56 protein-coding genes and 1 riboswitch (2 of these 57 cut by a window edge) are annotated in these 57247 nt (G+C 51.1%); of the genes, 34 read left to right on the top strand and 22 right to left on the bottom strand.

Annotation, left to right across the window (positions count from 1 at the left end; translation table 11 throughout):
• Nucleotides 1-720: the 5' portion of a phosphoserine phosphatase SerB gene (serB, locus tag SK34_RS03560; RefSeq protein WP_003840106.1), read on the bottom strand. The gene continues 168 nt to the left of window position 1, outside the view; only the first 720 of its 888 coding nucleotides appear in the window; the start codon lies at nucleotides 718-720; its stop codon lies off the left edge, out of view.
• A 216-nt stretch (nucleotides 721-936) separates the two neighbouring features.
• Between serB and SK34_RS03555 the strand changes: the two genes are divergently transcribed.
• Complete coding sequence (locus SK34_RS03555) at nucleotides 937-2307, top strand: L-serine ammonia-lyase (protein WP_071681415.1); 1371 nt, start codon at nucleotides 937-939, stop codon at nucleotides 2305-2307.
• On the top strand, nucleotides 2297-2686 hold the full coding sequence (locus tag SK34_RS03550) for a helix-turn-helix domain-containing protein (protein ID WP_003840109.1): 390 nt from the start codon (nucleotides 2297-2299) through the stop codon (nucleotides 2684-2686). The genes SK34_RS03555 and SK34_RS03550 overlap by 11 nt, the downstream gene beginning before the upstream one ends.
• On the opposite strand, the gene fghA is transcribed toward SK34_RS03550, so the two are convergent.
• Nucleotides 2687-3523 carry an S-formylglutathione hydrolase gene (gene fghA, locus SK34_RS03545; RefSeq protein ID WP_048232384.1) on the bottom strand — a complete coding sequence of 279 codons (837 nt, stop codon included), beginning with the start codon at nucleotides 3521-3523 and terminating at the stop codon, nucleotides 2687-2689.
• A 322-nt stretch (nucleotides 3524-3845) separates the two neighbouring features.
• On the opposite strand from fghA, the gene folE reads away from it, so the two are divergent.
• The 6 genes from folE to mglC all read left to right on the top strand — a co-directional run bounded on the left by folE (nucleotide 3846) and on the right by mglC (nucleotide 10765).
• Nucleotides 3846-4514, top strand: a complete 669-nt coding sequence (folE, locus tag SK34_RS03540; RefSeq protein ID WP_003027410.1) for a GTP cyclohydrolase I FolE — start codon at nucleotides 3846-3848, stop codon at nucleotides 4512-4514.
• Nucleotides 4515-4528: 14 nt separating this feature from the next.
• The gene (gene yeiB / locus SK34_RS03535) at nucleotides 4529-5686 is read left to right on the top strand and encodes a DUF418 domain-containing protein YeiB (RefSeq protein WP_032936667.1); all 1158 of its coding nucleotides are present in this window, start codon (nucleotides 4529-4531) and stop codon (nucleotides 5684-5686) included.
• Between the two features lie 144 nt (nucleotides 5687-5830).
• A complete protein-coding gene (galS, locus tag SK34_RS03530; RefSeq protein ID WP_003027402.1) occupies nucleotides 5831-6856 on the top strand; it encodes an HTH-type transcriptional regulator GalS in 1026 nt (341 codons plus the stop codon).
• A 292-nt stretch (nucleotides 6857-7148) separates the two neighbouring features.
• Nucleotides 7149-8147: a galactose/glucose ABC transporter substrate-binding protein MglB gene (gene mglB / locus SK34_RS03525; protein ID WP_044711411.1), complete on the top strand. Its 999-nt coding sequence runs from the start codon at nucleotides 7149-7151 to the stop codon at nucleotides 8145-8147.
• A 71-nt stretch (nucleotides 8148-8218) separates the two neighbouring features.
• A complete protein-coding gene (gene mglA, locus SK34_RS03520; protein WP_003027396.1) occupies nucleotides 8219-9739 on the top strand; it encodes a galactose/methyl galactoside ABC transporter ATP-binding protein MglA in 1521 nt (506 codons plus the stop codon).
• 15 nt (nucleotides 9740-9754) lie between these two features.
• Complete coding sequence (mglC, locus tag SK34_RS03515) at nucleotides 9755-10765, top strand: galactose/methyl galactoside ABC transporter permease MglC (RefSeq protein WP_003027393.1); 1011 nt, start codon at nucleotides 9755-9757, stop codon at nucleotides 10763-10765.
• A gap of 57 nt (nucleotides 10766-10822) precedes the next feature.
• Here the strand turns inward: mglC and preA are convergent, their stop codons facing one another.
• The 8 genes from preA to SK34_RS03475 form a co-directional block, all read right to left on the bottom strand.
• Complete coding sequence (gene preA, locus SK34_RS03510) at nucleotides 10823-12058, bottom strand: NAD-dependent dihydropyrimidine dehydrogenase subunit PreA (protein ID WP_003845190.1); 1236 nt, start codon at nucleotides 12056-12058, stop codon at nucleotides 10823-10825.
• Complete coding sequence (locus SK34_RS03505) at nucleotides 12052-13293, bottom strand: NAD(P)-dependent oxidoreductase (protein ID WP_046670069.1); 1242 nt, start codon at nucleotides 13291-13293, stop codon at nucleotides 12052-12054. The genes preA and SK34_RS03505 overlap by 7 nt, the downstream gene beginning before the upstream one ends.
• A 233-nt stretch (nucleotides 13294-13526) precedes the next feature.
• A complete protein-coding gene (locus tag SK34_RS03500; protein WP_003027385.1) occupies nucleotides 13527-13766 on the bottom strand; it encodes a DUF2542 family protein in 240 nt (79 codons plus the stop codon).
• 2 nt (nucleotides 13767-13768) lie between these two features.
• Nucleotides 13769-14488, bottom strand: coding sequence for an outer membrane permeability protein SanA (gene sanA / locus SK34_RS03495; RefSeq protein ID WP_003027383.1), 720 nt, complete (start codon nucleotides 14486-14488; stop codon nucleotides 13769-13771).
• A 134-nt stretch (nucleotides 14489-14622) separates the two neighbouring features.
• A complete protein-coding gene (gene cdd, locus SK34_RS03490; RefSeq protein WP_003027381.1) occupies nucleotides 14623-15507 on the bottom strand; it encodes a cytidine deaminase in 885 nt (294 codons plus the stop codon).
• 148 nt (nucleotides 15508-15655) lie between these two features.
• A complete protein-coding gene (locus SK34_RS03485; protein WP_003027380.1) occupies nucleotides 15656-16351 on the bottom strand; it encodes a CidB/LrgB family autolysis modulator in 696 nt (231 codons plus the stop codon).
• Nucleotides 16348-16746, bottom strand: a complete 399-nt coding sequence (locus SK34_RS03480) for a CidA/LrgA family protein (protein WP_003027379.1) — start codon at nucleotides 16744-16746, stop codon at nucleotides 16348-16350. Before SK34_RS03480 ends, SK34_RS03485 begins: the two co-directional genes overlap by 4 nt.
• Before the next feature lie 131 nt (nucleotides 16747-16877).
• Nucleotides 16878-17786, bottom strand: a complete 909-nt coding sequence (locus SK34_RS03475) for a LysR substrate-binding domain-containing protein (protein WP_003840122.1) — start codon at nucleotides 17784-17786, stop codon at nucleotides 16878-16880.
• Nucleotides 17787-17912: 126 nt separating this feature from the next.
• Here SK34_RS03475 and mhbT point away from each other — a divergent pair, with 126 nt between their 5' ends.
• The 6 genes from mhbT (at nucleotide 17913) to dusC (ending at nucleotide 23898) form a co-directional block, all read left to right on the top strand.
• A complete protein-coding gene (gene mhbT, locus SK34_RS03470) occupies nucleotides 17913-19271 on the top strand; it encodes a 3-hydroxybenzoate transporter MhbT (protein ID WP_048232382.1) in 1359 nt (452 codons plus the stop codon).
• Between the two features lie 11 nt (nucleotides 19272-19282).
• On the top strand, nucleotides 19283-20320 hold the full coding sequence (gtdA, locus tag SK34_RS03465) for a gentisate 1,2-dioxygenase (RefSeq protein ID WP_003027376.1): 1038 nt from the start codon (nucleotides 19283-19285) through the stop codon (nucleotides 20318-20320).
• 15 nt (nucleotides 20321-20335) lie between these two features.
• Nucleotides 20336-21037, top strand: coding sequence for a fumarylacetoacetate hydrolase family protein (locus SK34_RS03460; RefSeq protein WP_048232381.1), 702 nt, complete (start codon nucleotides 20336-20338; stop codon nucleotides 21035-21037).
• A gap of 8 nt (nucleotides 21038-21045) precedes the next feature.
• Nucleotides 21046-21690 carry a maleylacetoacetate isomerase gene (gene maiA / locus SK34_RS03455; RefSeq protein ID WP_048232379.1) on the top strand — a complete coding sequence of 215 codons (645 nt, stop codon included), beginning with the start codon at nucleotides 21046-21048 and terminating at the stop codon, nucleotides 21688-21690.
• A 14-nt stretch (nucleotides 21691-21704) separates the two neighbouring features.
• Nucleotides 21705-22898 (top strand): 3-hydroxybenzoate 6-monooxygenase, encoded by a 1194-nt coding sequence (locus SK34_RS03450; RefSeq protein ID WP_003845202.1) that lies wholly within the window; start codon nucleotides 21705-21707, stop codon nucleotides 22896-22898.
• A gap of 61 nt (nucleotides 22899-22959) precedes the next feature.
• Nucleotides 22960-23898 carry a tRNA dihydrouridine(16) synthase DusC gene (dusC, locus tag SK34_RS03445; protein ID WP_048232377.1) on the top strand — a complete coding sequence of 313 codons (939 nt, stop codon included), beginning with the start codon at nucleotides 22960-22962 and terminating at the stop codon, nucleotides 23896-23898.
• 68 nt (nucleotides 23899-23966) lie between these two features.
• On the opposite strand, the gene yohP is transcribed toward dusC, so the two are convergent.
• Together yohP and SK34_RS03440 are read right to left on the bottom strand one after the other, a co-directional pair.
• Nucleotides 23967-24050 (bottom strand): small membrane protein YohP, encoded by an 84-nt coding sequence (gene yohP / locus SK34_RS25160; protein ID WP_015572324.1) that lies wholly within the window; start codon nucleotides 24048-24050, stop codon nucleotides 23967-23969.
• Nucleotides 24051-24120: 70 nt separating this feature from the next.
• On the bottom strand, nucleotides 24121-24855 hold the full coding sequence (locus SK34_RS03440) for a class I SAM-dependent methyltransferase (protein ID WP_048232376.1): 735 nt from the start codon (nucleotides 24853-24855) through the stop codon (nucleotides 24121-24123).
• Nucleotides 24856-25024: 169 nt separating this feature from the next.
• On the opposite strand from SK34_RS03440, the gene mdtQ reads away from it, so the two are divergent.
• On the top strand, nucleotides 25025-26464 hold the full coding sequence (gene mdtQ, locus SK34_RS03435; protein ID WP_048232374.1) for a multidrug resistance outer membrane protein MdtQ: 1440 nt from the start codon (nucleotides 25025-25027) through the stop codon (nucleotides 26462-26464).
• Between the two features lie 37 nt (nucleotides 26465-26501).
• Here the strand turns inward: mdtQ and SK34_RS03430 are convergent, their stop codons facing one another.
• Nucleotides 26502-27071: a DedA family protein gene (locus tag SK34_RS03430; RefSeq protein ID WP_003844394.1), complete on the bottom strand. Its 570-nt coding sequence runs from the start codon at nucleotides 27069-27071 to the stop codon at nucleotides 26502-26504.
• A gap of 242 nt (nucleotides 27072-27313) precedes the next feature.
• Between SK34_RS03430 and SK34_RS03425 the strand changes: the two genes are divergently transcribed.
• Together SK34_RS03425 and pbpG are read left to right on the top strand one after the other, a co-directional pair.
• Nucleotides 27314-27901 (top strand): Yip1 family protein, encoded by a 588-nt coding sequence (locus tag SK34_RS03425; RefSeq protein WP_003840142.1) that lies wholly within the window; start codon nucleotides 27314-27316, stop codon nucleotides 27899-27901.
• Between the two features lie 180 nt (nucleotides 27902-28081).
• Entirely contained in the window at nucleotides 28082-29029 is a 948-nt protein-coding gene (pbpG, locus tag SK34_RS03420) for a D-alanyl-D-alanine endopeptidase (protein WP_003027363.1), read from the top strand.
• A gap of 64 nt (nucleotides 29030-29093) precedes the next feature.
• On the opposite strand, the gene dld is transcribed toward pbpG, so the two are convergent.
• Nucleotides 29094-30803: a D-lactate dehydrogenase gene (gene dld, locus SK34_RS03415; protein ID WP_048232372.1), complete on the bottom strand. Its 1710-nt coding sequence runs from the start codon at nucleotides 30801-30803 to the stop codon at nucleotides 29094-29096.
• A gap of 232 nt (nucleotides 30804-31035) precedes the next feature.
• Here dld and bglX point away from each other — a divergent pair, with 232 nt between their 5' ends.
• From bglX to SK34_RS03390, 5 genes are all read left to right on the top strand, one after another.
• Nucleotides 31036-33333, top strand: a complete 2298-nt coding sequence (gene bglX, locus SK34_RS03410) for a beta-glucosidase BglX (RefSeq protein WP_003844389.1) — start codon at nucleotides 31036-31038, stop codon at nucleotides 33331-33333.
• Nucleotides 33334-33528: 195 nt separating this feature from the next.
• The gene (osmF, locus tag SK34_RS03405; RefSeq protein WP_003840148.1) at nucleotides 33529-34446 is read left to right on the top strand and encodes a glycine betaine ABC transporter substrate-binding protein OsmF; all 918 of its coding nucleotides are present in this window, start codon (nucleotides 33529-33531) and stop codon (nucleotides 34444-34446) included.
• A 15-nt stretch (nucleotides 34447-34461) separates the two neighbouring features.
• Nucleotides 34462-35628, top strand: a complete 1167-nt coding sequence (locus tag SK34_RS03400) for an ABC transporter permease (protein WP_048232370.1) — start codon at nucleotides 34462-34464, stop codon at nucleotides 35626-35628.
• Nucleotides 35621-36568 (top strand): ABC transporter ATP-binding protein, encoded by a 948-nt coding sequence (locus SK34_RS03395; RefSeq protein ID WP_003840151.1) that lies wholly within the window; start codon nucleotides 35621-35623, stop codon nucleotides 36566-36568. The genes SK34_RS03400 and SK34_RS03395 overlap by 8 nt, the downstream gene beginning before the upstream one ends.
• The gene (locus SK34_RS03390; protein WP_048232368.1) at nucleotides 36552-37283 is read left to right on the top strand and encodes an ABC transporter permease; all 732 of its coding nucleotides are present in this window, start codon (nucleotides 36552-36554) and stop codon (nucleotides 37281-37283) included. The genes SK34_RS03395 and SK34_RS03390 overlap by 17 nt, the downstream gene beginning before the upstream one ends.
• On the opposite strand, the gene SK34_RS23370 is transcribed toward SK34_RS03390, so the two are convergent.
• Nucleotides 37264-37371, bottom strand: coding sequence for a protein YohO (locus SK34_RS23370; RefSeq protein ID WP_003027354.1), 108 nt, complete (start codon nucleotides 37369-37371; stop codon nucleotides 37264-37266). The genes SK34_RS03390 and SK34_RS23370 overlap by 20 nt on opposite strands.
• 51 nt (nucleotides 37372-37422) lie before the next feature.
• On the bottom strand, nucleotides 37423-38154 hold the full coding sequence (mlrA, locus tag SK34_RS03385; protein WP_003844381.1) for an HTH-type transcriptional regulator MlrA: 732 nt from the start codon (nucleotides 38152-38154) through the stop codon (nucleotides 37423-37425).
• A 225-nt stretch (nucleotides 38155-38379) separates the two neighbouring features.
• Between mlrA and SK34_RS03380 the strand changes: the two genes are divergently transcribed.
• Genes SK34_RS03380 through SK34_RS03370 form a run of 3 tightly spaced genes read left to right on the top strand, consistent with a single transcriptional unit; the run spans nucleotide 38380 to nucleotide 41298 of the window.
• A complete protein-coding gene (locus SK34_RS03380; RefSeq protein ID WP_003027348.1) occupies nucleotides 38380-40065 on the top strand; it encodes a sensor histidine kinase in 1686 nt (561 codons plus the stop codon).
• Complete coding sequence (btsR, locus tag SK34_RS03375) at nucleotides 40062-40781, top strand: two-component system response regulator BtsR (RefSeq protein ID WP_003840155.1); 720 nt, start codon at nucleotides 40062-40064, stop codon at nucleotides 40779-40781. Before SK34_RS03380 ends, btsR begins: the two co-directional genes overlap by 4 nt.
• Nucleotides 40782-40827: 46 nt before the next feature.
• Complete coding sequence (locus SK34_RS03370) at nucleotides 40828-41298, top strand: YehS family protein (protein WP_003027346.1); 471 nt, start codon at nucleotides 40828-40830, stop codon at nucleotides 41296-41298.
• 42 nt (nucleotides 41299-41340) lie between these two features.
• On the opposite strand, the gene SK34_RS03365 is transcribed toward SK34_RS03370, so the two are convergent.
• Both SK34_RS03365 and metG read right to left on the bottom strand, forming a co-directional pair.
• Entirely contained in the window at nucleotides 41341-41799 is a 459-nt protein-coding gene (locus SK34_RS03365) for a YehR family lipoprotein (protein WP_048232366.1), read from the bottom strand.
• Nucleotides 41800-42004: 205 nt separating this feature from the next.
• Nucleotides 42005-44038: a methionine--tRNA ligase gene (metG, locus tag SK34_RS03360; RefSeq protein WP_003844377.1), complete on the bottom strand. Its 2034-nt coding sequence runs from the start codon at nucleotides 44036-44038 to the stop codon at nucleotides 42005-42007.
• Nucleotides 44039-44202: 164 nt separating this feature from the next.
• Between metG and apbC the strand changes: the two genes are divergently transcribed.
• The 6 genes from apbC (at nucleotide 44203) to SK34_RS03335 (ending at nucleotide 50946) form a co-directional block, all read left to right on the top strand.
• On the top strand, nucleotides 44203-45312 hold the full coding sequence (gene apbC / locus SK34_RS03355) for an iron-sulfur cluster carrier protein ApbC (protein WP_003027343.1): 1110 nt from the start codon (nucleotides 44203-44205) through the stop codon (nucleotides 45310-45312).
• Nucleotides 45313-45576: 264 nt separating this feature from the next.
• On the top strand, nucleotides 45577-45858 hold the full coding sequence (locus tag SK34_RS23365; protein ID WP_071698166.1) for a DUF2574 family protein: 282 nt from the start codon (nucleotides 45577-45579) through the stop codon (nucleotides 45856-45858).
• Nucleotides 45859-46136: 278 nt separating this feature from the next.
• Nucleotides 46137-46667: a fimbrial protein YehD gene (yehD, locus tag SK34_RS03350; protein WP_003844375.1), complete on the top strand. Its 531-nt coding sequence runs from the start codon at nucleotides 46137-46139 to the stop codon at nucleotides 46665-46667.
• Between the two features lie 63 nt (nucleotides 46668-46730).
• Nucleotides 46731-47411 (top strand): fimbrial assembly chaperone, encoded by a 681-nt coding sequence (locus tag SK34_RS03345; RefSeq protein ID WP_016150640.1) that lies wholly within the window; start codon nucleotides 46731-46733, stop codon nucleotides 47409-47411.
• A 14-nt stretch (nucleotides 47412-47425) separates the two neighbouring features.
• The gene (locus SK34_RS03340) at nucleotides 47426-49912 is read left to right on the top strand and encodes a fimbrial biogenesis outer membrane usher protein (protein ID WP_048232363.1); all 2487 of its coding nucleotides are present in this window, start codon (nucleotides 47426-47428) and stop codon (nucleotides 49910-49912) included.
• A gap of 11 nt (nucleotides 49913-49923) precedes the next feature.
• Nucleotides 49924-50946: a fimbrial protein gene (locus SK34_RS03335; RefSeq protein WP_048232361.1), complete on the top strand. Its 1023-nt coding sequence runs from the start codon at nucleotides 49924-49926 to the stop codon at nucleotides 50944-50946.
• 55 nt (nucleotides 50947-51001) lie between these two features.
• On the opposite strand, the gene SK34_RS03330 is transcribed toward SK34_RS03335, so the two are convergent.
• The gene (locus SK34_RS03330) at nucleotides 51002-51334 is read right to left on the bottom strand and encodes an RcnB family protein (RefSeq protein WP_016150637.1); all 333 of its coding nucleotides are present in this window, start codon (nucleotides 51332-51334) and stop codon (nucleotides 51002-51004) included.
• Nucleotides 51335-51568: 234 nt separating this feature from the next.
• Nucleotides 51569-51665, top strand: a riboswitch (TPP riboswitch).
• Nucleotides 51666-51696: 31 nt separating this feature from the next.
• Here SK34_RS03330 and thiM point away from each other — a divergent pair.
• From thiM to SK34_RS03315, 3 genes are read left to right on the top strand one after another with little or no spacing between them, the layout of a single operon-like run.
• Nucleotides 51697-52479 (top strand): hydroxyethylthiazole kinase, encoded by a 783-nt coding sequence (gene thiM, locus SK34_RS03325; protein ID WP_048232359.1) that lies wholly within the window; start codon nucleotides 51697-51699, stop codon nucleotides 52477-52479.
• A 2-nt stretch (nucleotides 52480-52481) separates the two neighbouring features.
• A complete protein-coding gene (gene thiD, locus SK34_RS03320; protein WP_048232358.1) occupies nucleotides 52482-53282 on the top strand; it encodes a bifunctional hydroxymethylpyrimidine kinase/phosphomethylpyrimidine kinase in 801 nt (266 codons plus the stop codon).
• A gap of 42 nt (nucleotides 53283-53324) precedes the next feature.
• Nucleotides 53325-54071, top strand: coding sequence for a GntR family transcriptional regulator (locus SK34_RS03315; protein WP_003027325.1), 747 nt, complete (start codon nucleotides 53325-53327; stop codon nucleotides 54069-54071).
• On the opposite strand, the gene SK34_RS03310 is transcribed toward SK34_RS03315, so the two are convergent.
• The 3 genes in view from SK34_RS03310 to SK34_RS03300 are tightly spaced (each overlapping or abutting the next) and all read right to left on the bottom strand, a layout consistent with a single transcriptional unit that may run on beyond the window.
• On the bottom strand, nucleotides 54045-55010 hold the full coding sequence (locus SK34_RS03310; RefSeq protein ID WP_048232356.1) for a PfkB family carbohydrate kinase: 966 nt from the start codon (nucleotides 55008-55010) through the stop codon (nucleotides 54045-54047). The genes SK34_RS03315 and SK34_RS03310 overlap by 27 nt on opposite strands.
• Complete coding sequence (locus SK34_RS03305) at nucleotides 55007-56011, bottom strand: ADP-ribosylglycohydrolase family protein (RefSeq protein WP_048232354.1); 1005 nt, start codon at nucleotides 56009-56011, stop codon at nucleotides 55007-55009. Before SK34_RS03305 ends, SK34_RS03310 begins: the two co-directional genes overlap by 4 nt.
• Nucleotides 56008-57247: the 3' portion of a nucleoside permease gene (locus tag SK34_RS03300; RefSeq protein WP_003027315.1), read on the bottom strand. The gene runs 38 nt beyond the window's last position; only the last 1240 of its 1278 coding nucleotides appear in the window; the start codon falls outside the window, past its right edge; it ends in the stop codon at nucleotides 56008-56010. The genes SK34_RS03305 and SK34_RS03300 overlap by 4 nt, the downstream gene beginning before the upstream one ends.

Genomic DNA, 57247 nt, shown 5'->3' with positions numbered 1-57247 from the left:
CTGAGGCATCTGCAGAGAGTCGGCAAGCATGGCCAATGTTTTTTGCTTATTTTCTGCATTCATGATTGGCGCGGAAATATTATCTGTCAGCATACCATTCCTGACTTCAACGGTATTTGAAAATATATAGTCCAGCTGATATTTCTGTTGTAAGCGGTGGGTGAAAATATCCAGTCCGCCGGAAATGATCGCTGTTTTAAATCCTTTTTGCTTGAGGAATGGCAAAATGGTGGTGATGCCGGGAGAGGCCGTCATCCGATCGCATACGGCATTAATGACATGGATGTGTGTCCCTTTTAACATTCCGATGCGCCGGGTGAAACTGTTATTGAAATCCAGTTTTCCTTCCATCGCTTGCTGCGTCAGTTTCGTTATCTGATCGGTGATGCCTAGCGCGCGGGCAATCTCATCCACACCTTCTTCCTCGATAAACGTCGAGTCCATGTCAAAGGCGATGATCCCGTTCATCGGGATGATTTGCGGTTTTAGGAAAAAATCAAATTGCTGAGTGAACGATGTAGCCCTTAGTTTCTTGTATATGTCATCGGTGAATATTTCATCGGGTATTGATAATTTTAAATACGGTTTATTGAATGCGGCTATAGATAATTGTTCCAGTGCGCACGGATATTGTTTGGTCTCGGTATTTAGAAATGTATTGTGCAGCCATGCCTGAAGTTTTTCAGGATCTTTTGCACTAATAAAATAAATAATTGCCATTATGTCACTCCTGTAAATTAAGGTTATTGTAATAGTAGAGGGTGACGATTGAATCCTGCTTTATCACAGATGTGAATGTTAAAAAAAAGATAAAATAGTATTGTTTTTTATACCAATAAATAAACAAAGTCTGAAAGGTATCATTTTTGATATACACGTCACGGTCTGTTGCTACTGGCGGTATATTCTATTTTGACTAACAGGGATGGGTCTAAAATGGAAAGTTGTATTGATATTTTTAAAGTCGTCATTGGGCCTTCCAGTTCAAGAACAGTAGGGCCAATGCGTGCCGCGTTTAACTTCATTTCACAATTAAAGCTACAGGAGATCTTACCGCTAACGCGAGAAATCGAGGTTGAGCTATACGGCGCGCTCTCATTAAGCCGCAAGTGTCATAACGTTGATATCGCTCTTTATCTGGGGCTGTTGGGCAATCAGCCGGATGATGTTGATTTACGCCAGCAGATGGATCTCATTAAACGTGCTGAACAGGACGGCACCCTGACGCTTTCTCCTTCAGTTACCGTGACGGTCGCGATTAAGCCGAATCAACAACCGCATTCTGGCCATCCCTATGCGATGACGTTTCGCGCCAGGGATGATTATTTTACGTTGTATGAAGAAACATGGTTTTCAACCGGCGCCGGCCAGGTTCGCAAACCCGGCGAGCCGGCGCCCGAGAGAGCCGCGCAAAAAAACGCATTTCCTTTTGCGTTTCAAAATGCCGCGCAGCTGCAGGAACTGTGTCAGCGTAATGGACTATCCGTTGCGGCATTAATGATGAAAAATGAATTACAGGTGCATTCCCAGGCGGCGTTGCATGACTATTTCGCGTACGTTTGGGCGATAATGCAGCAGGCCGTCCATCGTGGTCTGCATACTGAAGGCCTACTGCCAGGCTCGTATCAGGTGCCGCGCAGGGCCTGCTCGCTCTATAAATTACTGGCAATGAAACCCTCTGCTAACGACTTTCTCACCAACCTCAACTGGGTGAATGCGTTTGCGATTGCCGTCAGCGAGGAAAACGCCGCTGGAGGGCGAGTGGTGACCGCGCCGACCAATGGTGCGAGCGGTATCATCCCTGCGGTCCTCAGTTGGTACGATAAGTTTGTCTGTAAGTTGGATAGCGCATCGGTTATCCGCTTTTTCCTCACCGCTGGCGCCATCGCGCTACTGTTCAAACAAAACGCGTCTATTTTAGGTTCTGAGGTTGGGTGTCAGGGAGAGATCGGCGTGGCCAGTTCGATGGCCGCAGCCGGATTAGCGGAACTGATGGGGGCGTCAGTTGCTCAGGTGCTGAATGCCGCAGAAATCACCATGGAGCACCATCTCGGACTGACCTGCGATCCGGTTGGCGGGCAGGTACAAATTCCCTGCGTCGAACGAAACGCGATTTCGTCCGTAAAAGCGATTAACGCCGCAACGATGGCGATGAGCCGTGTCAGCGAGCCATGCGTTTCGCTCGATGAGGTGATTGCCGCCATGTATGAAACGGGTAAAGACATGAGCGCGAAGTACCGTGAGACGTATCACGGCTGCCTTGGGAAAATTCAGCCCAAAAATCGGGGAGGGCGGCATGAAATATAACACCATGAATAATGATGAAATCATCTTGTCATTATGCGCTCGTATCAGAGAAACGCGGATTTCTCTGGCGCTAACGCAGCAGCAACTTGCTGACCGCGCACAGGTCGGCATTGCGACCATTAAACGCATTGAGAAAGGCGGCGGCCTCAATCTGGACACGCTTATCTCCCTGTTGCGTGCACTGAATAAGTTGCATCACCTGGATGCAATCTTATTCGAGTCTGAAGTGCGTAATTTTAACGAAGGTTATGAAGGCGGTGAGAGCGTGGGGCGATTACAGGTACGCCAACAGGCGGCCGATCTAAATCGTAAAGCGTCCGCGCCGCAGTCAGAAGAGATGAGCTACAGCGCGGCAATAGAAAATACCCTTTACTGGTGATCACTTCAGCAAATACTGGGCATGAAAGCGCAGGTGATCCTCAATAAACGACGCAATAAAGTAATAGCTGTGGTCGTAACCTGGCTGGATACGCAGTGTCATTGGCCATGCGGTTTGACGGGCTATTTCGGCCAGCACTGCGGGCTGCAACTGATCGGCAAGAAACTGATCGCTGTCTCCTTGATCAATTAGCGTCGGAATCGCGTCTGCGGGCTTGCTGGCCAGCATTAATTCGCAGCTGTCCCACTCAGCCCATTGTGTTTTATCTTCACCCAGATAAGCGCTAAAAGCCTTTTCGCCCCACGGAACGCGACAAGGGTTTACGATCGGCGCAAAGGCTGAAACGCTGGTGTATCTCCCGGGATTTTTCAGCGCCATAATCAATGCGCCGTGACCCCCCATAGAGTGCCCGCTGATCGCGCAGCGATCGCTGACGTTAAACTGAGACTGAATCAGTGCCGGAAGCTCATCACGCAGATAGTCATACATACAAAAATGCGTTGCCCATGGCTGCTGAGTGGCATTGAGGTAAAATCCCGCGCCCTGGCCTAAATCGTAACCATCATCGTTGGCAACCTGCTCGCCGCGCGGGCTGGTGTCTGGCATCACCAGAACAATACCGAGCTCAGCCGCGATGCGCTGTGCGCCGGCTTTGGTGGTGAAGTTTTCATCATTGCAGGTCAGGCCCGACAGCCAGTACAGCACCGGAGGCGGGGCGTTATCGCGGGGTGGTGGAAGAAAAATACTGAAGGTCATGGCGCAATTTAACGTGGTGGAGTCGTGACGCCAGCGTTGCTGCCAGCCTTCAAAACAGCGGTGCTCTTCAAGCATTTCCATGCGTGGCTCCTTGTTGTGTTGAACCTGTATGTGTTTGCGAACTCACCATAATACAGATTATTCATTGCACTGTGAGTAACTTTCACTTCCGCATTGAGCAAACATACTTCATCATCTATATAACTTTACATTAACACTCAACGTCACCGGGCTGAACAGAAAGTGAAGTTGCTACAGCTGAAAGGCTGTGCCAATTTCAATAATTATCGCGGTGAATACTGGATTATGTGCGCCGCCTCACGCACAATGTTCTGGCTGTGATACAGCCTAAAAACTTTGCCCCATGCAGGGCAGAGGCGCCCCACCTGCAGGAGAAGAAGAAATGTCATCACTCAGTAAAGAAGCGGCACTGGTTCATGAAGCGCTGGTTGCGCGTGGTCTCGAAACCCCGCTGCGCCCGCCCGTGCAAGAGATGGATAACGAAACACGCAAACGTCTTATCTCTGGCCATATGACCGAGATTATGCAATTGCTCAATCTCGATTTGAGCGATGACAGTCTGATGGAAACTCCGCATCGCATTGCGAAAATGTATGTCGATGAGATTTTCTCCGGCCTCGATTACGCCAACTTCCCGAAAATCACCGTCATTGAAAATAAAATGAAGGTGGACGAGATGGTCACGGTCCGCGATATTACGCTGACCAGCACCTGCGAACACCACTTTGTCACTATCGATGGCAAAGCGACGGTGGCGTATATTCCGAAAGATTCGGTTATTGGTCTGTCGAAGATTAACCGCATTGTGCAGTTCTTCGCCCAGCGCCCACAGGTACAGGAACGCCTGACCCAGCAAATTCTCACCGCGCTGCAAACGCTGCTCGGGACGAATAATGTGGCGGTGTCGATTGATGCGGTGCATTACTGTGTGAAAGCGCGCGGCATTCGTGATGCGACCAGTGCGACCACCACCACTTCTCTTGGTGGATTGTTTAAGTCCAGCCAGAACACGCGTCAGGAATTCCTGCGCGCAGTACGTCATCACAACTGATTAGGGCAGGAACCATGGAGCGTAATGTCACGCTGGATTTTATTCGTGGCGTCGCCATTCTTGGTATCCTGCTTCTCAATATTAGCGCCTTTGGCTTGCCAAAGGCGGCATACCTCAATCCTGCCTGGTATGGCGACATCACCTTATCCGATGCCTGGACCTGGGCGCTGCTCGATCTCTTTGCGCAGGTAAAATTCCTCACGCTGTTTGCGCTGCTGTTCGGTGCCGGTCTGCAAATGCTGCTCCCACGCGGTAAACGCTGGATCCAGTCACGGCTTACGCTGCTGGTGTTATTGGGTTTTATTCACGGTTTACTCTTCTGGGATGGCGATATCCTGCTGGCATATGGCTTGATCGGCCTGATTTGCTGGCGGCTGATCCGGGATGCGCCGTCGGTAAAAAGCTTATTTAACACTGGTGTGCTGCTGTATCTGGTGGGCGTTGGCGTACTGCTGCTGTTGGGTGTGATCTCCGGGAGCGAAACCAGCCGCGCCTGGACGCCGGATGCTTCAGCGTTGCTGTATGAAAAATACTGGAAAGTGAACGGCGGAATGGAAGCAATCAGCAATCGCGTGGATATGATGTCCAATAGCTTGCTGGCGTTGGGTGCTCAGTACGGCTGGCAACTGGCGGGGATGATGCTGCTCGGCGCGGCATTAATGCGCAGCGGTTGGCTAAAAGGGCAGTACAGTTTGCAGCACTATCGACGTACCGGCGTGCTGCTGGTCATTATTGGGATGGCGATAAACCTGCCTGCTATCATCGCTCAGTGGAATCTGGACTGGGCCTACCGCTGGTGTGCTTTCCTGTTACAAGCCCCGCGAGAGCTGGGAGCGCCGATGCAGACCATTGGTTACACCGCGCTGATGTACGGTTTCTGGCCGCAGCTTAGCCGTTTAAAATGGGTCATTGCCGTCGCCTGTGTGGGGCGCATGGCATTAACCAACTATCTGTTACAAACCTTAATCTGTACCACGCTGTTCTATCAATTCGGCTTATTTATGAAATTCGACCGGCTGGAGCTGCTGTATTTCGTCATCCCGGTCTGGGTCATTAACTTACTTTTCTCCGTGATATGGCTACGTTATTACCGCCAGGGCCCGGTGGAATGGCTGTGGCGTCAATTAACCCTGCGTGCTGCAGGGACATCATTACCGCGAACATCCAGATAACGATCTGGATCACATTCATTAACAAAATGGATGTAAGCGCTTTCATTCCTGTGACATCACTCACGCAGTCCGTTTCATTGTGCTGACAAAATACCCAGCCTGGGGTGTCTGCGGGCAGCCGCAATCTAAAACAGGGCAGTGAATATGGTAACCATTCGTGATGTGGCACGGCAGTCTGGCGTTTCTGTAGCGACCGTTTCCCGCGTACTGAACAACAGTGCGCTGGTTAGTCCCGATACGCGTGAAGCGGTAATGAAAGCAGTCACTCAGCTTGGCTATCGACCTAATGCCAACGCACAAGCGCTGGCGACGCAGGTAAGCGATACGATTGGTGTTGTCGTCATGGATGTATCAGATGCGTTTTTTGGCGCGCTGGTAAAAGCCGTGGATATGGTTGCCCAGCAGCATCAGAAGTATGTCCTGATTGGCAACAGCTACCATGAGGCGGAAAAAGAACGTCATGCCATTGAGGTGTTGATTCGCCAACGCTGTAACGCATTGATTGTACACTCTAAAGCACTGAGCGATCGGGAACTGGCCGAGTTTATGGATCAAATCCCCGGCATGGTGCTGATCAATCGCCTGGTACCGGGTTACGCCCACCGTTGCGTCTGCCTGGATAACATCAGCGGCGCTAAAATGGCGACCCGTATGTTGCTGAATAATGGTCATCAACGCATCGGTTATCTGGCATCAAGCCATCGCATTGAAGATGACACCATGCGCAAAGAAGGGTGGTTAACTGCTCTGAAAGAGCAGGGGATTGTTGCGGCAGAAAGTTGGGTCGGCACCGGTTCGCCCGATATGCAGGGCGGCGAGTCTGCGATGGTGGAACTGCTGGGGCGCAATTTACAACTGACGGCAGTCTTCGCTTATAACGACAATATGGCCGCTGGCGCGCTGACAGCGCTAAAAGATAACGGTATCGCTATTCCATTACACCTTTCAATCATTGGCTTCGATGATATTCCCATCGCGCGTTACACCGATCCGCAGCTAACCACCGTGCGCTATCCCATTGCCTCTATGGCAAAAATGGCGACGGAGCTTGCACTACAGGGGGCGGCTGGCACGCTGGATCCGCAGGCGACGCATTGCTTTATGCCGACGCTGGTACGTCGCCATTCAGTGGCGCTGCGGCAGAATGCGGCACCGATCACTAACTTATAACGCAGCGCGATGTAACCGCTTTCAATATGTGAGTAAATTCACAGTATATTAACAATGCGATAGCTATGATGACACTGTTTGTTGCGCTGTAACTACTATGTAACGGTGAATAATCACTTTCATCGAGGTATAGCTGCCTTAAACGATAATTAAAGCCTGTTTTGGGAGCGTTGCCAGACACGGAAGAAATATTTTTAAAAGTGAGCTTCGGCGTTCAGTAACACTTCAGTAACGTTCTGCCTGCCGAGCATTTATCTCAAGTACTACCCTGCATAATAAAACCGGAGATACCATGAATAAGAAGGTGTTGACCCTGTCTGCTGTAATGGCAAGCATGTTATTCGGCGCGGCTGCGCACGCTGCTGATACCCGTATTGGTGTGACTATCTATAAGTATGACGATAACTTTATGTCAGTGGTACGTAAGGCTATTGAAAAAGATGCCAAAGCGGCGCCAGATGTACAACTGCTGATGAACGACTCGCAGAACGACCAGTCCAAACAAAACGATCAGATCGACGTGCTGCTGGCAAAAGGCGTTAAAGCACTGGCGATTAACCTGGTTGACCCGGCAGCTGCAGGCACGGTCATTGAAAAAGCACGCGGACAGAACGTACCGATCGTGTTCTTCAACAAAGAACCTTCTCGCAAGGCGCTGGACAGCTATGACAAAGCGTATTACGTCGGTACTGACTCTAAAGAATCCGGTATTATTCAGGGTGATTTGATTGCTAAACACTGGGCAGCTAACCCGAACTGGGACCTGAACAAAGACGGCAAAATTCAGTTTGTTCTGCTGAAAGGCGAACCGGGACACCCGGATGCTGAAGCACGTACTACTTACGTGATTAAAGAGCTGAACGACAAAGGCATTAAAACTGAGCAACTGCAGTTAGATACTGCAATGTGGGATACCGCTCAGGCGAAAGATAAGATGGATGCGTGGATGTCCGGTCCGAACGCGAACAAAATCGAAGTCGTTATCGCCAACAACGATGCTATGGCAATGGGCGCAGTTGAAGCGCTGAAGGCACACAATAAAACCAGCGTACCGGTATTTGGCGTGGATGCCCTGCCTGAAGCACTGGCGCTGGTGAAATCTGGCGCTATGGCCGGTACCGTGCTGAACGATGCTAATAACCAGGCGAAAGCCACCTTTGATCTGGCGAAAAACCTGGCTGATGGCAAAGCTGCGGCAGATGGCACTAACTGGAAAATTGAGAACAAGATTGTTCGCGTTCCGTACGTAGGTGTCGATAAAGATAATCTGGCCGAGTTCACCAATAAGTAAATACTCCGTCTGTGGGCGCAATTTCATTGCGCCCTTAATAACGCACTCTGCAAGGCCAACAAGGTATAATTATGGTCAGCACACATACTCAGTCGTCAGGCGAATACTTGTTGGAAATGACCGGCATCAACAAGTCCTTCCCCGGCGTTAAGGCGCTTGATAATGTCAATTTAAAAGTCCGCCCGCATTCTATTCACGCCTTAATGGGGGAGAATGGCGCGGGGAAATCAACATTATTGAAATGTCTTTTCGGCATCTATCAAAAAGATTCCGGCAGTATTTTATTTCAGGGTAAAGAAATCGATTTTCATTCTGCTAAGGAAGCGCTTGAGAATGGTATTTCGATGGTACACCAGGAATTAAACCTGGTATTACAACGCTCTGTGATGGACAACATGTGGCTGGGACGCTATCCCACCAAAGGCATGTTTGTCGATCAGGAAAAAATGTACCGCGATACCAAAGCGATATTTGATGAACTGGATATTGATATCGATCCGCGTGCGCGCGTCGGCACATTATCCGTTTCACAAATGCAGATGATTGAAATTGCGAAGGCGTTCTCCTATGACGCCAAAATCGTCATCATGGATGAACCAACTTCATCGTTAACCGAGAAAGAAGTTAATCATCTGTTCACTATCATCCGTAAGCTGAAAGAGCGTGGATGCGGTATTGTTTATATTTCTCACAAAATGGAAGAAATTTTCCAGCTGTGTGATGAAATTACCGTTCTACGCGACGGCCAGTGGATTGCGACCCAGCCGCTGGAAGGGCTGGATATGGATAAGATCATCGCCATGATGGTAGGGCGTTCACTGAACCAACGTTTTCCGGATAAAGAAAACAAACCTGGTGAAGTCATTCTGCAAGTGCGTAACCTGACCTCGCTGCGTCAGCCGTCGATTCGTGATATCTCGTTTGATTTACACAAAGGGGAAATTCTCGGGATTGCCGGTCTGGTCGGCGCAAAACGCACGGATATTGTTGAAACGCTTTTTGGTATTCGTGAGAAATCATCGGGTACGATTACGCTACATGGCAAAAAGATTAATAACCACAGTGCAAATGAAGCCATCAACCATGGTTTTGCGCTGGTCACGGAAGAGCGCCGCTCAACCGGTATTTATGCGTATCTGGACATTGGTTTTAACTCGTTAATTTCTAATATCCAAAATTACAAAAACAAAGTCGGGCTGTTGGATAATTCCCGCATGAAGAGTGACACCCAGTGGGTAATTGACTCCATGAGGGTGAAAACACCGGGCCATCGTACGCAAATTGGTTCACTTTCTGGCGGTAATCAGCAAAAGGTGGTTATTGGTCGTTGGTTATTAACGCAGCCAGAAATTCTGATGCTGGATGAACCGACGCGTGGAATCGATGTTGGCGCGAAATTTGAAATTTACCAGTTAATTGCCGAACTCGCGAAAAAGGATAAGGGGATTATTATTATTTCCTCTGAAATGCCGGAGCTGCTGGGTATTACCGATCGTATTCTGGTGATGAGCAATGGTCTCGTTGCCGGAATTGTTGACACTAAAACAACAACGCAAAACGAAATCCTCCGTCTTGCGTCTTTGCACCTTTAAGATTAGGGGCTCCTCATGAGTGCGTTAAATAAGAAAAGTTTTCTTACTTACCTGAAAGAAGGCGGAATTTACGTTGTTCTTTTGGTTTTGCTGGCGATTATTATTTTCCAGGATCCCACTTTCTTAAGCTTACTGAACCTGAGTAATATTCTCACGCAATCCTCGGTGCGTATTATTATCGCATTGGGTGTGGCTGGACTGATTGTTACCCAAGGGACCGACCTGTCGGCGGGGCGTCAGGTTGGCCTGGCGGCAGTGGTGGCAGCGACTTTGTTGCAGTCGATGGAGAATGCCAACAAGGTGTTCCCGGAAATGGCGACGATGCCGATAATTGTAGTGGTGCTGATTGTCTGCGTGATTGGTGCCATTATCGGTCTGGTGAACGGTATTATCATTGCTTACCTGAACGTGACGCCGTTTATTACCACCCTGGGTACGATGATTATCGTTTACGGGATCAACTCCCTGTACTACGACTTCGTCGGCGCATCGCCAATCTCTGGCTTTGACAGCGGATTTTCAACCTTTGCACAGGGCTTTATTGCACTGGGCAGTTTCCGACTCTCCTACATCACCTTCTACGCGCTGATTGCCGTGGCCTTTGTGTGGGTGCTGTGGAACAAGACCCGCTTCGGTAAAAACATTTTCGCCATCGGCGGAAACCCGGAAGCAGCGAAAGTGTCTGGGGTAAACGTTGCGCTGAACCTGTTGATTATCTATGCGTTGTCTGGCGTGTTCTATGCCTTCGGTGGTTTGCTGGAAGCCGGGCGTATCGGCTCGGCGACCAACAACCTCGGCTTTATGTATGAGCTGGATGCGATTGCGGCGTGCGTGGTTGGTGGCGTGTCGTTCAGCGGCGGGGTAGGTACCGTGTTTGGCGTGGTGACCGGTGTGATTATCTTCACCGTCATCAACTACGGTCTGACCTATATCGGCGTAAACCCTTACTGGCAGTATATTATCAAGGGCGGCATTATCATCTTCGCGGTCGCGCTGGACTCACTGAAGTACGCGCGTAAGAAGTAATCGTACAACGTAAAAAGCCCGGTGCAGCGCAACCTGCACCGGGCTTTTTTATCTGCGTTACAACGTTAACGCATGTTCTTTCTCTCCGGGTTTAAATTTCACCTCGCCCAGATCAATACAGGCTACCGGGCAAACGTGACCGCACAATAAACATCCCACACATTTTTCCGTATTGCAGTGCGGTGTACGTGTTTCCTCATTCCATTCCATCGCCTGATGCCCGCCGTCATAGCAGGAGATGTAGCAACGACCACAGCCGACGCATTTATCAAGATGGATGTTCGGATAGACAATGTAGCTACGGTCAAGCTCCTCGGCGGGGATGATATTGGCATTGGCCAGACCCACCATCTCCTCCAGTGAGTCAAGCCCTTGATCGGCGAGGTAATGTGACAGCCCGCTGATCATGTCCTCCACAATCCGATATCCATACTGCATGATCCCGGTGGTCACCTGCAGCGTGGCAGCGCCTAACAGTAAAAACTCGGCGGCATCTTCCCAGGTCTCAATTCCTCCAATGCCGCTAATCGGAAAATCCCGCAGTTCAGGGTGCATGCGTAGTTGTTGGATAAATCTCAAAGCAATAGGTTTAACGGCCTTGCCGGAGTAGCCGGAAATACTGGATTTACCGTTGACGACCGGCATCCCGATTTTCCTGTTCAGGTCGATATTAGTGATGGATTTAACCGTATTGATGGTCGCGATGCCGTCGGCTCCTCCGCGTTTTGCCGCCAGCGCCACCTCACACATATCACCAATATTTGGTGTCATTTTAGCCAGCATTGGCAGGGGCGAACCGCGTTTAACCGCCCGACAGTATTTTTCAACCAACTCAGGGCTTTGTCCTACATCGCTGCCCATAGCATGCGAGGTCATTTGCGGGCAGGAGAAGTTACACTCGATCATATCTGCACCCGCTTCTTCAACCAGGCGGGCCAGTTCCTGCCATTGCTGCTCATTTTCCCCCATGATCGACGCAATCAGGACCTTATCCGGGTAGTCTTGTTTCAGTCGCCGAATAGCAGCCAGATTCTCCTCCAGCGGATGCTCGGCAATTTGCTCCATGTTTTTGAAGCCAATAAAGCCGGTATCTTCTTTGCTGAGATGGTCAAAACGTGGGGAGACTTCATTCGCAATAAAGAAACCGATCGTTTTAAAAACAATGCCGCCCCAACCGCTATCATAGGCTTTGGCGCACATTTCATAGCAGTTGCCCACCGGAGAGGAAGAGAGGCAGAACGGGTTGGGAAATTTGACGCCGCAAAAGGTAATAGAAAGATCTTTCGTTAACATGAGCAAGCTCCCTCTAAATAGTGATGAATGGCCTGAGCGGCTTCTTTTCCGGTTTTCACGGCGTAAACGACCGTTTTATCGCCTTCAACAATATCGCCTGCAGCAAACAGAACCGGATCGGCAGTTTGGTAGTTTTGCGTATTGATTAGATTGCGCTGTGGCTTTAACGTGGCGAAATTATCAAGCTGAGCGTGTTGACCAACGGCAAGAATAATGTGCTCGGCTTCTAGCATGAGTTCGCCTGGCAGGCGTACGTGCTTAAAGGTAACTTGATTTCCGCTTACCGCCACGGGCGTGAAACCGTCAATAATCGACACGCCTAATGCCTGGGTGCTGCTGAATTCTTTATCGCTGGCCGGAAAATCAGCCAGTTCTTCACGCGCGACACAGGTGACTGACGGGCAGCCCAGCAGTTTCAACGTACTGGCGACATCCATCGCCACGTCGCCACCGCCGATGATCAATGCACTTTTGGCGACGGTAATATCTCCGATTGATTGCCGGGCTCTTTGCAGAAAATCGACGGCAATTTCAACGTGATTCGCTTTCTCAAAAAGAGGCAATGTTGAGCCGTAAGACATACCTGGGGTAACCAGTACGGCGCGATATTCTGCTTTGAGTTGCTCAACGGAAAGGGCATTGCCGACTTCACAATTGCACTTGATGGTCACGCCCATTTCAACGATACGGGCAATTTCATGATCCAAAACCGAATGCGGCAAACGAAACTCTGGGATGCCATAGCGCAACCAGCCGCCTGGCTGAGCCTGTTTTTCGAAGATGGTTACGTCATAACCAAGATTGCTCAGCGTTACGCTGGCCTGTAATCCTGCAGGACCTGCACCGATAATGGCGACCTTGCCCAGCGTTTTTGTTGTCGGTTGATAGATTTTCATCGCGGTCTGCTGTTCAAAATCGGTAATAAAGCGCTGCAGACGCGCAATATCGATAGGTTTATCAATTCCTGAACGCGTACACCCGCGCTGGCATAATTTTTCGGTTGGGCAAACTCGAGCGCACACCGCACCGAGCGCATTATTTTCGCGGATAGTTTCGGCTGCGCCTTTAAAATTACGGAAATAAATGGAGCGAATAAATTTCCCCGGGTCGGTTTGCGCCGGGCAATCCTGACTACAGGGGGCATCGTGACATAATAAACAGCGGGAAGCCTCTTTTATTGCTAATAATGGGGTAAAAGCAGGTGTGAGCTCATCCAGATAATTTTGTTGTGGCATATTTTCTTCCTTAATGCTTGAGTAAATTAAGGCAAACCGTTAATAACAAAATATAAAAAGTGAAAGGCTATTCTTAAGGCTAAGCACTGCAGGAAGAGTATTCTGTGAAAGGATTCACAAATAGAAGAGAGTTTGAGGGAAATGCTGACGGGCAGCATTAATCCCTTATCTTGAAATGGTAACTATTATCAAAATATTAGCTATTCTCAAACGCTAATATAAAGGCAAATGCGTTATCGATAAAAAACTAAGTAAATAACCATACCGAAGGATAAGCACCCGCATCCAGCATAAACCAGTACGTAAGACCAAAATTGCAGTGGCTCTTGATTGCGATAAGCGAAAACCGGTTCACGCGCATTCTTTTTAATTTTATCTACGGCTCCCGAGCGCCAGCCTTTCCAGGCTTCACGAAAACAAAACACGGGAATGAGCAGAAAGGCCAACACGACGAAAAGGGTTTGTACATCCATGCTTATTTTCCTTGTTTCTTTTGTAATTCGAGCAGTTGTTCAGGCGTGACTGCCGGATATCCCTGTGCATCGTCCGGTACCTGATGCATGGTAGGGATAGGGACCAGTGGGCCTAAAAAGCGGGGTTCACGTTTAAAAATGTAGAGATCGGCAAGTGCGCCAAAACGGGCGCCAAATTCACGTACCCGCACGGTGAGCATATCTTTTGGCGAAGGTACGGCGTAGCACTGGGCCTGGATACCCATATGGAGCGCAATAAACAAGGCACGTTCACAGTGGAATCGCTGGGTAATAATGATGAAATCGTTGGTATCGAACACCTTACGGGTGCGCACGATGGAGTCGAGCGTTCGGAACCCGGCGTAATCAAGCACGATGTCAGCGGGATCGACGCCTGCGGCAATCAGATCTTTACGCATCGTCATGGGTTCGTTGTAGCTTTGCTGCGCGTTGTCGCCGCTTAACAGCAGATAGTTTACCTTCCCGCTGTTATAGGCGTTCAATGCGCCCTGAATGCGGTAGCGGTAATACTGATTGATGACGCCGGTGCGGTAATACTTCGCCGTGCCCAGAACCACACCTACCTGGCGGTAGGGTAAATCCTGCAGTTCGTCGTAAATGTAGGGAGCAGTCTTCCAGCTCATCCACCGATCGAGTCCAAGCACAGTCAAAAGCAGCAAGCCTAGCAGGACTAACAGGCTGTAAAACACGCGCTTTAACATGCAGAAAACTCGTTATTTGGATGGAATTTCAATCAGGCTACTTTACCCGAAGACGTAGCGCAAGAAACAGCAATCTGATTGAGGGGATTTTAGTCACTGTTGCCCGATGGCGTTACGCCATCGGGCAACACGACTTAGTCGAGTAGCACGCGCTCTATATTGTCGCAACCCAGTGCTTTCAGCGTGGCAGATGTCGCATCCCACTGAATTAACGGCGCATCGGCTTTTTCAGCCAGCACGGCGCGTTGGATATCTGGATAATCATAACCGTTCAGATTCAACAGGTTCAACGCGCCTTGCAGTGGTGGCAGGGTTGGGTTAAAAGCAGCATTTTCAGCATAGCTGCCGCTAAAAATACGACCATCTTTACACTCCAGCGCCACGCCGCTTGGGGATTTGCTGTACGGCATATGACATCTGTTGGCAGCGGTGATTGCTGCCTGGGTCAACGCATCGCCCTGCAGTGCGAAGCCGTGATCCTGATCGTCCATCAGCAGCGTTTTAATCTCCAGATCTTTCGGGCCGAAGGCATCTGGCAGATAATCGCGCAGCACGTGTGGCGCACGTCCCGGCAGATGAATACGTAAATCCAGTCCGCTGTTTAGTTCGTTCATAAACTGGCGACAGTGGCCGCACGGCGTGTAGTTGACGGTGATGGCGGCGAGCCCTTTTTCACCGCGCAGCCAGGCGTGGCTGATAGCGCTTTGCTCGGCATGAACAGTTTGCTGCATGGTCGCGCCCAGGAACTCCATGTTCCCACCGAAGTACCAGTTGCCGCTGATGCCGCGAGAAATAGCCCCAACGTTGAAATTGGACAGTGGAGTACGCGCGCAGGCCGCAGCCAGCGGCAGCAGAGCGAATGCCAGCGCGTCTTCGTCCAGTCCCGATTCGCGTTTCAGCAAAGAGACCTGCTCAGCAGTCAGCATGGCGGGGAAATGCGCATCCGCCAGAACAGGGGCCAGGGCTGATTGCAAGTTATCCGCGAGTTGGGCAAAAGCAGTTTGAAAACGTGGATGCATGGCGATGCCTCATAACAATGTAATGGAATCGTAGTTTACGGGCCTGTTATGGCTTTATATGTGATCCAAATCCCATTGTGTATGCAACTTATGAAACTTAAATGAAAAATGTGCAACGCATCGCAAATAAATAACTAAAAAATGAAGGTTAACCCACCACCGCCAGAATAATCGGGAACAGGAATGGGGCAACCAACGAGGTGATAATGCCGCAAATAACCAGTGCCAGAGAGCTAAACGCGCCTTCCTGGTAGTCCAGTTCTGCACAGCGTGCGGTACCCAGGGCGTGCGACGCGGTGCCCATTGCCAGCCCCCGAGCGGCCTTGGTGCGAATACGCATCGCATTAAGCAACGTATGACCAAATACTGCCCCGAGGATACCGACAAAAATAACGCATACGGCGCTGATAGCCGGAATACCGCCAATACTGCCTCCCACGGCCATAGCGATAGGCGTGGTGACCGATTTTGGCATGATAGACGCGGCAATTTGCGGTGATGCGCCCATCAACAAAGCGATTGTCGTACCTGTTACCATCGCCACAACGCTCCCGGCAAAACAGATAGCAATGATTGATTTCCAGCGGGCGCGAATTTGGTGCAACTGTTCGTATAACGGATAGGCCAGCGCGACCACCGCAGGTTGCAGTAAATCGTTCAGTACTTCGCTGCCTTTGAAATAGTGATCGTAGGGAATGCCGGTCAGCAGCAGAATGGGAATAATCACCACCATGGCAACCAGCAGCGGGTTCAATAGCGGCATTTTAAATCGTGCAGCCAGCTTACGTGCGCCAAAAAATACCGCCAGCGTAAGAGGTAACGACCACCAGATATACGACATCATTCTTTTGACCCTTTTTGCCCAACGATTTTGCGTTCACCGTGCACAATGTGCGAGCTCCAACTCACCACCAGGAAAACGACCAGCGTACTGATGGTACAGGACACCACTACCGGACCAAATTGTGCGCGGAGCAGGTCAAAGTACTGCATGATCCCCACACCAATCGGGACAAACAGCAGGGCCATATAACGAATCAGCACGTAGCAGCCAGGGTTAACCCATTTTGCCGGTAACACCTGCAAAGCCAGTAAGACAAACAGAATCAGCATGCCGATAATGCTGCCCGGAATGGTGATAGGAAGTAGCGACGCAAGAAAAATACCTGCGTAGAGGCAGGCATAAATCAGGACGAATGCGCGCAAATATTGCCAGATAACGTTCAGTGCTTTGCTCATAGTTGAAACCCTTGACGAGACTGATTCATCATACAATTAAACTTAAAAACGTGCTACCGATCACATCATGAATTCTAAGCATAGAGGAAATAGATATCTGGAACATCGGGCGATGGCCCTAACTCTCCGCGCTAAGCCTGTGCCAGATAATACAAAAAACGATTCAGGGCTGTAGTAGGTGTTTCGTTGTTGCGCCAGAATACGCCGACGCTGCCTTTTTGTTCAATCTTCGGCAGATTCAGAATAGCCAGCTGCCCCTGGGCGGCATACCGTTGTGCCAGACGCAAAGAAAGAATAGAGATCATATCGCTACTTTGCAGCAGGTTGGTACTGACGTTGATCGACGCCGATTCAATGATGTTTTCCGGCAACATGACGCCGTTATCAACCAGCGCGTTATCAATGCTTATCCGGATAGGGGTTCCTGTTGGCCAGACAATCCAACGCCAGTTCGCCAGATCGTGCCAGGTGAGCAAGGGATATTTTGCCAAGGGATGATCGGGACGGGCGACGAAACAGACCGGCTCGGTATACAGCACCTGGTAATTGAGCGGCAACTGAAGCGCCCGGCCACCGACGCGACCGACGACGACATCCACCGAACCCGCGAGCAGATCGTGCAGCAGCGGGGTCATCACTTTCTCTTCGATATTAAGGTTCAGGGTTGGCAACTCTTTGAGCAAACCCAGTATTGCCAGTGAAACGCAGTCGGTCGCCACGGGTGAGCAGCCAATCTTCAGACTTCCCACCAGGCCGCCTTGCTTAAAACGGGCGATTTCATATTGCGAACGTTCCATATCATTGAGCAGGCGTTGGGCATGCTGCAGTAGCAGTTTGCCGCCTTCGGAAGGACGCAAGCCTTTGCTATGACGTTCAAAGAGGGTGATGCCAATCTCATCTTCGAGCTGTGATAACCATTTTGACAACGCTGGCTGGGTGATATTCATCATCCGTGCGACGTGAGTCAGATTTCCCTGTTCGCCCAGCGCGATAAGCGTTTGCAGGTGTTGCAACTTAAGTTTCTGCGCCCAGTTTGCCATTTGCTATAACCTCCAGGTTATGCCTCTGCATGAAAAGCCATTGTACATTTCATCTCCAAACATACAAAGTCGCAACATACCTAAAACAAAACAGACATCTACTCTACCTGCACTGAGGCATTCACTATGACTCATCAACGTGATCTACAAGCACTGATCGATTCCGCTCCCGTCGGTAAGACCCAGTGGCGCGTTATCATTTGCTGTTTTCTGGTCGTCATGCTCGACGGATTTGATACCGCAGCTATTGGCTTTATCGCTCCCGACATTCGTACTCACTGGCAGCTGACTGCCGGCGATCTGGCGCCGTTGTTTGGCGCAGGCCTGTTGGGGCTAACCGCTGGCGCATTGCTCTGCGGCCCATTGTCTGACCGTTTTGGCCGCAAACGGGTGATTGAACTCTGCGTGGCGCTGTTCGGCGCCCTGAGCCTGATTTCGGCTTTTTCTCCCGATCTACAAACGTTGGTTATTTTGCGCTTTCTTACCGGGTTAGGTCTGGGCGGCGCGATGCCAAATACCATCACCATGACGTCAGAGTACCTGCCAGCGCGGCGGCGTGGCGCGCTGGTGACCATGATGTTTTGTGGATTTACCCTGGGGTCGGCGATGGGTGGAATTGTGAGCGCGCAACTGGTGCCGGTCATTGGCTGGCACGGCATTCTGGTGCTGGGAGGCGTTCTACCACTCATGCTGTTTGTGGCTCTGCTGTTTGCGCTTCCAGAATCCCCGCGCTGGCAGGTTCGTCGCCAACTGCCGCAAAACGTGATTGCCAGAACCGTTAGCGCCATCACCCGGGAACGTTATGACACTACCCATTTTTATCTCAACGAGGGCACCGCGATTGCTAAAGGAAGCATTCGCCAGCTGTTCGTCGGGCGACAGCTGCCTATTACCCTGATGCTATGGGTAGTGTTTTTTATGAGCTTGCTGATTATTTATCTGCTCTCCAGTTGGATGCCAACGCTGTTAAACCATCGTGGAATTGATCTGCAGCATGCCTCATGGGTAACTGCCGCCTTCCAGATTGGAGGAACGCTGGGGGCGCTGGCGCTGGGCATGCTGATGGATAAATACAATCCTTTCCGCGTGCTGGCCGTGAGTTATGCACTGGGCGCAGTGTGCATCGTCATGATTGGCCTGAGCGAGAACGGTCTGTGGTTGATGGCTCTGGCTATTTTTGGCACCGGCATTGGTATCAGCGGTTCTCAGGTTGGTCTAAATGCGTTAACCGCCACGCTATATCCGACACAAAGCCGGGCGACGGGCGTCAGCTGGTCTAATGCGGTGGGGCGCTGCGGCGCGATTGTCGGCTCGCTTTCTGGCGGCGTGATGATGGCGATGAATTTCTCATTCGATAACCTGTTTTTCATTATTGCCGTCCCGGCGGCCATCAGCGCGGTGATGCTTACGCTGCTGACGGTTGTTATCCGCCAGTCGGCCTCTGCCTCAAATACTCTGCCTCGCGCAGGTGTTGTGAATGAATAAGGAGAATCCCTATGTCTGAACTGAATCAGGATGTTAAGAACAGCCGTCAGCAGTTTTACCAGCATATTTCCGGGCAGAATCTGACCCCTCTGTGGGAGTCGCTGCACCGCCTGGTGCCGCCAACACCGAACGCACATTGCGCGCCTGCGTACTGGAACTATCAGGAGATCCGCCCTCTGCTGTTAGAAAGTGGCGATCTGATTGGCGCGAAAGAGGCGATTCGCCGCGTGCTGGTGCTGGAAAACCCAATGTTGCGCGGACAGTCTTCAATCACCCCAACGCTGTACGCAGGATTGCAGTTAATTATGCCGGGCGAGGTTGCGCCGAGTCACCGCCACAACCAGTCTGCGCTGCGCTTTATTGTCGAAGGGAAAGGGGCATTTACCGCTGTGGATGGCGAGCGCACCCAGATGCATGAAGGCGATTTTATTCTGACGCCGCAGTGGCGCTGGCACGATCACGGCAACCCGGGCAGTGAACCGGTGGTGTGGCTGGACGGTCTGGATCTGCCGCTGGTGAACCTGCTGGGCTGCGGCTTTGCGGAAGACTACCCGGAAGATCAGCAGCCGGTCACGCGCCAGGAAGGGGATTACTTACCGCGCTACGCGGCCAATATGCTGCCGCTGCGCCATCAGAAGGGTAACTCATCGCCGATTTTTAACTATCGCTACGATCGCAGCCGTGAAGCGCTACATGACCTGACCCGTATGGGCGACGCCGATGAGTGGGACGGTTACAAGATGCGTTACGTAAACCCGGTAACCGGCGGTTATCCCATGCCTTCGATGGGAACCTTCCTGCAACTGTTGCCGCAGGGCTTTTCCTCACGAATGGCGCGTACCACTGACAGCACTATCTATCACGTGGTGGAAGGAAGTGGGCAGGTCACCATCGGTAACGAGATCTTCAACTTTTCGCCAAAAGATATTTTTGTGGTGCCGACCTGGCACGGCGTGTCGTTCCAGACCCACGAAGATACCGTCTTATTCAGTTTTTCGGACAGACCGGTTCAGGAAGCACTGGGGCTGTTCCGTGAAGCACGCTATTAATTTGGGAGAGAAAAAATGATGCAATATGTATTCGAACCACAAGCGCCTGTTACCGTTCCGGTGGTTGGCAGCGATGAACAATTTCCCGTACGCCGCGTTTATTGTGTGGGCCGTAACTATGCCGCTCATGCGCGTGAAATGGGCTTTGATCCGGATCGCGAACCCCCGTTCTTCTTCTGTAAACCTGCTGATGCGGTAGTCCCGGTGGCAGCTGGTCAGATCCTTGAACTGCCGTACCCATCGCAGACCGATAACTATCACTATGAGATAGAGCTGGTGGTGGCGATAGGTAAAAAGGGCAGTGATATTCCGCTGGAAAAAGCGCACGAATATATCTGGGGCTATGCCACCGGTCTGGATATGACCCGCCGTGACCGGCAGATGGAGATGCGTCAGATGGGGCGTCCGTGGGAAATCGGCAAAGCGTTTGATCTCTCCGCGCCCATCGCGCCGTTGCATAAAGCCAGCGAAAGTGTGGATGTTAACCATGCGCCAATCTGGTTGCAGGTCAACGGCGACGATCACCAGCGTAGCGATATTCGCCACCTCATCTGGTCTGTGAATGAAACCATCAGCTATCTGTCAGGCTTTTTCGAACTGCAGCCAGGCGATCTGATCTACACCGGTACACCCGAAGGCGTAGGGGCGGTAGTGAAAGGGGATGTGATTACCGGAAACGTAGACGGTTTAACCCCCATCGCCGTGAAGATTGTCTGAGGTGGATAATGAAGCTGTACAGTTTCTTTAATAGCTCCGCGTCATATCGTGTACGCATTGCGCTGGCGCTGAAGGGGCTCGATTACCAGACGGTGGGCGTCAATATTCGCATTGGTCAGCAGAACGAACTGGCATACCGGCGGATGAACCCGTTGGGGCTGGTGCCAACGCTGGTCACCGATGATGGCGAATCGCTCGGACAGTCTCTGGCGATAACCGACTGGCTGGATGGCCACTTTCCGCAGTCGCCGCTGCTGCCTGCTGACTTCCCGACGCGCAGTAAGGTGCTGGAAATTGTTTATGCCATCGCCTGTGATATCCACCCCGTGAATAACATGCGGGTGCTGCGCTACCTGAGCGAAGAGTTAAAGGTCAGTGAAGAAGATAAAAAACGCTGGTATGCGCACTGGATCCAGCAAGGGTTAAGCGCGGTGGAACAAATGCTGCGCCAGAGCCACTCGGAGACGTTTTGCGTGGGGGACGCACCGACGCTGGCGGATTGCTGTCTGATCCCGCAGTGGGCAAATGCGTTGCGGATGGGTTGCGATCTGAGCGGATATCCGCGCTGTCAGGCGGTATATGATGCCTGTACCCAACTTCCGGCGTTTATCGCCGCCGCGCCCGAGAATCAACAAGACAAAATTCCAGCCTGATAAGGAGAACGACAATGGCTAAAGTGACACGCGCAATTATCGTGGGTGGCGGGATTGGCGGCGCGGCGACCGCGCTATCGCTGGCCCGTCAGGGCATTAAAGTGATGTTGCTGGAGAAAGCGCACGAGATTGGTGAAATTGGCGCAGGTATTCAGCTCGGGCCGAATGCATTCTCTGCTCTGGACAGCCTTGGTGTGGGGGAAGTTGCCCGTCAACGCGCCGTTTTTACCGACCACATCACGATGATGGATGCGGTAAATGCGAAAGAGGTAGTACGGATTGAAACCGGGCAGGCGTTCCGCGATCACTTTGGCGGTCCTTATGCGGTTATCCATCGAGTTGATATTCACGCCAGCGTTTGGGAAGCGGCGCTGGTGAATCCTAACGTTGAGTATCGCACTTCAACTAATGTGGTTGATATTCGCCAGACAGAGAATGACGTGACGGTATTTGACGAGCACGGCAACAGCTGGACGGCGGATATTCTGGTGGGCTGTGACGGTGTAAAATCGGTTGTTCGTCAGTCTCTGATTGGCGATGCTCCACGGGTTACCGGGCACGTGGTCTATCGCGCCGTGATTGATTGCGATGATATGCCGGAAGATTTGCGCATTAACGCGCCGGTATTGTGGGCCGGACCGCACTGTCATCTGGTGCACTATCCACTGCGCGGCGGCAAACAGTACAACCTGGTGGTGACCTTCCACAGTCGTCAGCAGGAGGAGTGGGGGGTGAAGGATGGTAGCAAAGAGGAAGTGCTCTCCTATTTTGCGGGTATTCATCCACGCCCCCGTCAGATGCTGGATAAACCGACGTCATGGCGGCGCTGGTCAACCGCCGATCGTGAGCCGGTAGAGAAATGGGGAACCGACCGCATCACGCTGGTGGGAGATGCCGCGCACCCGGTGGCGCAATATATGGCGCAAGGAGCCTGTATGGCGCTGGAAGATGCTGTCACGCTAGGTAAAGCGTTACAGCAGTGTGACGGCGATGCGGCTGATGCCTTTGCGCTGTATGAGTCGGTGCGTATTCCGCGTACCGCACGCATCGTCTGGTCAACGCGAGAAATGGGACGCGTCTACCATGCCGCAGGTGTCGAGCGTCAGGTGCGTAATCTGTTGTGGAAAGACAAATCGCAGGCGGAATTTTATCGCGGTATGGAATGGTTATACGGCTGGAAAGAAGATAACTGCCTGCTGCCACGCTGAGCCTCTTTAATCTCCCGAACGGAGGCGCTACCATAGCGCCTCTTTTTTTGCGGGTGACGATATGCGTGTTTTACTGGCGCCGATGGAAGGCGTGCTCGATTCACTGGTGCGCGAGCTGCTGACTGAAGTGAATGATTACGATCTGTGCATCACCGAGTTTGTGCGCGTGGTGGATCAGCTCCTGCCGGCAAAAGTATTTCATCGACTCTGCCCGGAACTGCATAACAACAGCCGGACGCCATCCGGCACGTTGGTTCGCATTCAGCTGTTAGGACAGTATCCACAGTGGCTGGCGGAGAATGCCGCGCGCGCGGTAGAACTGGGATCGTACGGTGTCGATCTGAACTGTGGTTGTCCGTCGAAGCTGGTGAACGGCAGCGGCGGTGGCGCAACGTTACTGAAAGATCCTGAGCTTATCTACCGGGGCGCAAAAGCTATGCGCGAGGCGGTCCCGGCTCATCTCCCGGTGACGGTGAAAGTGCGTCTGGGCTGGGATAACAGCGATCGGCAGTTTGAAATTGCCGATGCCGTGCAGCAGGCTGGCGCCAGCGAACTGGCGGTGCATGGTCGAACCAAGGAACAGGGCTATAAGGCAGAACATATTAACTGGCAGGCGATTGGCGAGATTCGCCAGCGACTGACTATTCCGGTTATCGCGAATGGCGAAATCTGGGACTGGCAGAGCGCCCAGGATTGTATGGCCATCAGCGGATGCGATGCGGTGATGATCGGACGTGGCGCATTAAATATTCCAAACCTGAGCCGCGTGGTGAAATACAACGAGCCGCGTATGCCGTGGCCTGATGTCGTGACGCTGTTGCAAAAATATACCCGTCTTGAAAAGCAGGGGGACACCGGGCTGTATCATGTAGCGCGGATTAAGCAGTGGTTAGGGTATCTGCGAAAAGAATATTCAGAGGCAACCGCGCTGTTTCAGGAAATTCGTGCGTTAAACAGTTCGCCGGATATCGCGCGTGCGATTCAGGCTATTACCCTTTGAACACAGCTGATGCGCCAGACCGGATTAAATGCTAATGCCTTATCCGGACTGGCTGATAGGCAGCAATATCAAAAAATCATCTTAAACACGCCTGTTACCACCAACAGTCCAATCAGAAAAATAATCAGAATAACCCACAGCAGAATTTTCATTAACTTTCCTTTTTTTGGTAAGTTCAGATTGAGTATAGGAAAGTATTAATCATTCTGCCTGGAGGCGCTGTTATGCTGGTTTACGTGCGCTGAGCAGAAACACCATCGGCCGCTCTTTTTCTTCATCTAACGCTGGGTTTTCAGCAATCTGTTGCGCGGAAGGTCCCCATTCATCGACACAAACGATGTCGAATCCGGCCCCAATCAGCGCATTAATCCAGGTCGCCAGCTTACGATGCTGTTTTTTGACGCCCTCAGCAAACCAGTTACTGATGCGCTCACCTTCCTGCTGATAATGATTAATCGGCCAGGAGAGTTGCCCGGTTTTATCTTTGATCCAGCCCTGGTTAAGCGGTGCGGTATAAATTGGATGCTCAGCAGAGAAAACCAACATACCTCCCGGTGTTAATGACTGGTAAATGGTTACGAATAATCGTTCTATATCGTGCAAATAGTGCAGGGCAAGCGAGCTATAAACCAGATCAAAGGAATTTGGGGGCAAGGTAAGCGTTTCGAGATCTTCACGCTGATAAACGATGCCATTACCCTGCGTCATATTGTGCGCCTGAGTTAACATTTTTTGTGAAATATCCAGTCCAACTACACTGGCAGCCTGATTATCGCGTGCGTAGCGGCAAAACCAGCCATATCCACAGCCCAAATCAAGAATGTTTTTGCCTTGAAGAGAGGGGAGCATCGCTTGTATTGTCGGCCATTCTGGCGCGCCGTCGAGCCCCTTTACTGAACGATCCAGCGTGGCATATCCGGCAAAGAACTCAGGATCGTCATAGATATTCTGTGACATAAAATCTCCATCTATTAATTATTAAAACTATTTAACCTATATTATTCGCGAGGTGTATATTTTTCTGATTTTATACTTTTATTGCCAAAGATGTATTGCCACGCGTAACTAAAAAAGCAAAAGCGACAAGTCGTAATCTCTGCACATCTTTTCTTACCTGTATATCTCCATGAATCATAATTCTGTGTTTATCACCACGGCATTGTTGCCGCTTTTTGTTCTGATGGCAGGCTGTGCGCCTATGCATGATGACCGCCAGTCTCTGTCACAGCAGACCCCTGCTGCGAATGTCGATACCACATTGCCTGCCGCGTTAAAAAATGGCTGGCCGGACAGCCAGTGGTGGAGGGCATATCACGACCCACAACTTAATGCGTTGATTGACAGCACGTTGCGAAATTCTCCTGATATGCAGGTAGCGGAACAGCGCATTCAACTGGCGGAGGCGCAGGCTAAGGCCGTGGAAGCACAGGATGGCCCGGAGATCGACTTCTCCGCAGACGTTGAGCGTCAGAGAATGTCAGCTGAGGGGCTGATGGGACCGTTTGCCATTACCGATCCGGCCGCCGGAACAACAGGACCGTGGTACACCAACGGAACCTTTGGTTTAACTGCTGGCTGGAATCTAGATCTGTGGGGTAAAAATCGGGCTGAAGTGACGGCGCGCATTGGGGCCGTTAAGGCACGTGAGGCTGAGCGCGAGCAAACCCGGCAGTTGCTGGCGAGCGGTGTCTCCCGCCTTTACTGGGAATGGCAGACGCAGGCGGCGCTGAAAACCGTACTGACGCAAATCGAAAGCGAGCAGCAAAATGTGATAACCGTCGATCGTCAGCTGTATCAAAACGGTCTAACTTCTTCAGTGGAAGGCGTTGAAACTGATATTGATTCCAGCAAAACAGAGCAGCAGTTGAATGATGTCAGCGGTAAAATGAAGGTGATTGAAGCACGGCTGAGCGCGCTGACCAATGCCCAGTCCACTGCCCTGAAGCTCCATTCGACCCCACTGCCCGCGGTCGAAAGCCAGCTCCCGTCACAATTGGGTTACTCGCTACTGGCCCGCCGCCCGGATTTACAGGCGGCGCACTGGTACATTGAATCATCGCTGAGCAGCATTGATGCGGCGAAAGCGGCTTTTTATCCCGATGTGAATCTGATGGCATTTTTACAACAGGATGCGTTACATCTGAGTGACCTGTTCCGCCATTCCGCGCAGCAAATGGGCGTAACCGCCGGGCTGACTCTGCCTATCTTTGACAGCGGCAGGCTGAACGCAAATCTCGATATTACGAAAGCGCAAAGCAACCTGACGGTGGCGAATTACAACAAAGCGGTGGTGGATGCGGTGAATGACGTGGCACGTGCCGCATCGCAGGTAGAAACATTAGCGCAGAAAAATCAGCATCAGCAGCAGATTGAACATGACGCTCAGCGCGTAGTGGGGCTGGCTCAGGCACGCTTTAATGCGGGTATTATTGCGGGCTCCAGGGTCAGCGAGGCAAAGATCCCGGCATTACGTGAGCAGTGCAACGGTCTGCTTTTGCAAGGGCAATGGTTGGATGCCTCAATTCAGTTGACCAGTGCGCTGGGCGGCGGTTATCACGCGTCCTGATTAATCGGCCCGACGGTGTTCTGCTGTCGGGCCATCTTCATTGCGCTTTACGCGTGCTTCGCCGTTTCATCCACCAGCGGACGCCCGCGACAATCCCGATAACCAGCACTAGCCAGATGCCATGCTTGATATGCTGGTCAAGGCTGTGCAGCCACGGCGCTATCACTTCACCACCGATGTAGCCCAGAGTCGTAAATAACGATGCCCAGACAAGCGCACCAAGAATATTTAGCGGTAAAAAGATCTTCGGCGGCAGGTGACTGGCGCCAATCAGTAAGGGACCAATAACGCGAAAGCCGTACATAAAGCGCGTACCGACCACAAACAGGTAAGGACGTCGCTGGATCATCTTCTGTGCGTAATCAATTTTCGCCTGGTGGCGCGAGAAACGCTGCAAAATTTTGCCGCCAAAACGACGTCCGAGTAAATAAAGCAACTGATCGCCAATCATCCCGCCCAGCGCGACCGAGAGTACCACCAGGGGAAATTTCAGGACGCCCTGATGCGCCGCAACGCCGCCTAACAGGGTAATGGTTTCGCCTTCCGCCAGACTGCCGATGATTAACGCAGCATAGCCGTATTGCGCAACATAATGATTTATATCCATACGATTGTATGACCTCCACTGCTAATAGCATACACCCTATGATTATTTGATGCCGGAAAAGCCGCGTAGTAGCGCTTAAGGTCGCTCAGCTCTCCAATGCCTGATGGCGCTTCGCTTATCATGCCTACGCCTGAACAAACTTTTTACCCGGCGCTTCGGTATTTTTTCTGTGTACATAAAATAATCAAAAGCTGAATTATACTTGAAGTGTTGAGGTCCGGAGCTGACAACAAGGGGGCGGTATGAACCATGTCTGGGGGCTGTTTTCCCATCCCGATCGTGAAATGCACGTGATCAACAGCGAAAACGAAAGCGTTTCGCATCACTATACCCACCATGTACTGCTGATGGCGGCAATCCCGGTGGTTTGCGCATTTATCGGCACCACGCAAATCGGCTGGAATTTTGGCGATGGCAATATTCTGAAGCTATCTCTGTTGACCGGATTTGCGATGGCAATTCTGTTTTACGGGGTGATGCTGGCGGGCGTCGCAGTTATGGGGCGGGTTATCTGGTGGATGGCGCGTAATTACCCGCAGCGCCCGTCGCTGGCGCATTGTATGGTTTTTGCAGGATATGTCGCGACGCCGCTGTTTTTAAGCGGACTGGTCGCACTTTATCCGCTGGTCTGGCTGTGCGCATTGGTGGGGACCATCGCGTTGTTTTACACCGGCTATTTACTTTATCTCGGTATACCTACGTTCCTGAATATCACACGCGAGGAAGGGTTAAGTTTTTCCAGTTCGACGCTGGCGATCGGTGTGCTGGTACTGGAAGTTCTGCTGGCTATTACGGTAATTCTGTGGGGTTACGGCTACCGATTATTCTGACGGATAAACCTGTCTGCGCTGCGTTGTTGACGTAAAAGTCAGCAACGCAGCATTTCGAGACGATTCTCCTGTGGCGGCAAACCTGCCGGATCGCTATGATGCCTGAGCTAGCTTGAGATAATACTTAGTCTCTGGCGGTGTGCGTTGTGACGTGCGTGAACCATTATCAGAAATCTCATCATGCTGAAATTCCGAGTTTCATTATTAAGCCTTGCCCTGGTGCTGGCCGTTCCTTTTGCACCCCAAGCCGTGGCGAAAACGGCAACTACCGCAGCGGCTTCTCAACCTGAGATAGCGTCCGGTAGCGCGATGATTGTTGATCTGAATACCAACAAAGTTATCTATTCGAACCACCCGGACCTTGTGCGTCCGATTGCGTCGATTACCAAGTTAATGACCGCGATGGTGGTGCTTGATGCACGACTGCCGTTGGATGAGAAACTGAAAGTTGATATCAGTCAGACACCGGAAATGAAAGGCATCTACTCTCGTGTGCGACTGAACAGTGAAATTAGCCGTAAAGACATGCTGCTGCTGGCGCTGATGTCGTCAGAAAACCGTGCGGCAGCCAGTCTGGCGCACCATTACCCTGGCGGTTATAACGCGTTTATTAAAGCCATGAATGCCAAAGCGAAAGCGCTCGGCATGACTCAGACACGCTTTGTGGAACCAACCGGCTTATCGATTCATAACGTCTCGACAGCTCGTGATTTAACCAAGCTGCTGATCGCCAGCAAGCAGTATCCGCTGATTGGCCAGTTAAGCACTACGCGTGAAGATATGGCGACCTTTGCCAACCCGGCTTATACGCTGCCATTCCGTAACACCAACCATCTGGTATACCGCGATAACTGGAATATTCAGTTAACCAAAACCGGATTTACCAATGCGGCGGGCCACTGTCTGGTGATGCGCACCGTGATCAATAACAAACCGGTGGCGCTGGTGGTGATGGATGCGTTCGGTAAATATACCCACTTTGCCGATGCCAGCCGTTTACGCACCTGGATTGAAACCGGCAAGGTGATGCCGGTTCCGGCAGCAGCGCTGAGCTACAAAAAGCAAAAAGCGGCGCAGATGGCGGCGGCAGGTTCAGCTACGGGTGAGCAAACCGCGCAGAACGATTAAACCGTAGGTTGGCCAAGCGAAGCGCCCCCGGCAACGTGCCCGATGGCGCTTACGCTTATCGGGCCTACGATTCTTTCCAGAACTTTTGCTTACTCGTTTTACCAATACCCGGATTCATACTGTTGGTGGGGTCATTCTCGCGGTAAAAACGGGTTAATGTTTCCGGTGCTTTATACAGATGTCCGACGTTATGCTCTGCCGGATACTGTGCTCCGCGTTCGTGCAGAAGCTCCAGCATCTGCTCTTTCAGCGCATGTGCATCCACGCCTTTTTTCACGATGTAATCCTGATGGAATACATAGCACATAAAGTGACCGTAATAGAGCTTATGCACCAGTTGACTGTCGATTTCTGGCGGCAGATGCTCATACCATTCGGTGTCGTTACGACGCAGCGCGATATCCAGCGCCAGAATATCTTCTACTTCATCGGCATGTACGGCCTGATAACGAATCGCCGCGCCAGCAGCCGCAAAGCGATGCAAAAACGCCTTACTGCCTTCTTCTGGGGTACAGGCAAAGAAGTCGCCTTCAGCGGTTTTGAAATATTCGCTGAGCCAGTTTTGCGCTTCAGCCACGCCGCCGCCAGCCATTTTTAACAGCAGGTGATGCTCGTACTTATCGCGCCAGCTTTTCATGCGTGCCGGTAAGTGGCTGGGGAACAAATGACCAAATTTCTGCATTGCCCGGTCGGTGAAATGCGGACGGAAAATTTTCACTTTTTCCAGCATCGCATCGGTGCGACCTTTCAGGGTGAAAAAGAACGGCATTTTGTCGGTGCCGAGCTTGTCGATCATCAGAAACGTATCTTTGCCATATTGCTCGGCGATGTCGTAAATATCGCGGTGCATATATTCACCGGCGACCGGCAGGTGCTCAAATTTTGCCAGAATATGACGGCGGATTTCCGTCAGCACTTCAGGCTGATTGGTACCGATGTAAAAGACCTGCTGATTTTTTTCGGCTTCGAAGGTGTCCAGACGCACGGCGAAAACCGCGAGCTTACCTGCACAACCGGATGATTCAAACAAGCGATCCGGATCGGCGTTATAGCGGGCGGGCGTGTCCGCCTCAATATCTCTGACGCGGGTGACATAGTCGTGATCGTGCGCGTGTCGCCCGTCGTGGCGGACATCGTCATCTTTAATCTGCTCGTCATCAAGTTTGCTCAGGATCTGTTCCGGGGTCTGGCCCAGCTCGATACCCAGATGGTTGACCAGCTGCAATTTACCTTGTTCGTCAATACGCGCAAACAGCGACATCTCGGTATATGCCGGGCCGCGCTGTACCAGCGATCCGCCGGAGTTGTTGCAAATGCCGCCAATTACTGAAGCGCCAATACAGGATGACCCGATCACAGAATGTGGCTCACGGCCAAACGGTTTGAGCGCCTTTTCCAGCGAATACAACGTTGTACCGGGATAAGCCAGCACTTGTTCGCCTTTACCGATGACGTGCAGTTTATCCAGGCGCAGGGTGCTGATAATGACAATTTCGCGGTCGTAATCATTTCCGCTCGGCGTAGAGCCTTCGGTCAGGCCGGTATTGGCGGCCTGCATCAGGATAATTTTATCTGCGGCGACGCAAGCATTGAGAACGCGCCACAGCTCTAAAAGCGAGCCGGGGAACACAACGGCGAGCGCTTCGCCCTGGCCGGAGCGGAATCCCTTGCGATAGCGGGCCGTTTTAGCAGGTTCAGTGAGCAGGTGAGAATGACCAACCAGACGGGTCAGTTCATTCAGGAAAGCTTTATTATCTGTTGTAATGGAAGACATTCTCCACTCCTTGTGGTGGGACTCAATATCAGGAACAAGCATAGCGCTTTGTATGACAATACGCTTTCTCATTCATATTGTCTCTGGTTCGTCTTCTAATGATTTGCGCTGGTTTTGAAAATTAGGAGAATAACCTTAGCTTTCTTTATCGCTCCCGTTTAGTCTTACGGCAAACTGCGGTTTTTGTTATATTTTCGCTGCCTCGTCGGGAAAAAAAAAAGAGAGAATCAACATGAAATGGCTATGTTCTGTAGGTGTCGCGGTGAGTCTGGCGTTGCAACCAGCGCAGGCGGACACGCTGTTTGGTAACCATCCTCTGACGCCAGAAGCGCGGGATGCATTCGTTACCGATTTACTTAAACAGATGACCGTGGATGAGAAAATTGGGCAACTACGCTTGATAAGCGTCGGGCCTGATAACCCGAAAGAAGCCATCCGCGAGATGATCAAAGACGGGCAGGTTGGGGCAATTTTTAACACCGTCACGCGCCAGGATATCCGCAAAATGCAGGATCAGGTGATGGAACTCAGCCGCCTGAAAATTCCTCTCTTTTTTGCCTACGACGTATTGCACGGCCAACGTACCGTGTTCCCGATAAGTCTCGGCCTGGCGTCCTCTTTTAATCTCGATGCGGTCAGAACCGTTGGCCGTATTTCCGCGTATGAAGCCGCCGATGATGGTCTGAATATGACCTGGGCGCCAATGGTCGATGTCTCTCGCGATCCGCGTTGGGGCCGTGCTTCAGAAGGTTTTGGTGAAGACACGTATTTAACGGCTACGATGGGTAAAACCATGGTAGAAGCGATGCAGGGTAAAAGCCCGGCGGATCGCTATTCGGTGATGACCAGCGTCAAGCACTTCGCCGCTTATGGCGCGGTTGAAGGTGGCAAGGAATATAACACCGTCGATATGAGCCCACAGCGTCTGTTCAACGACTATATGCCGCCGTATAAAGCCGGGCTGGACGCTGGTAGCGGTGCGGTAATGGTAGGACTTAATTCGCTAAACGGTACGCCTGCAACCTCAGATGCATGGCTGCTCAAAGACGTGCTGCGTGATGAATGGGGCTTTAAGGGTATTACTGTTTCCGATCACGGCGCGATTAAGGAACTGATTAAGCACGGTACTGCCTCCGATCCTGAAGATGCGGTGCGTGTGGCGATCAAGTCCGGCATCAATATGAGTATGAGCGATGAGTATTACAGCAAATATCTTCCGGGCTTGATTAAATCCGGCAAAGTGACGATGGCGGAGCTGGATGACGCCGCGCGCCACGTGCTGAACGTGAAATATGATATGGGGCTGTTTAACGACCCGTACAGTCATCTGGGGGCCAAAGAATCTGACCCACAGGACACCAACGCGGAAAGCCGTTTGCACCGTAAAGAGGCGCGTGAAGTAGCGCGAGAAAGCCTGGTGCTGCTGAAAAACCGTCTGGAAACGTTGCCGCTGAAAAAATCCGCCACCGTGGCAGTCGTCGGTCCGTTGGCCGACAGCAAGCGTGATGTGATGGGCAGTTGGTCCGCTGCCGGTGTTGCCGATCAGTCGGTAACGGTACTGACGGGGATTAAAAATGCCGTCGGCGATCAGGGCAAAGTGCTGTACGCCAAAGGGGCGAATATCACCAACGACAAAGGCATTGTCGATTTCCTCAATCTGTATGAAGAGGCGGTGAAGGTTGACCCGCGCTCGCCGCAGGCGATGATCGATGAAGCCGTGAACGCAGCGAAGCAGTCTGACGTGGTGGTTGCGGTAGTCGGCGAAGCGCAAGGTATGGCGCATGAAGCTTCCAGCCGCACCGATATCACTATTCCACAGAGTCAGCGTGACCTGATTGCCGCGCTGAAAGCCACCGGTAAACCTCTGGTTCTGGTACTGATGAACGGACGTCCGCTGGCGTTGGTTAAAGAAGATCAACAGGCCGATGCGATCCTCGAAACCTGGTTTGCCGGGACGGAAGGCGGTAACGCCATCGCCGATGTGCTGTTTGGTGATTACAACCCGTCAGGCAAGCTGCCGATGTCTTTCCCGCGCTCTGTCGGACAGATTCCGGTCTATTACAGCCATCTCAATACCGGTCGTCCGTATAACGCAGATAAGCCGAACAAGTACACGTCGCGCTACTTTGATGAAGCGAATGGTCCGTTGTATCCCTTTGGTTATGGCCTGAGCTACACCACGTTCACGGTTTCTGATGTGAAGCTCTCTTCTCCAACGATGAAGCGTGACGGGACCGTGACGGCCAGCGTGCAGGTGACCAACACCGGCAAGCGCGAAGGTGCGACGGTGATTCAGATGTATTTGCAGGACGTGACCGCTTCCATGAGTCGTCCGGTAAAACAGCTGAAAGGTTTTGAGAAAGTGAATCTTAAGCCGGGTGAAACCCAGACCGTCAGCTTCCCGATTGACATTGAGGCGCTGAAGTTCTGGAATCAGCGTATGCAATACGATGCAGAACCGGGCAAGTTTAACGTTTTCATCGGCGTGGATTCCGCCAGAGTGAAGCAGGGCGAATTTGAGCTGCTGTGATTGATTAGCGAGTAAAGGCCGGGTTTCCGGCCTTTATCTTTAGACGTACGCGCCGCGTCAGCTTCTTATTTCTCATCACGTTATTGCTAACGAATCCCTCACTTACTCCCCAATTGCCAGGTTAAGCCCTGATTTTTCGACTATGCTTTTTCCTCAAGTCTCTGAAAAGGGCCGCAAAAGGATGAGGAGTACAGCATGATAATCTCAAAAGTATCGGTGGGTTCGCTGGCGCTGTTAGCTGCGATAAGCCTACCCTTACAGGCCGCGTCACCCGTCACGGTCGGTTCAAAAATAGATACCGAAGGGGCGCTGCTCGGCAACATTATTTTGCAGGTGCTCGAAAGCCATGGCGTGAAAACCGTCAATAAAATACAGCTTGGTACCACCCCAGTGGTGCGTGGGGCAATCACCTCCGGTGAGCTGGATATTTATCCGGAATATACCGGTAATGGCGCATTCTTTTTTAAAGATGAAAATGATCCCGCGTGGAAAAATGCGCAGGCTGGATTCGACAAAGTGAAAAAGCTGGATGCGGAGCAAAATAAGCTGGTATGGCTAACCCCTGCACCCGCCAACAACACCTGGACTATTGCAGTACGCCAGGATGTCGCGCAAAAGAACAAACTTGAGTCCCTTGCTGATTTAGGCCGTTACCTGAAGGACGGAGGAACGTTCAAACTTGCCGCCTCTGCGGAATTCATCGAACGGGCTGACGCGCTGCCAGCGTTTGAAAAAGCCTATGATTTCAAACTGAATCAAAATCAGCTGTTGTCGCTGGCTGGGGGGGATACCGCGGTAACGATTAAAGCGGCGGCGCAGCAGACTTCTGGAGTCAATGCGGCGATGGCTTATGGCACCGATGGCCCGGTTGCGGCGCTCGGTCTGCAAACTTTAAGCGACCCAAAAGGTGTCCAGCCCATTTATGCGCCAGCACCCGTCGTACGTGAATCTGTGCTGAAAGACTATCCGCAAATGGGAGAGTGGCTACAGCCGGTTTTTGCCAGCCTGGATGAAAAAACGTTGCAACAACTGAATGCCAGCATTGCCGTGGAGGGACTGGATGCGAAAAAAGTCGCAGCAGATTACCTGAAGCAAAAAGGATGGGTGAAGTAACGGCGTTTGCAGCGGGTGGGTGTTTTGTCGAATATTTCAGTTAATCGGGTGCTGTTGCTGCTGGTGCTTCTTACTTTCGCGGCGGCAGCGCTGCCTTTCATTAGCTATGCACCTAATCGCCTGGTGTCCGGCGAAGGTCGTCAACTCTGGGATATCAGCTCCGACACGGCATGGGGATTGGCGGTGGCCTGTTTGCTGGTATGTCTTCTGAGCGTTGTACCGGGAAAGCCCGGCAATATATTGGCGCTTATCGTTTGCCAACTGTTGGTGATCGCCGCGCTGGTAACCGCAGGTACAACGGCAACGTATCTGGCGAAGACAGGGAGTCCGCTGGCCAGAACCAGTCTGGGCAGTGGATTCTGGTTGGGCGTGGGGCTGATGCTGCTGGCCGCCAGTGACGCTATTCGTCGCATCACCGCTCAGGCACTGTGGCGTTGGGCGCTGCATGTTCAAATATTCATTGTGCCGCTGGTGCTTTTGTTCTCCGGCACGTTTAACGATCTATCCCTGCTTAAAGAATATGCCAACCGCCAGGATGTCTTCAACGACGCCCTGGCGCAGCATCTGACAATTCTGTTCGCTACCGTGGTGCCCGCGCTGCTCATTGGTGTGCCACTGGGCATCTGGTGTGCTTTCTCTGTCGCCCGTCAGGGGCCGGTATTTGCACTACTGAACATCATCCAGACCATTCCCTCCGTCGCGCTGTTTGGCCTGTTAATTGCGCCACTTGCCGGGTTGGTGAAGCACTTTCCTTTATTGGGCAAGTTCGGCGTCGCGGGAACTGGTATGACGCCTGCGCTTATTGCGTTGGTGCTGTATGCGTTGTTACCGCTGGTACGTGGCGTTGTGGCTGGGTTGAATCAGGTACCGCGGGATGTACTGGAAAGCGCACGAGCGATGGGAATGAACACTTTCCAGCGATTTGTCTCGGTGCAGTTCCCCCTGGCGCTGCCGGTCTTCTTACGCAGTTTACGGGTAGTGATGGTCCAGACGGTGGGGATGGCCGTGATAGCCGCTCTGATTGGCGCAGGGGGATTTGGCGCGCTGGTCTTTCAGGGATTGCTCAGTAGCGCCGTCGATTTAGTGCTGTTGGGCGTGATCCCGGTCGTTGTGCTGGCAGTGTTGATTGATGCGCTGTTTGATTTAGGTCTCGCGCTGCTAAAGGTATCGAATAATGATTGAATTTCGCCACGTCAGTAAAACCTATGGTCAGCAAAAAGCCGTTGATGACCTTAACCTGCATTTAGGGGAGGGCAGCTTTTCGGTGTTAATCGGCACGTCGGGTTCGGGGAAGTCCACCACGCTAAAGATGATCAATCGGCTGGTTGAACACGACAGCGGGCAGATCCGCTTTGCCGGAGAAGAAATTCGTAGCCTGCCGGTGCTGGAGCTACGACGGCGCATGGGGTACGCGATTCAGTCTATTGGCTTGTTTCCCCACTGGACCGTCGCGCAGAACATCGCCACCGTACCGCAACTGCAAAAGTGGTCGCGCTCACGTATTGATGACCGAACAGATGAACTGATGGCGCTGCTGGGTCTTGAGGAAAGTTTGCGCCACCGTTATCCGCATCAGCTTTCCGGCGGACAGCAGCAGCGGGTCGGGGTTGCGCGTGCGTTGGCGGCGGATCCGCAGGTGCTATTGATGGATGAGCCTTTTGGCGCGCTGGACCCGGTCACCCGCGGTGCGCTGCAGCAGGAGATGACGCGTATTCACCGTCTGCTCGGGCGTACCATTGTGCTGGTGACGCATGATATCGACGAGGCGCTAAGACTGGCGGAGCATCTGGTGCTGATGGATGCAGGAAAGGTCGTGCAGCAAGGCACGCCGCTGTCGATGCTCACCGCGCCAGCGAATGATTTCGTACAAACCTTTTTTGGCCGCAGTGAACTGGGCGTACGGCTGTTGTCGCTGCGTACGGTAGGCGATTTTATTCGTCGCGGAGAACACTCAGACGGCGAGCCGCTGGTGGATGAGATGACGCTTCGTGATGCGTTATCGGTGTTCGTGGCGCGCGGTTGCGACGTTTTACCTGTCGTGACGCTGCAGGGGGTACCCTGCGGAACGCTCCATTTTCGCGATTTGCTTTCGGAGATGCCGACCCGTGAAACGTCTTGCTGATCCACTGCTGTGGCTTGTTACGTTGTTTCTGATCCTGTTGGTTGGATTGCCTCACAGTCAGACCCTGTTTAGTTCGCTGTTTCCTGAGCTGCCACGTCCCGTGTATCAGCAGGAAAGTTTTACGGCGTTGGCGCTGGCCCATTTTTCTCTGGTGGGGATTTCAAGCCTGATCGCCATCATTATTGGCGTTGGGGCGGGAATTGCGGTAACCCGACCCTGGGGCGCGGAATTCAGGCCGATAGTGGAAACGATTGCCGCCGTGGGGCAGACCTTTCCGCCAGTTGCGGTGTTGGCGATCGCTGTACCGGTGATGGGATTTGGTCCTGAACCGGCAATTATTGCGCTGATCCTGTATGGGGTATTACCGATCTTGCAGGCAACCCTGGCGGGACTTGGCGGAATTTCTTCCAGCGTGATGGATATCGCCAGTGGAATGGGCATGAGTCAGGGGCAGCGGCTGCGTAAAGTAGAGTTACCGCTGGCGGCCCCGGTTATTCTGGCCGGGATTCGCACGTCGGTGATTATTAATATAGGCACTGCAACCATCGCCTCAACCGTTGGAGCGAACACACTGGGTACGCCGATTATTATCGGGCTGAGTGGGTTCAATACCGCCTATGTGATTCAGGGAGCGCTGTTGGTCGCGCTGGCAGCGGTAATTGTTGACCGCGGTTTTGAGAAATTAGCGAGACATCTTACCCGGCACGTAAAATAAAGGTATAACCTGCCAGCATGACACCGCCGATACCGCCGATGGCCATCAGCAGGAAGAGGGTAATGACACCGATTTTAGCTGCGCTCATTATGCACTCCTTATGTGAATCCAAGGATTGTACACGTTTGTTAATAGAATATTAAATACCGAGTGGATAAATATCGTGACCCAACGCGCGCCATTCATTCAGCTGTTGTTGCTGAGCGGGCGTTTGGTTCTCGCCGCACCAGACAAGCAAGGTGCGACCTTCAAACAGCTCCGGTCGCAGTTGGTTCAGCGAATGAGCAAGGACGTCAATGCGCCACCCCTGCTGGCTGGCGACCCAACCTTCCAGCCATAAGCGGGTCGTATCCTGAATGTTCCAGCCAACCACCAGAGCATCTTTGCCCTGTTTCTTGCGTGCTGAGGCAAGACAAATCGCGATGTAGTTGATCAGTACGCCGTCGAGGATCCCCAGTAACGCCTGGAGGATCGGTTGCTGACATTGCAGACGTCGGCGTAACGGAATGAATAAATGGGTGTTGAGCGTTTGTGCGGGATAATCCTGACCACGCTCTTTGATCCACAGTCTGAGGCTATGCAGATTATTACTTTGCAAATAGTTCAACAGCGTCTCTTGTTGTTCACGCCAACCGTTATGCACATCAATGCTCTCATTGCTGAGCAACATTTTAACCTTGCTGACCTGGACACCGTTGTTGATCCAGCGTTTTATCTCACGGATCCTGTCGATATCCGCGTCGTTAAACAGGCGATGTCCGCCGTCTGTCCGTTGCGGTTTCAGTAATCCGTAACGCCTCTGCCACGCGCGTAAAGTGACAGGGTTGATATCACAAAGCAAAGCCACTTCACCTATTGTGTAAAGCGCCATCGTCGTCTCACTTATGCTTGCGAGGTCCCAGTTTTACTTTAGACGCTCTTTTGCGAACCAGGTAGTTTTGCCTGTTTTTTGATCAATAAATGGGTGAGTTTGTAGTCATGATCGCGCTTTCGAGTGATCGTTCTCACAAATTCCTTTTTTTTTGCAACACTTCAAAGAAAGTTACGCGCAGCCCATGTATGTTACGCGCTTTTAAGAGATGTGTGGTTGGCGGGTATGTACGAGTTTAATCTGGTGTTGCTGCTGCTTCAGCAGATGTGCGTGTTTCTCGTTATCGCGTGGCTCATGAGCAAAACGCGTTTGTTTATTCCGCTGATGCAGGTGACTATCCGGCTGCCGCACAAACTGCTTTGCTACGTTACCTTTTCCATTTTCTGCATTTTGGGCACCTATTTCGGGCTGCACATTGATGACTCCATTGCGAATACTCGCGCTATTGGTGCGGTAATGGGCGGGCTGCTTGGCGGCCCTGTGGTTGGCGGCTTAGTCGGTCTGACCGGTGGTTTACATCGTTATTCAATGGGCGGAATGACGGCGCTTAGCTGCATGATCTCGACCATTGTGGAAGGGTTGCTCGGCGGACTGGTGCACAGCGTGCTCACCCGTCGTGGTCGTACCGATAAAGTATTCAGCCCGCTGACGGCGGGCGCCATTACCTTTGTTGCTGAACTGGTGCAGATGTTGATCATCTTATTGATCGCCAGGCCGTTTGATGATGCCTATCGACTGGTCAGCAATATTGCCGCGCCTATGATGGTGACCAATACCGTCGGCGCCGCCTTATTTATGCGTATTTTGCTCGATAAACGGGCGATGTTTGAAAAATATACCTCCGCTTTTTCCGCCACCGCGCTCAAAGTTGCCGCTTCAACGGAAGGGATTTTGCGCCAGGGGTTCAACGAGGTTAACAGCATGAAGGTTGCTCAGGTGCTGTATGAAGAGCTGGATATCGGTGCGGTGGCGATTACCGATCGTGAGAAACTGCTGGCATTTACCGGTATTGGTGACGACCATCATCTGCCGGGCAAACCTATCTCTTCCTCGTACACTCAGCGGGCGATTGAAACCGGAGAGGTGGTTTATGCCGACGGTAATGAAGTCCCTTATCGCTGCTCTTTGCATCCGCAATGTAAATTAGGTTCGACGCTGGTGATCCCTCTGCGGGGTGAAAACCAGCGGGTGATGGGGACCATCAAACTGTATGAAGCCAAAAACCGTCTCTTTAGCTCAATCAACCGCACGCTGGGGGAAGGGATCGCCCAACTGCTTTCGGCTCAGATTTTGGCCGGACAGTATGAGCGGCAAAAAGCGATGCTCACGCAGTCGGAAATAAAACTCCTGCACGCCCAGGTCAATCCCCATTTTCTGTTTAATGCGCTCAACACCATCAAAGCGGTGATCCGACGTGATAGCGAGCAGGCCAGCCAACTGGTGCAGTATCTGTCGACGTTCTTTCGTAAAAATTTAAAACGCCCGTCGGAAATTGTGACGCTGGCCGATGAAATTGAACACGTTAATGCTTATCTGCAAATTGAAAAGGCACGGTTCCAATCGCGTCTTCAGGTGACCTTGACGGTGCCAGAAGAACTTTCGCATCAGCAATTACCCGCTTTTACTCTGCAACCCATCGTGGAGAATGCTATCAAACACGGTACTTCTCAGTTATTAGATACCGGTGAAGTATCGATTACCGCCCGTCGAGAAGGGCAATATCTGATGCTGGATATCGAAGACAATGCCGGGCTGTATCAGCCAACATCAGAAGCCAGTGGACTGGGTATGAATCTGGTCGATAAACGACTGCGCGAGCGGTTTGGCGATGATTTTGGCATTAGCGTAGCGTGTGAACCTGACCGCTTTACCCGAATCACTTTACGACTTCCCCTGGAGGAACTGGCATGATCAAAGTGCTAATTGTCGATGACGAACCGTTAGCCCGGGAGAATCTGCGGATCCTGTTGCAGGAGCAAAGCGACATCGAGATTGTCGGCGAATGTTCGAATGCGGTGGAAGCCATTGGCGCGGTACATAAATTGCGTCCGGATGTTCTGTTCCTTGATATTCAGATGCCGCGAATCAGCGGCCTGGAAATGGTTGGCATGCTTGATCCCGAGCATCGTCCGTACATTGTTTTTCTGACCGCCTTTGATGAGTATGCGGTGAAAGCCTTTGAAGAACATGCGTTTGATTATCTGCTCAAGCCGATCGAAGAAGCTCGGCTGGAAAAAACGCTGATCCGTTTGCGTCAGGAGCGCACGAAGCAGGATGTATCACTGCTGCCAGAAAATCAGCAGGCGCTGAAGTTTATTCCGTGCAGCGGTCACAGCCGAATTTATTTGTTGCAAATGGATGACGTGGCGTTTATCAGCAGCCGTATGAGTGGCGTATATGTGACCAGCAGTGATGGTAAAGAAGGCTTCACTGAGTTGACGCTCAGGACGCTGGAGAGCCGTACTCCTCTGCTGCGTTGTCATAGACAATATCTGGTAAATATGGCGCAATTGCAGGAGATCCGTCTGGAAGACAACGGCCAGGCGGAACTGATTTTGCGTAACGGGCTGACCGTTCCGGTGAGTCGTCGTTATCTTAAAAGTCTAAAAGAGGCGATTGGACTGTAAAACTGATACACTGCGCGCCATTGCATCACCGACAGTTGAAGGCTCTATGCTAAGTAACGATATTCTTCGTAGCCTGCGCTACACCCTGAAAGCGAACAATAACGACATGGTGCGTATTCTTGCGCTTGCTGACATGGAATCCATCTCCGCAAATTTCGATACCTGGACGACAAAAGAAGATGAAGACGGGTTTGTTCGCTGCCCGGATATCATTCTCTCCGGTTTTTTAAACGGTCTGATTTATCATCTGCGTGGTAAAGATGATTCTGCACCGGAACTGGCGCTTGAGCGTCGTGTTAACAATAATACGGTGCTGAAAAAACTGCGTATCGCTTTTTCACTGAAAACCGATGATATTCTGGCAATTATGACCGAGCAGAAATTCCGTGTGTCGATGCCGGAAATTACCGCCATGATGCGCGCGCCGGACCATAAGAATTATCGCGAATGCGGCGATCAGTTCCTGCGTTATTTCCTGCGTGGTTTAACGTCGCGAGAGCATAAAAAGAAAGCGTAAAGCAGCGCTGGCGACCACGATCAAAATCGGGTCGCCGAAGCTTTACTTCACTTCTTTAAAACCCGCCGATTCCATTACCCTTTGCATTTGCTTCATGCTGATGTTTTTATCGGCGTTTTCAGATAGTTTCATCCCTGAAATGGCCTGCAACGCTTTTATATCGACTTTTTCCATATCGATAGTGACATTTTCTTGCGCGTAGGTATCTGAATAGGTGAGTTTTTCTTCTATACCAGTAATGTTTTGATATTTGGCGCTTAATGCGTCGAATACTTTTGCTGCTTCTTCTTTATTGCTGGCACCGACTGACGCATAGCTGATTTTACTTTCAGAGATTTGCTTCAGGACCTTATCACCTTTATAGGTGTAAGAGACAGTGATATCCGAACCGTTGAGGTTGGCATTAAATGTTTTTGTCTCTACTTTATCACCGCATCCTGCCAGGGAAAAAACCACAACCGATACCACGGCGAGAGAGAAAAATTTTTGTAACGCTTTCATGTAAAACTCCATTTCATGAATATCGGATGTTAAACAATAACCTCCACGAATCTGGTAAGCCCGGACTACCTTGATCCCAGAGCAGTATAGAATAAATCTAATATTAACAACTGAGCAGTCCGAAAATGGAGCAAGGGTTAAGATTAGAGGAAGCACTCACGTAGAAAAAAAAAGCGCTGCGGTTGCAGCGCTTGAGATACTTGACTTACTTCACCTGTTGGCCTGGTTTTGCACCTTCATCCGGGCTTAACAGGAAGATATCTTTCCCGCCAGGACCTGCGGCCATTACCATCCCTTCAGAAATGCCGAAGCGCATCTTACGAGGAGCCAGGTTAGCAACCATAATGGTCTGGCGGCCAATCAGGGTTTGTGGATCCGGATACGCAGAACGAATACCAGAGAAGACGTTTCGTTTCTCACCACCGAGATCCAGCGTCAGACGCAGTAGTTTGTCGGAACCTTCCACGAATTCGGCGTTTTCAATCAACGCTACGCGCAGGTCAACTTTGGCGAAATCGTCAAAGGTGATGGTTTCCTGAATCGGGTCATCCGCCAGCGGACCGGTTACTGGTGCGGCAGCGGCTTTCACTTCTTCTTTCGACGCTTCCACCAGCGCTTCAACTTGTTTCATGTCGATGCGATTGTAAAGCGCTTTAAAGGTGTTGACCTTGTGACCGAGCAGTGGCTGCTCAATGGCATCCCAGCTCAGTTCGCAGTTCAGGAACGCTTCCACACGTTCAGCAAGCGTTGGCAGAACCGGCTTCAGGTAGGTCATCAGCACACGGAACAGGTTAATACCCATGGAGCAAATTGCCTGCAGGTCGGCATCGCGGCCCTCCTGTTTAGCCACAACCCACGGTGCTTGTTCGTCAACGTAGCGGTTTGCCACGTCGGCCAACGCCATGATTTCACGAATAGCTTTACCAAATTCACGGCTTTCCCATGCTTCGCCGATCACTGCTGCTGCGTCGGTGAAGGTTTTATACAGCGCCGGGTCGGCCAGCTCAGTCGCCAGAATGCCGTCAAAACGCTTAGCAATAAAGCCTGCATTACGGGATGCCAGGTTGACTACTTTGTTGACGATATCGGCATTAACGCGCTGGACAAAGTCCTCCAGGTTCAGGTCGATGTCATCAATACGTGAAGATAGTTTCGCCGTGTAGTAATAGCGCAGACTGTCGGCATCGAAGTGCTTCAGCCAGGTGCTTGCCTTAATGAAGGTGCCACGAGATTTAGACATCTTCGCGCCGTTCACCGTCACATAACCGTGGACGAACAGGTTGGTTGGCTTACGGAAGTTACTGCCTTCCAGCATGGCAGGCCAGAACAGGCTGTGGAAGTAAACGATATCCTTACCGATGAAGTGATACAGCTCGGCGTCGGAATCTTTCTTCCAGTATTCATCAAAGCTGGTGGTGTCACCGCGCTTATCGCACAGGTTTTTGAATGAACCCATATAGCCAATTGGCGCGTCCAGCCAGACGTAGAAGTATTTGCCAGGCGCATTCGGGATTTCAAAACCGAAGTACGGGGAATCGCGGGAAATATCCCACTGTTGCAGGCCGGATTCGAACCATTCCTGCATTTTGTTGGCGACCTGCTCCTGTAACGCGCCGCTGCGCGTCCACGCCTGCAGCATTTCGCTGAATGACGGCAGATCAAAGAAGAAGTGTTCGGAGTCACGCATCACCGGCGTCGCGCCAGACACAACGGATTTCGGCTCGATAAGTTCGGTCGGGCTGTAGGTTGCGCCGCAGACTTCACAGTTATCGCCGTACTGATCCGGAGACTTACATTTCGGGCAGGTGCCTTTAACAAAACGATCCGGCAGGAACATGCCTTTTTCCGGATCGTAAAGCTGGGAGATTGTACGGTTCTTAATAAAACCGTTTTCCTTCAGGCGCGTGTAAATCAGCTCAGACAGCTCACGGTTCTCTTCGCTGTGCGTCGAGTGGTAGTTGTCATAGCTGATGTCAAAACCTGCAAAATCAGTCTGATGCTCCTGACTCATTTCACCGATCATCTGCTCTGGCGTGATCCCAAGCTGCTGTGCTTTCAGCATGATTGGCGTACCGTGTGCGTCGTCCGCGCAGATGAAGTTAACCTGGTGGCCGCGCATTCGCTGGTAACGGACCCAGACATCAGCCTGGATGTGCTCCAGCATATGGCCGAGGTGGATTGAGCCGTTGGCGTACGGCAGCGCGCACGTTACCAGAATTTTCTTCGCGACTTGAGTCATAGTGGGCAATTACTTCTTTTGTAGTGAAAAGGGCTTTGATAGTACCAAAATGGTAATTACTGCGCCAAGCGATAAGGGCATTTATCCGTAAATGAATAATTGTTGCGGTTGGAGTAAACTACCTGGTGACTATTGTATATTCAGAACAACAAAAAGGAGTCGGGATGAACGCACAATCCCAGGCCAAATCACCAGAGACCCTGCGCGCCATGGTTGCCGGGACGCTGGCGAATTTTCAGCATTCAACCCTGAAGCATAATCTGACGACGCTTAAAGCGTTGCACCACGTCGCCTGGATGGATGACACGTTGCACGTTGAGCTGGTCATGCCGTTCGTCTGGCATAGCGCGTTTGAGGACTTAAAAGAGCAATGTAGCGCCGATCTGCTGCGTATTACCGGCGCGAAAGCGATCGACTGGAAACTGTCGCATAACATCGCGACGCTGAAACGCGTGAAAAATCAGCCAGGTATTAATGGTGTGAAAAACATCATCGCCGTCAGTTCAGGTAAAGGTGGCGTGGGTAAATCCTCTACCGCCGTGAACCTGGCGCTGGCACTGGCTGCAGAAGGGGCGAAGGTGGGGATTCTGGACGCCGATATTTATGGTCCGTCTATCCCGACAATGCTTGGCGCGGAAAACCAGCGTCCAACCTCGCCAGATGGTACCCACATGGCGCCGATCATGTCTCATGGTCTGGCAACGAACTCCATTGGTTATCTGGTCACTGACGATAACGCGATGGTGTGGCGCGGCCCGATGGCCAGTAAAGCGCTGTTGCAGATGTTGCAGGAAACCTTATGGCCGGATCTTGATTATCTGGTACTGGATATGCCGCCGGGCACTGGTGACATCCAGCTGACGCTGGCGCAGAACATTCCGGTAACGGGCGCGGTTGTTGTCACTACGCCGCAGGACATCGCGCTGATCGATGCGAAAAAAGGCATTGTGATGTTCGAAAAAGTCGAAGTGCCGGTATTGGGTATTGTTGAGAATATGAGTATGCATATTTGCAGCAATTGTGGCCATCATGAGCCAATCTTTGGCACCGGTGGCGCGCAGAAACTGGCCGAGCAGTACCACACCCAACTGCTGGGACAAATGCCGCTGCATATTTCTCTGCGTGAAGACCTCGATCGCGGTACGCCGACGGTTATCAGCCGTCCAGACAGCGAATTTACCGCCATTTACCGCGACCTTGCAGGGCGTGTGGCGGCACAGCTGTATTGGCAGGGAGAAGTTATTCCGGGCGAGATTGCTTTCCGCGCGGTGTAATTTATAGCGTTACAGATATTCACCGCATTAATGTATTATTGATGCGGTGAATATATTAAATTTAAAAATATTACGATATTGTTCATTCTGCGTTTATAATTCATACCTTTTTCCGAATAAATCATCTCAATGCATCATTGTAATTGATCAAATCTATCTCATTAATCTACAATTTCAATTGGATTGAACAGCGCGTTTTGCCCGTATTACGCTGACAGGCCATCTGCATGTTATTTGATGTTAACCACAGAGGTGACGATAAAAATGAAAATTAGCTCGCTGATGGGAACTATCATTCTGACTTATGGAATAAGTGCATCTGCGTTTGCTTCCGATACCGCGACCTTAACAATCAGTGGACGAGTAACCAAACCAACCTGTAGTACCGATGTTGTGAATAATGACGTGCAACAGCGGTGTGGCAAGACACTTCATTTTTCAACTGTTAACGATGTTGCTTCTTCACCTGCGCGCGGGGTGGTGACGGAAGTGGTTACAGTCCCTGGCGATACCACGCGACAGATCGTACTCAATCGCTACGATTAAAAAGAACGCCTTTATTAACCACATATCATTTTAATGAATGATATGTGGTTTTTTTATGCATAGAATAAATCCTTCCTGGCAGTTAATTGCATAGATTTATTAATTCTGAAAATAATACAAATCCTGATTTATTTGTTGCATGTATATTGCGATTTGTAACTTGTTTTAAATCAATAAAACAACGTGTTTACATTGCGGCAACGTTTCAGCTGTGAGAATTTCTTTTCAAGAGATAACTGCTCTTAACAAATCGAAATTAATTCATTAGGGAAGATATTATGAAACGTTCAATTATTTCTGCTGCTGTTCTGTCTGTTGTATTTATGAGCGCTGGGGCTTTTGCTGCTGATACCGATCAGGGTGAATTAATTATTACGGGTAAGGTGGTTGGAACTACCTGTAAATTTACTGGTGATTCCACCGCGACTATTGGTATGAACCAAATTGGTGCTGACAGATTAAATGCTTTGAGTGCTGGTGGTGTTTATGATGGTTACACAAATAAAACTACTGTACCACTGACAGTAGAGTGTACGGGGACTGAAGCACCGAAAATTACTTTCTCCAGTTCTCAATTCGACAGCACGAATAAATACATTACACGAAATACTGCCTCGAATAACGGTGCTGGTTTTGCAGTCTATTATGGTAATGAACAGGTTAATCCTGAGTCTGGTATTCAGTTAACCAAAACAGCCGACAATAAATATGTTCTGGACTTTAGTGCGCGTTATGCGAAAGTTGGAACTGGTATTGTCGAGAGTGGTGATGTTGCCTCTTCGCTTACGATGACCGTAGTTACTGATTAAGATTACTATCCTGTTTGTCGGCGGCTGCGGCCGCCGATTATTTCTGTAGTAAGGATAATTATAATGAAAAAGATATTAGCATTATTTTTGGCTGGCACAGTATTGCCTGCGTGGGGTGGGATTTATATTTACGGTACGCGTATCATTTATCCGGCGCAGAAAAAAGAGATTACCGTGCAGTTAATGAATGAAGGCAATCGCAGTGCACTCGTCCAGTCGTGGATTGATGATGGTGACACCGACCTGCCGCCGGAGAAAATTCAGGTACCGTTTGTGATGACACCGCCGGTGGCAAAGGTGAGCGGTGGTTCTGGCCAACAGCTGAAAATTAAGCTGTTGCCAAATACGTTGCCGAAAGATCGCGAAAGTTTATTCTTCCTTAACGTGCTGGATATCCCACCGAACTCTGCGGATTCCGAAGGTAAGAACATCATTAAATTTGCGATGCAAAACCGTATTAAATTTATTTATCGCCCACAGGGAATTGCCGGCGTTGATAAAAATAGCTTTACCCAACTGAACATCAGGAATAGTGGTAGCGGTATTACAATCAAGAATAATTCGGCTAACTGGATAACTATCCCTGAGCTTAGCGGTAAAGCGAAACTTAATAAAGAAACTATGCTGTTGGCACCGTGGTCAGAAAAAATGCTGAGCACTGCTGCTATTGTGAGTCATTACAATGTTACGCTTATTGATGATCACGGCAATTATTTGAGTGAAAAAATCAAAACTGAAAAATAGCTCAAGGACTGGCTATGTCAAAGATTAATTCGATTACACTGGCCATTTTGTCGGTGCTGGCGACTTCATCATCTGTATGGGCTGAAGAAGAAACGTTTGACACCCACTTTATGATTGGTGGTTTAAATGGTGAAAAAATATCACGCTATCTAATTGATGGTGATAAGCCCATGCCAGGCATGTACGAGATGGACGTTTATCTGAATAATCAGTGGCGTGGTCAGTATGATATTAATATTAAAACCGATCCCGATGAAACATGTTTATCCTGGGCACAATTACAGCAGATAGGCATTCGTACCGACGGTATTAAAGCGGATAAAAGCGTGGATTGTGTTTCGCTACGTTCAGCAGTCCAGGGCGGCAGCATAGGGTATGATATTGGGCAGTTTGCATTAAATCTGAGCGTACCTCAGGCATTTGTGAACGAATATGAACCGGGTTATATGCCTCCAGAAACTTGGGATCGTGGAATAAATGCGTTTTATACGGCTTATTATGTCAGCCAGTATTACAGTGATTATAAACACGGCGGTAATGATAAAAGTAGCTATGTTAATCTGAACAGCGGATTGAATTTGCTTGGCTGGCAGTTGCATTCGAATGCCAACTATACCAAAGGCAACGAAGGTAGCGGTGAGTGGAAAAGTAATACGTTATATGTGGAACGTGGTATTCCGTCAATTCTCGGTACATTGCGCGCCGGGGACATGTATACCGGGGCAGATATTTTTGACGCGGTACGCTTTCGCGGGGTGCGTATCTGGCGTGATATGCAAATGTTACCGAACTCAAAACAGAATTTTACCCCTGTAGTACGTGGTATTGCCCAGAGCAACGCGCTGGTAACCATCGAACAAAACGGTTTTGTGATTTATCAAAAAGAGGTCTCTCCAGGCCCATTTGCTATTGATGATTTGCAGCTTGCCGGCGGTGGTGCAGATCTGGATGTGAGTGTTAAAGAGGCAGATGGTTCGATAAGACATTACCTGGTACCTTATTCATCGGTACCGAATATGTTGCAGACGGGTGTGGCGAAATATGATTTAGCTGCCGGACGTAGCGATATTGCAGGTGCGAGTAATCAGTCTGATTTTATGCAGGGTAGTTATTTTTATGGCTTGAACAATCTGCTTACAGTTTATGGCGGCTCAATGTTATCGGATAACTATTATTCATTTGTGCTTGGCACAGGATGGAATACGCCAATTGGTGCGGTTTCGGTAGACGCCACACGATCGCACAGTGAGCAGGATAACGGCGTTTTTGACGGACAGAGTTATCAGGTAGCATGGAATAAATATGTTGCACAGACCGGAACTCAGTTTGCGCTGGCGGCCTTTCGCTACTCTTCGCGGGATTATCGTACCTTTAACGATCACGTTTGGGCGAATAACAAAAATAGCTACAACCGCGATGAAAATGATGTTTATGACATTGCTGATTATTATCAGAATGACTTTGGCCGTAAGAACAGTTTTTCCCTGAACATCAATCAGGCATTGCCTGGCGACTTGGGATTTCTGGCCGTAAGCGGTTTGTGGCGTGATTACTGGCAACGCAGCGGAACGGGTAAAGATTATCAAATAAGTTATTCGAACTCCTGGCAACGTATCAGCTATACCTTTGCCGTTAGCCAAACGTACGATGAGGATAATCACGAGGATAAGCGTTTTAACCTGTATATCTCCATCCCATTCTCGTGGGGGGACGGGATATCTACCCCTCGCCGCGATCTGTTTGTCTCTAACTCAACGACATTCGATGATGACGGTTATCAGTCGAATAACACCAGCTTAAGCGGGGTGGCGGGTAATCGCGATCAGTTTAGCTACGGCGCCAACCTCAGCCATCAGCGGCAGGGGAATGAAACAACTGCGGGCGGTAATATGGCTTGGCGCGCGCAGATAGCGACCATAGGCGGCAGCTACAGCCAGTCGAATAAGTATCAACAGGCCAGCGGTAATATTCAGGGCGGTGTTGTGGTGTGGTCTGACGGCGTGGCGCTGACGTCCCGGCTTTCCGATACTTTCGCCATTGTTAAAGCGCCGGGTTTACAGGGGGCGGCGGTGCAGGGACATCGTTACTTAACAACGGACAGCAAAGGTTACGCTGTGTATGACAGCCTGACGCCGTATCGTGAAAATATGCTGATGCTGGATTTGTCCGACAGTAAAAGCGACGTGGCGCTGCTGGGTAATCGTAAAGCTACTGTCCCTTATCGCGGCGCGGTCGTGATGACGGAGTTTGAAACCGATCGGCGTAAACTATGGTATTTCCTCGCCCAACGACCAGACGGCTCTCCGTTATCGTTCGGCTATGAGGTTGAAGATAGCGCAGGTAATAACGTCGGTCTTATCGGCCAGGGCAGTCGGTTATTTATTCGCACCAACGACATTCCCGCATCGGTACGCGTCGTGGTTAATAAAAAGCAGGGACAATTCTGCACGATTATCTTCGATAAGGTGATTGATGAGAATAAAGTCTATATTTGCCGATAAGGGATTCGTTTATGAAAAAATATTGGGTTTTAATTTTATGGTTGCTTCCTTTCTTGGGGCAGGCTAAATGTACCTTAGGTTCGAATACATCAGCACAACAAACGATAGAGCTGGACATGACGACAGTAACGGTTGGTTCTCCTGTTCGTCTTGTAATAAACACAAACCTAAACGATACTTTTTCATGTAATGAAAATACAGATTTTATGGATTATACGACGCCATTTCAAAACTATGTCGTAGAATTGAAGGAGCCCGGTGCGAATAAATCTATTTTTCTAAAGTTTAACATGCTCGAAAACACTGAATTTCCTGTTGCGACGGGTAATGGGGGAGGGGTAATTGCCTCAAAATCATATACAACACAAGAGGCGTTTAACTCAAAACCATTTATTCTTGAAGTTTCATATATAACACCTGGCAGTGCTGATTTAACGATATCTAGTGGTAATACGATAAATTTGGGGCGTCCGGCAATCAATATTTTAGCTGATAATTCATGTCGGAAGAGTCTTGGGGCGTGGCTATGGTGTTGGTTGACAGGTAAACTGAGTGGTAAAAATACTTACGCACAAAATATTACATTTACCGTCAAGCACAAACCAACAACCTGTCGTTTCTCCCAGTCGACATACGAAATTAAGATGCCGAATACGACGCTAAAAGAAATGTTAAGCGCAAACAATACTAAATCTGGTTCCACAGAACTGGAACTGAAATGCGAAAGCATCAATAACGTCACTACCAATCCAGTGAGTTTTAAAGTGGTACGCGGCGACTGGGATAGCAGTGGAACGATACTGAAAAATACCGTAATGAATGGCGCAAAGGGAGTGGGTTTCCAGATTTTTAACGGCAGTGCGACATCGCCGTTGAAATTGGGGGATACGCTGATGAACAAAATAGCTAAATTGACTGAAATCAAAAGTAGTTACACTTTTCCCATCACTGCGAAATATGTTCGCGTAACAGGAGAATCACTACAGCCTGGTGACGTACAAAGTAAAGTGACCTTTGCGGTATCTTACGACTAATTGATTGGTGGTTATCTCACGTACTTTCTTGCTGAAAGTACGTGTTTTTATTCGATTAGCGGTGATAAAAAATCTCGCCATCGTAGGCTTTAATGATCTTAGCATCGGCATCATTGACCAGCACATACGCGCCGCCCATGTAGGTCCAGTGGGTGCCTGCCGTCGGCGCGGGCAGATTGCGTAGATTCCACTGTTTAATGGTGTATTCTTCGGTGAGATACAGTGGTGGAACCTTGTCACCGGGTTTGAAATGGGTGAAGTCAGCAATAAAGCTGCTCAGTTCATACTTATCGATACCGGTGGGGGCAGCTGTTGCGGTTGGCGCGGCCCAGACGACGCTGCTTGCAAGCAGAAGTGCACCCAGCAACATTTTATTCTTCATACCCATCCTCTCTACCTCTTCGGGTCATCAAAATCAGTCATGTATCATTCCTGGCATACCGGATGTCTGACAAGCACTATTTTGTGATCACTCCAGTCATTTCGTAAAAAGTGTAAATGAAAGTACAGAATTGCAGCAATCTTGACCAGTAGTTTCACTTTGGGGGCGGATAGTACGCCAATTTACATCGCTAAGCACAGGCAGTATCCTGTTACTGAAACCAGCATATTACGTTTGTGTTTCAACGACTCGGGGTGCCCTTCCTGGTGAAGGCTGAGAAATACCCGTACCACCTGATCTGGATAATGCCAGCGTAGGGAAGTCTGACACTGCCCGTGTCCCTTCTTCGCGCGGGCAGGAGCTGAACCATGCAGCCTGACCTGCACAGCCGCGCGCTCGCGGCTCACACTTTGCACCAATTTAGAACCCTATCCCCGCTCACACACTGTATGACCAATGAGGTCGTGCAAAGCTTTACTGCCAATACATTACTGGCACTGGGCGCATCGCCAGCGATGGTGATCGAACCTGAAGAAGCCAGCCAATTCGCCGCTATTGCCAGTGCATTGCTGGTTAATGTCGGCACCTTAACTCAGGAGCGGGCCACGGCGATGCGCGCCGCCGTTGAGCGGGCTTATCATGCTAAAACCCCGTGGACGCTCGATCCCGTTGCCGTAGGCGCGCTTGAGTTTCGCCGCCGCTTTTGTCTGGATTTACTGTCGCTACAGCCTGCTGCTATTCGTGGCAACGCTTCGGAAATACTTGCTCTCGCCGGCATGAACGGTGGGGGACGCGGCGTGGATACAACCGATACAGCTGTCGCTGCGCTTCCGGCAGCGCAGGCGCTGGCTCGTCAGATTGGGACCATTGTCGTGGTTACCGGCGAAGTGGATTACGTCACCGATGGTCAGCGTACCGTTGGCGTGGACGGCGGCGACCCGTTAATGACTCGCGTGGTGGGCACCGGATGCGCGCTATCAGCGGTTGTTGCAGCCAGTTGTGCCTTGTGTGGTGACCGACTTGATAACGTCGCCTCCGCTTGTAGCTGGATGAAACAGGCCGGGCAAATCGCCACCGAGCAATCAAACGGACCGGGCAGCTTTGTCCCGGCATTTCTCGACGCCCTCTATAACCTGAACGCCCAGGAGTAAGCATGAAACGGATTAACGCATTAACGATCGCCGGAACCGATCCAAGCGGTGGCGCGGGTATTCAGGCCGATTTAAAAACCTTCTCGGCGCTGGGCGCATACGGCTGTTCCGTTATTACGGCGTTGGTGGCGCAAAATACGCGCGGGGTGCAGTCGGTGTATCGTATTGAACCTGACTTTGTCGCTGCGCAGCTGGACTCTGTGTTGAGTGATGTGCGTATCGACACCACAAAAATTGGTATGTTGGCGGAGACGGATATTGTTGAAGCGGTCGCCGAACGTTTGCGTCGCCATCGGGTACAAAATGTGGTGCTGGACACGGTGATGTTGGCAAAAAGCGGCGATCCGTTGCTGTCACCCTCGGCGGTAGAAACGCTGCGTAACCGTTTGCTGCCACAGGTTTCGATTATCACCCCTAATTTACCCGAAGCTGCTGCACTGCTCGGGGCATCGCATGCGCAGACTGAGCAGGAGATGTTAGAGCAGGGAAGAGCGCTACGGGCGCTGGGTTGCGAGGCGGTGTTGATGAAGGGCGGTCATCTGGATGACGCGCAAAGCCCCGACTGGCTCTTTACTCGCGAAGGCGAGCAGCGTTTTACCGCGCCGAGGGTGATGACCAAAAATACCCATGGCACCGGCTGTACGCTATCGGCGGCGTTGGCAGCCCTGCGTCCGCGCCATAACAACTGGGCCGATACCGTACAGGAAGCCAAACTGTGGCTTTCAGCGGCGCTGGCACAGGCAGACACGCTGGAAGTTGGCGAGGGAATTGGTCCGGTGCATCATTTTCACGCGTGGTGGTAATGGGTATACTGGCTGCAGAAACGGCGGCCAGGGAAAAGATAAATGGAACAAGCGCATACCCAGCTTATCGCACAACTGAATGAACGTATTTCAGCGGCGGATAACACGCCGCTGTATATGAAATTTGCGCAGACGGTGAAGAATGCTGTGCGCAGTGGGATCCTGGAACACGGCAATATCCTGCCCGGCGAGCGCGACCTCAGCCAGTTGACCGGCGTTTCTCGGATTACGGTACGCAAGGCGATGCAGGCCCTGGAAGAAGAGGGTGTAGTAACACGTGCCCGCGGTTACGGAACGCAAATCAACAATATCTTCGAGTATTCGCTCAAAGAAGCGCGCGGTTTTTCTCAGCAGGTGGTGTTGCGCGGTAAAAAACCGGATACGTTGTGGGTTAACAAAAGAATTGTACCTTGCCCGGAAGAGGTGGCACAGCAGTTGGCAGTTGTCACAGGAAGTGATGTCTTTCTGCTCAAACGCATTCGTTACGTTGACGAAGACGCAGTATCTATTGAAGAGTCTTGGGTACCCGCACATCTAATTCATGATGTGGATGCCATTGGTGTTTCTCTGTATGACTATTTTCGTAGCCAGCATATTTTCCCACAGCGTACGCGCTCACGCGTTAGCGCCAGAATGCCGGATGCAGAGTTCCAGGCGCACATTCAAATGGATAGTAAAGTGCCGGTACTGGTGATCAAGCAGGTAGCGCTTGACCAGCAGCAACGGCCTATTGAATACAGCATCAGTTACTGTCGTAGCGATCTATACGTTTTTGTGTGCGAGGAGTAGCGCCTCGCGTGATGGGGCGCAATCGCCGCCACGATGCCCAACTACCCAGGACGCCACCGCGTTACCTAACAGCACTGAGTCGGCCAGCGTCCAGCCAGACGCTAGTCCGGCCAGCATGCCGCCGGCATGGCTGTCTCCTGCGCCGATAGTATCAATGACCGCCGTTGCAAATGCCGGTACGCAGCCGGATGTCTGTGCGCTGAAATACCATGCGCCGTCTTTATCCTGACGCACTACCACCGGTGCGGTGAAACGCTGCACCCATTCTGCGCCAAAACCTTCCACATCCTGACTCAATGCAAATCGCTCGGCAGCAATTTCCGCCTCCTGACGATTAAGTGACACCAGCGGACGGCAGGCCATAATTCGTACCAGTAAGGGCTCGGGAATGTCGCCGATGCGCGGGCCAAAATCGATAAACGGTGTCACCTCTTCCAGTCCTTCCAGCCACTGCACCAGCAATTCACCGCACGGGGACGCTAGCTGATAACCCGAGAGATACACCAGGCTATGACGCGGGATATCCAGCTGTGCCAGCCAGGCGGCATTCCACTGATTCTCAACGCCGCTAAAGGACATAAAGGTACGTTCGCCATCCGGTTCCACCAGCGCCAGACACCAGCCGTTATCGCCTTCGGCGTTGTCGATCAGGCTGTGCAGCCCCTCTTTTGCCATCCGATTGCGGATAATGTCGGCCCACACCCCCTGACCCAGCGGTAACGCATTACTGGCGTCGATACCTAAACGCTTGAGCGCTACGGCAATATTCAGCGCGCAGCCGCCAACGTTCACGCCTTGCTGTTTGAGTTCGATATCACAGCCTCGCCAGGGAAGGGCATACGCATCGGCAATGACATCAATCACCGCTGCACCCACCACCGTTACAGGCCGCTGTGTACGTAACTGCGAGAGAAGTTGTTGCAGGCGCGTGGTGCTCATCGCGCCTCCCGCTGCTCACGCAGTCGTATTAACCCGTTGGCGTAGCGGGTAAAGTCCAGCTGATTAACCGCATCCAACTCCTGCTTCAATGCTGGATCAATCGCGTCGACGCCGTGCAGCGCGCCACAAATGGCGGTTGCCATCGCTCCGATGGTATCGGTATCGCCGCCGAGGTTCGCGCACAGAATGGCGCAGCGGTTGGGATCGGTCTGCGCCAGTTCGACCATCGCGATGGCGCAAGGCACGGACTCAATGGTGCTGGTTCCTGCCCCCACAACCTGATACAACTGCTCGCTGGCGGACTCAATGCCGTCGGCGTTACGGACGATTTTCAGCGCCAGTTCAAGGCGTGCACAAAGCGATGCGCTAAAGGTGGTGATTCGTTTGTGCTGCGTGTGCAGGGCAATGGCAGGTAGTGCGTCGACAATCTCCGACCATGTTCCTCCGTCGATGGCCCGCGATACCGCCCACGCGACCACAACGGCTCCCGCGATAGCCAGATCCGATTTATGCGTCGGGCTGGAGGCCATTGCCACATCATCGATAAAGGCATCAAGATTGCGGGCGGTTAGCAGGCATCCCAGTGGCGAAACGCGCATTGCCGCACCGTTGGTCACGCCATTATTCTCCAGTTCGGCGACAGGTTTGCCGTCGCGAATGGCTTTGAGCGCAATTTTTGAGGTCGGGCCGAGCACGTTTTTATTAAAGGCATCAAAACGCTCTGCCCAGGCCAGAATATTGCGACCAATAACGTCGGGTACAATCTCTCCGTCGCACTCAAGCAGGGCATCTGCCAGACACAGCGCCATAGACGTGTCATCAGTAAACTCTGCCTGGTTAAAGTAGCAGGCGGCATTATTTTCCGCCGGACCTGGCAAAAAACTGTCGATCCAACCGAAATGGGCTTTAACCCGGGTTCTTGGCCACAGTTCCGACGGCATGCCCATCGCATCCCCTAACGCCTGCCCATAAAGAGCACCGAGAATACGTTCTGCTTTCATTTTACTTCCCCTTGTTTCAACGCTACATCGCGATCGTCCACCTTAATGGCGGTGATTTCTTTGTCAGATTCGCGAAAGAAAATCATAAACATCACGGCAATGACGGCAATCATGACCGCGCCAAATCCCCACATGCCAGCCCAGTTAAAGGTGAGACCATTAACCGGTTCCTGGTAAGCAAACATTTTTTCCATCATCACGCCGCCCAGACGGTAACCGAGCAGGCTGCCGAATCCCTGACAGCAGAGGGTGATAAGCCCTTGCGCTGCAGTGCGCATGTGAACCGGAGCTTTTTTATCGACATAGATGTAGGCCGTGACGTAATAGAAGTCGTAACTGACACCGTGCAGCAGAATGCCGAGAAACAGCAGGGCGTAAGTGAAATATTCTTCCGCACCACCGTAAACGAAAAATCCGTAGCGGATCGCCGCAGTAATAAGACCAAGCAATAATACCTTTTTAATGCCAAATCGTTTGGTGAAAAACGGTAGTGCCAGCATAAAGAAGATTTCAGAGAACTGGCCCAGCGTCATCCAACCGGTGGCGTTTTTCATTCCGACTTCTGTCAGGTAGCCGTTGGCGAAGATGTAATAGAACGCCAGTGGCATCGCAAACAGGAAAGAACAAAAGAAAAAGACGAGGAAATTTTTATCGCGCAGCAGGATCAGCGCATCCAGACCCAGCATGACTTTGAAATCCATTTTGCCGGTACTTTTTGGTGGCGTATCCGGTAAGAAGAACGCAAAGACGCCCAACAGTGCAGAGCTTCCGGCAGTGATCAGCAGGGGAATATTGGTGGGTGAAATGTCGCTATAGCCAAGCATTTGCGGTAAGAAACCACAGGCCAAACCAGAGGCAATCCAGCCGATGGTTCCCATCACTCGGATGCGCGGGAAATCACGCTCAACGTCCGGTACGTTGGCAAAAGCAATACTGTTAGTCAGCGCAATCGTCGGCATATAGGTCAACGAATAGGCCAGTAACAGCGGGAAGAATCCGCTGAAGGTGGTTTGCTGGGCGGCGAAGTACATCAGAATAGCGCCGACGAACATCAACACCGCCAGCACTTTTTGCGCGGAGAAAAAGCGGTCAGTGATTGAACCGACCAGAATGGGCGACAGGATCGCGGCGATCGCGGTACAAGCGTAGGACCAGCCGATCTCCCCGGCGCTAAAGCCGCTTTTACTCAGCCACAGCCACAGCGGTACAAACCAGGCGCCCCAGATAAACCACTCT

Source organism: Citrobacter sp. MGH104, from assembly GCF_001034485.1.
GTDB lineage: Bacteria > Pseudomonadota > Gammaproteobacteria > Enterobacterales > Enterobacteriaceae > Citrobacter > Citrobacter freundii.
The sequence above is the reverse complement of the archived record's forward strand: the minus strand, read 5'-3'. Positions and strand labels throughout refer to the sequence as shown.

Excerpts from the sequence above, each read along its gene's own strand:
- SK34_RS03305 (WP_048232354.1), bottom strand. The coding sequence starts at position 56,011 with ATGAAAGCAGAACGTATTCTCGGTGCTCTTTATGGGCAGGCGTTAGGG.
- yeiB (WP_032936667.1), top strand. The coding sequence starts at position 4,529 with ATGGAGCGTAATGTCACGCTGGATTTTATTCGTGGCGTCGCCATTCTT.
- metG (WP_003844377.1), bottom strand. The coding sequence starts at position 44,038 with ATGACTCAAGTCGCGAAGAAAATTCTGGTAACGTGCGCGCTGCCGTAC.
- SK34_RS03460 (WP_048232381.1), top strand. The coding sequence starts at position 20,336 with ATGATGCAATATGTATTCGAACCACAAGCGCCTGTTACCGTTCCGGTG.
- SK34_RS03335 (WP_048232361.1), top strand. The coding sequence starts at position 49,924 with ATGAAAAAATATTGGGTTTTAATTTTATGGTTGCTTCCTTTCTTGGGG.
- SK34_RS03480 (WP_003027379.1), bottom strand. The coding sequence starts at position 16,746 with ATGAGCAAAGCACTGAACGTTATCTGGCAATATTTGCGCGCATTCGTC.
- SK34_RS03485 (WP_003027380.1), bottom strand. The coding sequence starts at position 16,351 with ATGATGTCGTATATCTGGTGGTCGTTACCTCTTACGCTGGCGGTATTT.
- fghA (WP_048232384.1), bottom strand. The coding sequence starts at position 3,523 with ATGGAAATGCTTGAAGAGCACCGCTGTTTTGAAGGCTGGCAGCAACGC.
- mglA (WP_003027396.1), top strand. The coding sequence starts at position 8,219 with ATGGTCAGCACACATACTCAGTCGTCAGGCGAATACTTGTTGGAAATG.
- osmF (WP_003840148.1), top strand. The coding sequence starts at position 33,529 with ATGATAATCTCAAAAGTATCGGTGGGTTCGCTGGCGCTGTTAGCTGCG.
- yehD (WP_003844375.1), top strand. The coding sequence starts at position 46,137 with ATGAAACGTTCAATTATTTCTGCTGCTGTTCTGTCTGTTGTATTTATG.
- mhbT (WP_048232382.1), top strand. The coding sequence starts at position 17,913 with ATGACTCATCAACGTGATCTACAAGCACTGATCGATTCCGCTCCCGTC.
- SK34_RS03315 (WP_003027325.1), top strand. The coding sequence starts at position 53,325 with ATGGAACAAGCGCATACCCAGCTTATCGCACAACTGAATGAACGTATT.
- mglC (WP_003027393.1), top strand. The coding sequence starts at position 9,755 with ATGAGTGCGTTAAATAAGAAAAGTTTTCTTACTTACCTGAAAGAAGGC.
- SK34_RS03550 (WP_003840109.1), top strand. The coding sequence starts at position 2,297 with ATGAAATATAACACCATGAATAATGATGAAATCATCTTGTCATTATGC.
- maiA (WP_048232379.1), top strand. The coding sequence starts at position 21,046 with ATGAAGCTGTACAGTTTCTTTAATAGCTCCGCGTCATATCGTGTACGC.
- SK34_RS03425 (WP_003840142.1), top strand. The coding sequence starts at position 27,314 with ATGAACCATGTCTGGGGGCTGTTTTCCCATCCCGATCGTGAAATGCAC.
- SK34_RS03370 (WP_003027346.1), top strand. The coding sequence starts at position 40,828 with ATGCTAAGTAACGATATTCTTCGTAGCCTGCGCTACACCCTGAAAGCG.
- SK34_RS03380 (WP_003027348.1), top strand. The coding sequence starts at position 38,380 with ATGTACGAGTTTAATCTGGTGTTGCTGCTGCTTCAGCAGATGTGCGTG.
- SK34_RS03555 (WP_071681415.1), top strand. The coding sequence starts at position 937 with ATGGAAAGTTGTATTGATATTTTTAAAGTCGTCATTGGGCCTTCCAGT.
- apbC (WP_003027343.1), top strand. The coding sequence starts at position 44,203 with ATGAACGCACAATCCCAGGCCAAATCACCAGAGACCCTGCGCGCCATG.
- SK34_RS03330 (WP_016150637.1), bottom strand. The coding sequence starts at position 51,334 with ATGGGTATGAAGAATAAAATGTTGCTGGGTGCACTTCTGCTTGCAAGC.
- thiD (WP_048232358.1), top strand. The coding sequence starts at position 52,482 with ATGAAACGGATTAACGCATTAACGATCGCCGGAACCGATCCAAGCGGT.
- folE (WP_003027410.1), top strand. The coding sequence starts at position 3,846 with ATGTCATCACTCAGTAAAGAAGCGGCACTGGTTCATGAAGCGCTGGTT.
- SK34_RS03395 (WP_003840151.1), top strand. The coding sequence starts at position 35,621 with ATGATTGAATTTCGCCACGTCAGTAAAACCTATGGTCAGCAAAAAGCC.
- cdd (WP_003027381.1), bottom strand. The coding sequence starts at position 15,507 with ATGCATCCACGTTTTCAAACTGCTTTTGCCCAACTCGCGGATAACTTG.
- btsR (WP_003840155.1), top strand. The coding sequence starts at position 40,062 with ATGATCAAAGTGCTAATTGTCGATGACGAACCGTTAGCCCGGGAGAAT.
- mglB (WP_044711411.1), top strand. The coding sequence starts at position 7,149 with ATGAATAAGAAGGTGTTGACCCTGTCTGCTGTAATGGCAAGCATGTTA.
- SK34_RS03450 (WP_003845202.1), top strand. The coding sequence starts at position 21,705 with ATGGCTAAAGTGACACGCGCAATTATCGTGGGTGGCGGGATTGGCGGC.
- SK34_RS03500 (WP_003027385.1), bottom strand. The coding sequence starts at position 13,766 with ATGGATGTACAAACCCTTTTCGTCGTGTTGGCCTTTCTGCTCATTCCC.
- SK34_RS03430 (WP_003844394.1), bottom strand. The coding sequence starts at position 27,071 with ATGGATATAAATCATTATGTTGCGCAATACGGCTATGCTGCGTTAATC.
- SK34_RS03340 (WP_048232363.1), top strand. The coding sequence starts at position 47,426 with ATGTCAAAGATTAATTCGATTACACTGGCCATTTTGTCGGTGCTGGCG.
- SK34_RS03345 (WP_016150640.1), top strand. The coding sequence starts at position 46,731 with ATGAAAAAGATATTAGCATTATTTTTGGCTGGCACAGTATTGCCTGCG.
- mdtQ (WP_048232374.1), top strand. The coding sequence starts at position 25,025 with ATGAATCATAATTCTGTGTTTATCACCACGGCATTGTTGCCGCTTTTT.
- SK34_RS03475 (WP_003840122.1), bottom strand. The coding sequence starts at position 17,786 with ATGGCAAACTGGGCGCAGAAACTTAAGTTGCAACACCTGCAAACGCTT.
- pbpG (WP_003027363.1), top strand. The coding sequence starts at position 28,082 with ATGCTGAAATTCCGAGTTTCATTATTAAGCCTTGCCCTGGTGCTGGCC.
- SK34_RS23365 (WP_071698166.1), top strand. The coding sequence starts at position 45,577 with ATGAAAATTAGCTCGCTGATGGGAACTATCATTCTGACTTATGGAATA.
- SK34_RS23370 (WP_003027354.1), bottom strand. The coding sequence starts at position 37,371 with ATGAGCGCAGCTAAAATCGGTGTCATTACCCTCTTCCTGCTGATGGCC.
- preA (WP_003845190.1), bottom strand. The coding sequence starts at position 12,058 with ATGTTAACGAAAGATCTTTCTATTACCTTTTGCGGCGTCAAATTTCCC.
- SK34_RS03440 (WP_048232376.1), bottom strand. The coding sequence starts at position 24,855 with ATGTCACAGAATATCTATGACGATCCTGAGTTCTTTGCCGGATATGCC.
- galS (WP_003027402.1), top strand. The coding sequence starts at position 5,831 with ATGGTAACCATTCGTGATGTGGCACGGCAGTCTGGCGTTTCTGTAGCG.
- mlrA (WP_003844381.1), bottom strand. The coding sequence starts at position 38,154 with ATGGCGCTTTACACAATAGGTGAAGTGGCTTTGCTTTGTGATATCAAC.
- sanA (WP_003027383.1), bottom strand. The coding sequence starts at position 14,488 with ATGTTAAAGCGCGTGTTTTACAGCCTGTTAGTCCTGCTAGGCTTGCTG.
- gtdA (WP_003027376.1), top strand. The coding sequence starts at position 19,283 with ATGTCTGAACTGAATCAGGATGTTAAGAACAGCCGTCAGCAGTTTTAC.
- dusC (WP_048232377.1), top strand. The coding sequence starts at position 22,960 with ATGCGTGTTTTACTGGCGCCGATGGAAGGCGTGCTCGATTCACTGGTG.
- SK34_RS03505 (WP_046670069.1), bottom strand. The coding sequence starts at position 13,293 with ATGCCACAACAAAATTATCTGGATGAGCTCACACCTGCTTTTACCCCA.
- thiM (WP_048232359.1), top strand. The coding sequence starts at position 51,697 with ATGCAGCCTGACCTGCACAGCCGCGCGCTCGCGGCTCACACTTTGCAC.
- yohP (WP_015572324.1), bottom strand. The coding sequence starts at position 24,050 with ATGAAAATTCTGCTGTGGGTTATTCTGATTATTTTTCTGATTGGACTG.
- SK34_RS03310 (WP_048232356.1), bottom strand. The coding sequence starts at position 55,010 with ATGAGCACCACGCGCCTGCAACAACTTCTCTCGCAGTTACGTACACAG.
- SK34_RS03365 (WP_048232366.1), bottom strand. The coding sequence starts at position 41,799 with ATGAAAGCGTTACAAAAATTTTTCTCTCTCGCCGTGGTATCGGTTGTG.
- bglX (WP_003844389.1), top strand. The coding sequence starts at position 31,036 with ATGAAATGGCTATGTTCTGTAGGTGTCGCGGTGAGTCTGGCGTTGCAA.
- dld (WP_048232372.1), bottom strand. The coding sequence starts at position 30,803 with ATGTCTTCCATTACAACAGATAATAAAGCTTTCCTGAATGAACTGACC.